General features: G+C 64.3%; 57 protein-coding genes (2 of these 57 cut by a window edge). 33 read left to right on the forward strand and 24 right to left on the reverse strand.

Going from position 1 to position 54981, the window contains the following annotated elements; all coding sequences use genetic code 11:
* From DM374_RS09710 to DM374_RS09740, 7 genes are all read right to left on the reverse strand, one after another.
* Positions 1-1481: the 5' portion of a TonB-dependent siderophore receptor gene (locus tag DM374_RS09710; RefSeq protein WP_110969642.1), read on the reverse strand. The gene continues 1009 nt to the left of window position 1, outside the view; the window shows 1481 of its 2490 coding nt (coding positions 1-1481); it begins with the start codon at positions 1479-1481; the stop codon falls past the left edge of the window.
* Positions 1482-1747: 266 nt separating this feature from the next.
* Entirely contained in the window at positions 1748-2707 is a 960-nt protein-coding gene (locus DM374_RS09715) for a FecR domain-containing protein (protein WP_110969643.1), read from the reverse strand.
* Positions 2704-3234, reverse strand: coding sequence for a sigma-70 family RNA polymerase sigma factor (locus DM374_RS09720; RefSeq protein WP_110969644.1), 531 nt, complete (start codon positions 3232-3234; stop codon positions 2704-2706). Before DM374_RS09720 ends, DM374_RS09715 begins: the two co-directional genes overlap by 4 nt.
* A gap of 327 nt (positions 3235-3561) precedes the next feature.
* Positions 3562-3903 (reverse strand): HopJ type III effector protein, encoded by a 342-nt coding sequence (locus DM374_RS09725; RefSeq protein WP_110969645.1) that lies wholly within the window; start codon positions 3901-3903, stop codon positions 3562-3564.
* Positions 3896-4192, reverse strand: coding sequence for a DUF1244 domain-containing protein (locus DM374_RS09730; protein ID WP_110969646.1), 297 nt, complete (start codon positions 4190-4192; stop codon positions 3896-3898). The genes DM374_RS09725 and DM374_RS09730 overlap by 8 nt, the downstream gene beginning before the upstream one ends.
* A gap of 14 nt (positions 4193-4206) precedes the next feature.
* Positions 4207-4899: a dihydromonapterin reductase gene (gene folM, locus DM374_RS09735; RefSeq protein WP_095154443.1), complete on the reverse strand. Its 693-nt coding sequence runs from the start codon at positions 4897-4899 to the stop codon at positions 4207-4209.
* Positions 4900-4983: 84 nt separating this feature from the next.
* Positions 4984-5565: an antibiotic biosynthesis monooxygenase gene (locus tag DM374_RS09740; RefSeq protein WP_110969647.1), complete on the reverse strand. Its 582-nt coding sequence runs from the start codon at positions 5563-5565 to the stop codon at positions 4984-4986.
* A 215-nt stretch (positions 5566-5780) separates the two neighbouring features.
* Here DM374_RS09740 and DM374_RS09745 point away from each other — a divergent pair, with 215 nt between their 5' ends.
* The gene (locus DM374_RS09745) at positions 5781-6725 is read left to right on the forward strand and encodes a MerR family transcriptional regulator (RefSeq protein ID WP_110969648.1); all 945 of its coding nucleotides are present in this window, start codon (positions 5781-5783) and stop codon (positions 6723-6725) included.
* A 6-nt stretch (positions 6726-6731) separates the two neighbouring features.
* Here the strand turns inward: DM374_RS09745 and DM374_RS09750 are convergent, their stop codons facing one another.
* Positions 6732-7340, reverse strand: coding sequence for a hypothetical protein (locus tag DM374_RS09750; RefSeq protein ID WP_110969649.1), 609 nt, complete (start codon positions 7338-7340; stop codon positions 6732-6734).
* A gap of 58 nt (positions 7341-7398) precedes the next feature.
* Positions 7399-7857 (reverse strand): PAS domain-containing protein, encoded by a 459-nt coding sequence (locus DM374_RS09755; protein WP_110969650.1) that lies wholly within the window; start codon positions 7855-7857, stop codon positions 7399-7401.
* Between the two features lie 122 nt (positions 7858-7979).
* Here DM374_RS09755 and DM374_RS09760 point away from each other — a divergent pair, with 122 nt between their 5' ends.
* Positions 7980-8435, forward strand: a complete 456-nt coding sequence (locus DM374_RS09760) for a flavodoxin (RefSeq protein WP_110969651.1) — start codon at positions 7980-7982, stop codon at positions 8433-8435.
* On the opposite strand, the gene DM374_RS09765 is transcribed toward DM374_RS09760, so the two are convergent.
* A complete protein-coding gene (locus DM374_RS09765) occupies positions 8436-9320 on the reverse strand; it encodes a LysR family transcriptional regulator (protein WP_110969652.1) in 885 nt (294 codons plus the stop codon).
* A 95-nt stretch (positions 9321-9415) separates the two neighbouring features.
* Here DM374_RS09765 and DM374_RS09770 point away from each other — a divergent pair, with 95 nt between their 5' ends.
* The 5 genes from DM374_RS09770 to DM374_RS09790 all read left to right on the forward strand — a co-directional run bounded on the left by DM374_RS09770 (position 9416) and on the right by DM374_RS09790 (position 12957).
* Entirely contained in the window at positions 9416-9802 is a 387-nt protein-coding gene (locus DM374_RS09770; RefSeq protein ID WP_110969653.1) for a CidA/LrgA family protein, read from the forward strand.
* Positions 9792-10478: an LrgB family protein gene (locus DM374_RS09775; protein ID WP_110969654.1), complete on the forward strand. Its 687-nt coding sequence runs from the start codon at positions 9792-9794 to the stop codon at positions 10476-10478. The genes DM374_RS09770 and DM374_RS09775 overlap by 11 nt, the downstream gene beginning before the upstream one ends.
* Positions 10479-10626: 148 nt before the next feature.
* On the forward strand, positions 10627-11532 hold the full coding sequence (locus DM374_RS09780) for an alpha/beta fold hydrolase (RefSeq protein ID WP_110969655.1): 906 nt from the start codon (positions 10627-10629) through the stop codon (positions 11530-11532).
* Positions 11533-11641: 109 nt separating this feature from the next.
* The gene (locus DM374_RS09785) at positions 11642-12556 is read left to right on the forward strand and encodes an SDR family oxidoreductase (protein ID WP_110969656.1); all 915 of its coding nucleotides are present in this window, start codon (positions 11642-11644) and stop codon (positions 12554-12556) included.
* A gap of 62 nt (positions 12557-12618) precedes the next feature.
* Positions 12619-12957 carry a hypothetical protein gene (locus DM374_RS09790; RefSeq protein ID WP_110969657.1) on the forward strand — a complete coding sequence of 113 codons (339 nt, stop codon included), beginning with the start codon at positions 12619-12621 and terminating at the stop codon, positions 12955-12957.
* A gap of 380 nt (positions 12958-13337) precedes the next feature.
* Here DM374_RS09790 and DM374_RS09795 read toward each other — a convergent pair whose 3' ends face one another.
* Positions 13338-14120, reverse strand: coding sequence for an IclR family transcriptional regulator (locus DM374_RS09795; RefSeq protein WP_110969658.1), 783 nt, complete (start codon positions 14118-14120; stop codon positions 13338-13340).
* Positions 14121-14462: 342 nt separating this feature from the next.
* On the opposite strand from DM374_RS09795, the gene hmgA reads away from it, so the two are divergent.
* From hmgA to maiA, 3 genes are read left to right on the forward strand one after another with little or no spacing between them, the layout of a single operon-like run.
* Positions 14463-15764, forward strand: a complete 1302-nt coding sequence (gene hmgA / locus DM374_RS09800) for a homogentisate 1,2-dioxygenase (RefSeq protein WP_095154469.1) — start codon at positions 14463-14465, stop codon at positions 15762-15764.
* 2 nt (positions 15765-15766) lie between these two features.
* Positions 15767-17059: a fumarylacetoacetase gene (gene fahA, locus DM374_RS09805; protein WP_110969659.1), complete on the forward strand. Its 1293-nt coding sequence runs from the start codon at positions 15767-15769 to the stop codon at positions 17057-17059.
* 12 nt (positions 17060-17071) lie between these two features.
* The gene (maiA, locus tag DM374_RS09810) at positions 17072-17707 is read left to right on the forward strand and encodes a maleylacetoacetate isomerase (RefSeq protein ID WP_110969660.1); all 636 of its coding nucleotides are present in this window, start codon (positions 17072-17074) and stop codon (positions 17705-17707) included.
* 119 nt (positions 17708-17826) lie between these two features.
* Here the strand turns inward: maiA and DM374_RS09815 are convergent, their stop codons facing one another.
* Positions 17827-18633 carry a transglutaminase family protein gene (locus DM374_RS09815; RefSeq protein ID WP_110969661.1) on the reverse strand — a complete coding sequence of 269 codons (807 nt, stop codon included), beginning with the start codon at positions 18631-18633 and terminating at the stop codon, positions 17827-17829.
* A 116-nt stretch (positions 18634-18749) separates the two neighbouring features.
* Here DM374_RS09815 and DM374_RS09820 point away from each other — a divergent pair, with 116 nt between their 5' ends.
* Entirely contained in the window at positions 18750-19772 is a 1023-nt protein-coding gene (locus tag DM374_RS09820) for a Leu/Phe/Val dehydrogenase (protein ID WP_110969662.1), read from the forward strand.
* Between the two features lie 3 nt (positions 19773-19775).
* Here the strand turns inward: DM374_RS09820 and DM374_RS09825 are convergent, their stop codons facing one another.
* A complete protein-coding gene (locus DM374_RS09825; protein WP_095154481.1) occupies positions 19776-20036 on the reverse strand; it encodes a YebG family protein in 261 nt (86 codons plus the stop codon).
* 242 nt (positions 20037-20278) lie between these two features.
* On the opposite strand from DM374_RS09825, the gene DM374_RS09830 reads away from it, so the two are divergent.
* From DM374_RS09830 to DM374_RS09850, 5 genes are all read left to right on the forward strand, one after another.
* Positions 20279-20749, forward strand: coding sequence for a phosphate-starvation-inducible protein PsiE (locus DM374_RS09830; RefSeq protein WP_095154483.1), 471 nt, complete (start codon positions 20279-20281; stop codon positions 20747-20749).
* Positions 20750-20843: 94 nt separating this feature from the next.
* Positions 20844-21785 carry a fatty acid desaturase gene (locus DM374_RS09835; RefSeq protein ID WP_110969663.1) on the forward strand — a complete coding sequence of 314 codons (942 nt, stop codon included), beginning with the start codon at positions 20844-20846 and terminating at the stop codon, positions 21783-21785.
* A 14-nt stretch (positions 21786-21799) separates the two neighbouring features.
* Positions 21800-22603, forward strand: a complete 804-nt coding sequence (locus DM374_RS09840) for a phosphate/phosphite/phosphonate ABC transporter substrate-binding protein (protein ID WP_110969664.1) — start codon at positions 21800-21802, stop codon at positions 22601-22603.
* Between the two features lie 116 nt (positions 22604-22719).
* Positions 22720-23226 carry a sigma-70 family RNA polymerase sigma factor gene (locus tag DM374_RS09845; RefSeq protein WP_110969665.1) on the forward strand — a complete coding sequence of 169 codons (507 nt, stop codon included), beginning with the start codon at positions 22720-22722 and terminating at the stop codon, positions 23224-23226.
* Position 23227: 1 nt separating this feature from the next.
* Positions 23228-24178: a DUF4880 domain-containing protein gene (locus tag DM374_RS09850; protein ID WP_110969666.1), complete on the forward strand. Its 951-nt coding sequence runs from the start codon at positions 23228-23230 to the stop codon at positions 24176-24178.
* 72 nt (positions 24179-24250) lie between these two features.
* Here the strand turns inward: DM374_RS09850 and DM374_RS09855 are convergent, their stop codons facing one another.
* Complete coding sequence (locus DM374_RS09855) at positions 24251-24655, reverse strand: HipA domain-containing protein (protein WP_263854273.1); 405 nt, start codon at positions 24653-24655, stop codon at positions 24251-24253.
* A gap of 201 nt (positions 24656-24856) precedes the next feature.
* Positions 24857-25162 carry a helix-turn-helix domain-containing protein gene (locus tag DM374_RS09860; protein WP_110969667.1) on the reverse strand — a complete coding sequence of 102 codons (306 nt, stop codon included), beginning with the start codon at positions 25160-25162 and terminating at the stop codon, positions 24857-24859.
* 286 nt (positions 25163-25448) lie between these two features.
* Here DM374_RS09860 and DM374_RS09865 point away from each other — a divergent pair, with 286 nt between their 5' ends.
* The 4 genes from DM374_RS09865 (at position 25449) to DM374_RS09880 (ending at position 31640) form a co-directional block, all read left to right on the forward strand.
* Positions 25449-28034, forward strand: a complete 2586-nt coding sequence (locus DM374_RS09865) for a TonB-dependent receptor (RefSeq protein WP_225422472.1) — start codon at positions 25449-25451, stop codon at positions 28032-28034.
* A 123-nt stretch (positions 28035-28157) separates the two neighbouring features.
* Positions 28158-29162, forward strand: a complete 1005-nt coding sequence (locus tag DM374_RS09870) for an ABC transporter substrate-binding protein (protein WP_110969668.1) — start codon at positions 28158-28160, stop codon at positions 29160-29162.
* Positions 29163-29166: 4 nt separating this feature from the next.
* On the forward strand, positions 29167-30177 hold the full coding sequence (locus DM374_RS09875; RefSeq protein WP_110969669.1) for an ornithine cyclodeaminase family protein: 1011 nt from the start codon (positions 29167-29169) through the stop codon (positions 30175-30177).
* A complete protein-coding gene (locus DM374_RS09880) occupies positions 30174-31640 on the forward strand; it encodes an HAL/PAL/TAL family ammonia-lyase (protein WP_110969670.1) in 1467 nt (488 codons plus the stop codon). The genes DM374_RS09875 and DM374_RS09880 overlap by 4 nt, the downstream gene beginning before the upstream one ends.
* Here DM374_RS09880 and DM374_RS09885 read toward each other — a convergent pair.
* The 5 genes from DM374_RS09885 to DM374_RS09905 form a co-directional block, all read right to left on the reverse strand.
* Positions 31637-31951 carry a DUF3509 domain-containing protein gene (locus DM374_RS09885; protein ID WP_110969671.1) on the reverse strand — a complete coding sequence of 105 codons (315 nt, stop codon included), beginning with the start codon at positions 31949-31951 and terminating at the stop codon, positions 31637-31639. The two genes, DM374_RS09880 and DM374_RS09885, sit on opposite strands and share 4 nt — an antisense overlap.
* A gap of 164 nt (positions 31952-32115) precedes the next feature.
* Complete coding sequence (locus DM374_RS09890; protein ID WP_110969672.1) at positions 32116-32520, reverse strand: HPF/RaiA family ribosome-associated protein; 405 nt, start codon at positions 32518-32520, stop codon at positions 32116-32118.
* Between the two features lie 236 nt (positions 32521-32756).
* On the reverse strand, positions 32757-35081 hold the full coding sequence (gene fecA / locus DM374_RS09895) for a TonB-dependent Fe(3+) dicitrate receptor FecA (protein WP_110969673.1): 2325 nt from the start codon (positions 35079-35081) through the stop codon (positions 32757-32759).
* Between the two features lie 185 nt (positions 35082-35266).
* The gene (locus tag DM374_RS09900; RefSeq protein WP_110969674.1) at positions 35267-36202 is read right to left on the reverse strand and encodes a FecR domain-containing protein; all 936 of its coding nucleotides are present in this window, start codon (positions 36200-36202) and stop codon (positions 35267-35269) included.
* The gene (locus tag DM374_RS09905; protein ID WP_110969675.1) at positions 36199-36702 is read right to left on the reverse strand and encodes a sigma-70 family RNA polymerase sigma factor; all 504 of its coding nucleotides are present in this window, start codon (positions 36700-36702) and stop codon (positions 36199-36201) included. Before DM374_RS09905 ends, DM374_RS09900 begins: the two co-directional genes overlap by 4 nt.
* A gap of 196 nt (positions 36703-36898) precedes the next feature.
* Here DM374_RS09905 and DM374_RS09910 point away from each other — a divergent pair, with 196 nt between their 5' ends.
* The 6 genes from DM374_RS09910 to DM374_RS09935 all read left to right on the forward strand — a co-directional run bounded on the left by DM374_RS09910 (position 36899) and on the right by DM374_RS09935 (position 43177).
* Complete coding sequence (locus tag DM374_RS09910) at positions 36899-37204, forward strand: DUF3649 domain-containing protein (protein ID WP_110969676.1); 306 nt, start codon at positions 36899-36901, stop codon at positions 37202-37204.
* Positions 37201-38784 carry a PepSY-associated TM helix domain-containing protein gene (locus DM374_RS09915; protein ID WP_110969677.1) on the forward strand — a complete coding sequence of 528 codons (1584 nt, stop codon included), beginning with the start codon at positions 37201-37203 and terminating at the stop codon, positions 38782-38784. Before DM374_RS09910 ends, DM374_RS09915 begins: the two co-directional genes overlap by 4 nt.
* Positions 38784-39110 carry a DUF3325 domain-containing protein gene (locus DM374_RS09920; protein WP_110969678.1) on the forward strand — a complete coding sequence of 109 codons (327 nt, stop codon included), beginning with the start codon at positions 38784-38786 and terminating at the stop codon, positions 39108-39110. The genes DM374_RS09915 and DM374_RS09920 overlap by 1 nt, the downstream gene beginning before the upstream one ends.
* A 4-nt stretch (positions 39111-39114) precedes the next feature.
* Positions 39115-39681, forward strand: a complete 567-nt coding sequence (locus tag DM374_RS09925) for an RNA polymerase sigma factor (RefSeq protein ID WP_110969679.1) — start codon at positions 39115-39117, stop codon at positions 39679-39681.
* Complete coding sequence (locus DM374_RS09930) at positions 39678-40664, forward strand: FecR family protein (protein WP_110969680.1); 987 nt, start codon at positions 39678-39680, stop codon at positions 40662-40664. Before DM374_RS09925 ends, DM374_RS09930 begins: the two co-directional genes overlap by 4 nt.
* Before the next feature lie 107 nt (positions 40665-40771).
* Complete coding sequence (locus tag DM374_RS09935) at positions 40772-43177, forward strand: TonB-dependent siderophore receptor (protein ID WP_110969681.1); 2406 nt, start codon at positions 40772-40774, stop codon at positions 43175-43177.
* 508 nt (positions 43178-43685) lie between these two features.
* Here DM374_RS09935 and DM374_RS09940 read toward each other — a convergent pair.
* Positions 43686-44564 (reverse strand): helix-turn-helix domain-containing protein, encoded by an 879-nt coding sequence (locus tag DM374_RS09940; protein ID WP_110969760.1) that lies wholly within the window; start codon positions 44562-44564, stop codon positions 43686-43688.
* A gap of 133 nt (positions 44565-44697) precedes the next feature.
* Between DM374_RS09940 and DM374_RS09945 the strand changes: the two genes are divergently transcribed.
* Positions 44698-45600 carry a DMT family transporter gene (locus tag DM374_RS09945; RefSeq protein ID WP_110969682.1) on the forward strand — a complete coding sequence of 301 codons (903 nt, stop codon included), beginning with the start codon at positions 44698-44700 and terminating at the stop codon, positions 45598-45600.
* Positions 45601-45692: 92 nt separating this feature from the next.
* Here the strand turns inward: DM374_RS09945 and DM374_RS09950 are convergent, their stop codons facing one another.
* On the reverse strand, positions 45693-46664 hold the full coding sequence (locus DM374_RS09950; protein WP_110969683.1) for a 2-hydroxyacid dehydrogenase: 972 nt from the start codon (positions 46662-46664) through the stop codon (positions 45693-45695).
* A 73-nt stretch (positions 46665-46737) separates the two neighbouring features.
* A complete protein-coding gene (locus DM374_RS09955; protein WP_110969684.1) occupies positions 46738-47685 on the reverse strand; it encodes a LysR family transcriptional regulator in 948 nt (315 codons plus the stop codon).
* Between the two features lie 181 nt (positions 47686-47866).
* Here DM374_RS09955 and DM374_RS09960 point away from each other — a divergent pair, with 181 nt between their 5' ends.
* Genes DM374_RS09960 through DM374_RS09975 form a run of 4 tightly spaced genes read left to right on the forward strand, consistent with a single transcriptional unit; the run spans position 47867 to position 52628 of the window.
* Entirely contained in the window at positions 47867-49393 is a 1527-nt protein-coding gene (locus DM374_RS09960; protein WP_110969685.1) for an efflux transporter outer membrane subunit, read from the forward strand.
* Positions 49390-51576, forward strand: coding sequence for an FUSC family protein (locus tag DM374_RS09965; protein ID WP_110969686.1), 2187 nt, complete (start codon positions 49390-49392; stop codon positions 51574-51576). Before DM374_RS09960 ends, DM374_RS09965 begins: the two co-directional genes overlap by 4 nt.
* Complete coding sequence (locus tag DM374_RS09970; RefSeq protein ID WP_110969687.1) at positions 51566-51766, forward strand: DUF1656 domain-containing protein; 201 nt, start codon at positions 51566-51568, stop codon at positions 51764-51766. The genes DM374_RS09965 and DM374_RS09970 overlap by 11 nt, the downstream gene beginning before the upstream one ends.
* 10 nt (positions 51767-51776) lie before the next feature.
* Positions 51777-52628 (forward strand): efflux RND transporter periplasmic adaptor subunit, encoded by an 852-nt coding sequence (locus DM374_RS09975; protein WP_110969688.1) that lies wholly within the window; start codon positions 51777-51779, stop codon positions 52626-52628.
* Between the two features lie 134 nt (positions 52629-52762).
* On the opposite strand, the gene DM374_RS09980 is transcribed toward DM374_RS09975, so the two are convergent.
* Entirely contained in the window at positions 52763-53212 is a 450-nt protein-coding gene (locus DM374_RS09980; RefSeq protein WP_110969689.1) for a universal stress protein, read from the reverse strand.
* A 152-nt stretch (positions 53213-53364) separates the two neighbouring features.
* Between DM374_RS09980 and DM374_RS09985 the strand changes: the two genes are divergently transcribed.
* Positions 53365-54270, forward strand: a complete 906-nt coding sequence (locus tag DM374_RS09985; RefSeq protein WP_110969690.1) for a LysR family transcriptional regulator — start codon at positions 53365-53367, stop codon at positions 54268-54270.
* A gap of 109 nt (positions 54271-54379) precedes the next feature.
* Positions 54380-54981 carry the start of an MFS transporter gene (locus DM374_RS09990; RefSeq protein ID WP_110969691.1) on the forward strand. It continues 940 nt past the right edge of the window, so 602 of the gene's 1542 nt are visible here — the first part of the coding sequence; the start codon lies at positions 54380-54382; its stop codon lies off the right edge, out of view.

Raw genomic sequence — 54981 nt, forward strand, 5'->3', positions numbered from 1 at the left:
TAGTTGGTGACGTCCTGATAATCGGCGCCCAGTACGATATCGTGCTGGGCGCCGAAGAGGGTTATCGGGCCCTGCACGTTGACATCGACACTGTCGAGCCTCACGCGATGATCACGGCGGTCGGCACTCAGACTAAGGCCATCACCCGTCTGCGAATTGGCAAAGCCCGCCGATACGTCCAGGTAGATCGCATCTTCACGCTGTGACGAACTCAGGTGATTGGCTGAAATTTTCAGCTTCCAGTCGTGAGCCAGCGCCTGTTCAAGGCTAGCGAAAACCGTTGTGTTTTTGCTGTTGTAACTGTTGTCGCGGCTGGCCGGGCTGAAAGAGCGCGAAAGATCGGTGCGTGAGCCATCGCTGTACCAAAGCGGAAAACCCAGGAAGGCTAGCGAGCCGTGGCTTTCACGGCGTTGATATTCGACACCTGCGGTAAGGAGAGTACTGTCCGTAAGATCGGCTTCCAGTACGCCGTAAAATACCTTCTTTTCGAGACCGTAATGGTCGATGAAGCTGTCGCCATCCTGCCAGGCCGCGACGGCCCGACCGCGCAACGTGTTCGACTCGGTGAGCGGCCCGGAAAGATCCAGCATGCCGCGTTTTTCGCTCCATGAGCCGACGCCACCCTCGACGCTTCCCTGGAACTCGGTGGTAGGTTTCTTGCGGATCATGTTGATGGTGCCAGACGGATCGCCCGCGCCACTCATCAGTCCCGAAGAACCCCGCAACACCTCGATGCGGTCGTAAACTGCCATATCCGCCGTGCTCTGGGCGACCTGAGGAGACAGTCCTTCGCCAAATGCATTGGTGCTGATGCCATCGAGCTGATAGTTGTCGATGGCGTAGCCGCGAGAAGTAAACCCGGCGCGCTCAGTCCCCAGCGAATACTGGGTGACGCCCGGCACCTGCGCCATGACATCGCCGATCGTGGTTAACCCTTGGTCTTCCATTCGCTGCTTGGTCACGACACTGACAGATTGCGGTGTCTCGCGCAGTGTCAGGCCCAGTGGCGTTGCCGCGCCGATTGGTCCAGACGCTACATACGAGCCGGTGCCTTCGCTGGCGATGCTGGAGTGTGTGCCAGTGACATTCGTCGCTCCAAGTTCCAACGAGCCACCACTTTCCACCGCCACTTCCAACGCATAGTTATCCCCAGCCTTGAGAACCCTCAGGCCAGTGCCAACCAACAACTGCGTCAGCCCGGCGTCCACCGAATAACTGCCATTCAGGCCTGGACTCTGCTTGCCGGTAGTCAGCCGCGAGTTCACGGAGAGCAGAATGCCCGCCTCGCTGGCGAAGCGATTGAGCGTCTGGTCGAGGTTGCCGGCGGGAATGGTGTAGCTGCGGTTTTGTTCTGTGCTGGCCGTTTGTGCCTGGGCGGTATCGATGACCAGTAACGGGCTGGTGGCAAGCAGGCCGGTGAACAGGGCGCGCGTGATCGACTGGCTGAGTGGTGAGCGTTGTGTGGTGGGCAGTTGCGGCATTCCGGGTGTCCTCTGAGAATGCTTCTTTATTGGGTTCAAGAGGTATCCCGAGCGAGCTGGCGAAACCGACAATGGACTTTTGAAAAAAGTGGCAAGCTTCAAGCTGCAGGTCAGAGACACATACTGATCGCTCTCATGTCGGACCTGCCGCGTGGTAACGCACGCCGGGCCGCTGCGAATCCGTCAGGCTCAGCCATGACCGATGGTGTGCGACGCGCAGCGCCATCAGCGTCATTCTCATGCGAAGCGTGAGGAGCGATCAGTTATCAGCTTCTTGGCCGCACGGTCACCCAGTAGCGGGTGACGCGTTGCACCTCGACCGGCAGTGATTGTTGCAGGGCGGCCAGTACGCGGTCGGTGTCGGCCAGGGGGAATACGCCGGTCAGCGGAAGGTCGGCGACGGCTGTGTCGCAGCGCAGGATGCCGGGGCGGTGGCGTGACAGTTCCGCGATGAATTGGCCCAGCGGCATACGCTCGGCAATGAGTCGGCCTTCGTTCCAGGCGATGGCGTTGCGGTCGGCCGGGACGATGTCGGCATTGCGCTCGGCGGAGAACCAGCGTTGCTGGCCGGCCTGCAGGCGCGAGGTTTCAGCATGCCGGGGGCGCAGTTCAAGTTCGCCTGCATAGAGGTCGACGCGACTGCCACCGTCGATTTCGTGTACGGCAAAACGGGTGCCCAGGGCCTGGATCTCACCGGCAGCGGTCTCGACGATCAACGGGCGATTGGCCGGGTCGTGGCCGCTGTCGAGTAGCAGTTCGCCGCCCAGCAACTGAATACGTCGCTCGCTTGCGCTGTAGCGGATGTTCACCGCGCTGCCGCTGTTCAGGGCCATGCGGGTACCGTCGTCCAGCGTGCGTTGCAGGCGTTCGCCGGTGCCGCTGCGCAGGTCGGCCATGGCCTCGCGCCACGGCAGCGTGCGTTGGGCGACGACGCCGCTGCCGCCGATCAACAGCAAGGCGGTCAGCAACTTCAGGGTGTGGCGGCGGCGCAGTTCCGGTTGCTGGCGCAGCACAGTCAGGCTGGTGGCCGCAGGGACCTGAATCAGTTGCTGCTGCAAGCGCCCCAGCCGTGACCAGGCTCGGCGGTGTTCGGCATCGGCGGCCAGCCAGGCGTCGAAGCCCGCCTGTTGCTGGCTGTCCAGCGAGCTTTGCCAGTGCAGCATCAGCCAGTGGCTGGCTTGCTGCACCACGGTCTCGGCGATAGGGGCGTCGGTGTGCTGGCTCATTCGCTGTACATCACTGCGTAACAGGCCTGGATCGCCCGGGTCATGTACTTCTGTACTGCACTCACACTGACTTCCAGGCGCTCGGCGATCTGTGCGTAGCTCAAGCCCTCGAACTGCGACAGCAGGAAGGCCTCGCGCACCTTCGCCGGCATGGCATCGAGCATGCGGTCGATGCGCATCAGCGCCTCCATGATCAGCGCGCGGGTTTCCGGTGACGGCGCCATGGCCTCTTCAGCGTGGGCGAGGGTGTCGAGGTAGGCTTGTTCGATCCGCTGGCGGCGCCATTGATCGATCACCAGATTGCGGGCGATCTGCAGCAGGTACTGACGGCCCTGGCCGAAGCCAGGCAAGCGGCGGGTGGCCAGCAGGCGGAGGAACGTGTCCTGGGCAATATCGGCGGCATGTTCCCGGTCGGCGAGGCGTCGGCGCAACCAGCCTTGCAGCCAGCCATGATGATCGGCATAGAGGTCGCGGACTTGCATCTGCACGCCTGACTCGGGCGAAGCCTCGACCACCTGCCTGTCCATGGATGTTTCCAGTTGTTAATGGGAATCGGTCGCAAGTGTAATGGCGGCGCTCACATTTGCAAACAGACAGTTTTTTTCGGCGCCCTCACGCCAACGCGCAAAGGTTGATGGCGTCGTTCGGCCAACTCCTGTTGATCAAACAGGCTCGACTGCTCCTTGAAACACGTTGTGAGGTGCAATGTCACTCTGATCGCAACTACGCGAGCGCTGAACAATAGTCGATGTTTTGTTACTGGGGAGGGCGTTGGCGGAGGTGAGCGGGGGAGGGGGAGGGGGATATTTCGGCGGAGCAGACCCGGCATCAAGGCCGGATCTGCCCTCGAGGGCTCAAGCCTTGCGCTTGAGCGGCTCGCCTTCGAACTTCACCCCGGCCAGGCCGTGGGCGATGAGGGCGCGGATGTTGCCGTGGTCGCTGCCTTCTGGGGTGGCCAGCACCGAACGGTAGTGCTCGCCGAACGCCAGCAGCGCTTCCTGGTCGCTCAGGCCTTCCAGCAGGGCCAGTCCGAGGGTCTTGCAGGAACCTTCGTTCTGGCCGGCAGCGCTTTCCACGCCGCCGTTGTTGAAGGCGCGTTGTTCGTAGTCGTAATGCTCGGCGATAAACGCCAGGGTGTCGGCGAAGGCGTGCTCACCGCTGTTGAGGCGGGTGCGCAGGGTGTTCAGGTCAGTCATGCGGTTTTCCTTTGGCGAACGCGGCTTGCTGCTCGGCGCTGGCTTCTTTTTGGTATTGGCTTTTCCACTGGTCGTAAGGCATGCCGTAGACCACCTCGCGGGCGTCATCCAGGCTCACCTCGATCTGGCGTTCGTCCGCGGCCGCCTTGTACCACTTGGACAGGCAGTTGCGGCAGAAGCCGGACAGGTTCATCAGGTCGATGTTCTGCACGTCGGTGCGGTTGCGCAGGTGGTCGACCAGGCGACGGAATGCCGCGGCTTCGAGTTCGAGTTGTTCTTGCGGGCTCATGGGCGTTCTCGTTATCAGGCAATACGGTTTTTCAGGTGGCGGCCACCGTTGATGACCACGCTGCTGCCGGTGCTGTACTGGCTTTCGAGCAGGAACAACACCGCGTCGATCAGTGGCTGGGCGCCGGGCTCGAATTCCAGCAGGGCTTTTTTCAGGGTCTGCTGGCGGTAATGCTCGTCGCCGCCTTCCTTGAGGATCAGCAGGCCCGGCAGGATGGCGTTGACCCGCACGCTGGGGGCGTACTTTTCTGCGAACGACAGCACCATGTTCTGCAGCGCGGCCTTGGTCGCGGCGTAGCCGATATGGCTCTTGCTGCCGCGGGACGAGGTCTCGTCGCAGATGTGGATGATGTCGGACTTTTCCAGCTTGAGCAGTTGCTCGCCGAGCGCCAGGTTCAGGTGGTACGGCGCTTCGACGTGCAGCTTGAACATGGTGTTGAGGTTGTTCAGGTCATCGTCGAGCCACAACGAGGCGTTGTGGATGATGCCGCGCAGGCCGTCGTAGTGGGTGCGCAGGTGCTCGATGAGGGCCTCGCGGTCCCGTTCACTGCACAGGTCGGCCTGGAACTGGATGATATTCGGATGCGCTGCGGTCGGGTTCTTGCTGCGGCTGGCGCTGACGACCGTGTGGCCGGCCTGCGCCAGTTGCGTGGCCAGCGCCAGCCCGACTCGCTGGCTGCCACCGGTAACTAGGATTGGGCTGTTCATAAGCGGGAACGATCAACTTTTCAGGTTCGCAGGGTCAGGTGCCAGCATACCCGAACTCGCCGCCATTGACCGCCCCCGGGGCCCTCAGCGGCTTTCCAGTGAACCCGGCTCAGGCGCCGCTGGCCGTGGGCTCTTGACCGGGGCGTTGAGCCAGTTGGCGAGGCAGCGGGTCGACAGCGGAATGAAAAAGTAGACCATCAGCGGCGTCAGCCCGAGGGTGCTGAGCAGGATGCGCGGCAGCAGGCTCAATTCGGCCAGCCAGTGACCGAACAACAGATTGAACGCCAGCGACACCGGGAAGAATGCCAGCCAGATGGCTACCGCCTGCTTCCAGCGCGGCGGGCGCTGCGCGGTGCTGTTGCCGAACCAGCCTTCGATACCGCTCACGCGTTGTTCGGTGGGTTGCTGGAACAGGCCGTTGCCGCGGGCCAGCCAGGCGCTGCGCGAGGCGGAGAACTCCCAGGCGTGCAGGGTTTTTTCGTCGACGAAGCGGAAGATGATCTGGAACTCGTCGCCCTGGGGCGGCGGTGCGAGAACCCCGGAACCGAGGTAGCCGGGAAAGTCGGTAGCGAGCTGCTCGCCTTCGTGCAACCAGGCGATCATGTCCTGATAGTGGCCTTCGGCGACGCGCCGCGCGACCATCAGGGTAACGGGAGGGGTAGACATCGTGTATCTCCTGACGAATGCCCGCAGCGGGTAGCCGCGAGCATGGAACGCACCCCGGGGTGTTGGGCTGCGTCCAAAAACAAGCAAGGATTATTCCGTAAATTACGTGACTCGTCAGTGTCGGCGTGACGGAGTGCACAGATGGCCTTTGGCCCGGTGAGCCTGCGAAGGGGTAGAATGCCGGACATTTCCTACAGCAGGCGGCGCTTCCGGCGATGATCGACCCGACCTCACTCACCGACAGTGGACTACAGCACGAAGAGTTGTTTCCCATCCGTGAAGTCTCGCGCCTGACTGGCATCAACCCGGTCACCCTGCGTGCCTGGGAGCGTCGTTATGGGCTTATCCAGCCAACGCGCACCGAAAGTGGGCACCGCCTGTATTCCCGTGCCGATATCGACGAGGTCCGCCATATCCTTGGCTGGATCGAGCGCGGCGTGGCGGTGAGCAAGGTGGGCAAGATTCTCGCCCGCGACCGCGGCGGCGAGGTGCGGCCCAGCGAAGTCGCCGATCCGCCGTCTGTCGACGAGCACGAAAAATGGCAGGCGCTGCTGGGCCAGGCCGTGCGCGCGTTCGATGAAGTCCGGCTGGAGCGGGTCTATGGGCAGGTCTTCGCCAGCTATCCGCTGAGCGTGGTGTTCCAGAACATTTTGATGCCGGTCTGGCAGGAATTGCGGATCGCCCATGACGGCTTTGGCCGCACCAGCGAGTGGCTGTTTCTCGACACCTTCCTGCGCGCGCGGGCCTGGCAGCGCCTGCAACTGGCACGGGAGCAACAGGCGATCCGCGTGGTGCTGACGGCGCTGCCCGAGCAGTGCCGGGAGCTGGAACTGCTGGTGTGTGCCTTGTTGCTGGGCAGCAGCGAGATTGCGGTGTCGGTCCTGGCGCCGGGTCAGCCGCTGGAAGAACTCAGTCTGGTCTGTGAGCGTATGGCGCCGGATGCGCTGGTGCTGTTCTCCAATCATTCACCCGCCGCCGACCTGCCCAAGCGTCTGGCGCGCCTGGCACTGGCGCTGGATTGCCCGTTGCTGTTCGCCGGCGAAGGGTCGGAGCTGGCTCAGGACAGCCTGGTCGGTTCGCAGATTATCTGCCTGGGTGGCGAGGGACGTTTGATGCGGCGGCGTCTGCAACAAGCGCTGGACGGCCATCTGGACACCTGACGCCGCTCAGGAAGAATGCAGCTCCGGGTGGGCGAGGCGGTGCTGCTGGAGGATGTACTGGCGCAGTCGTTCGATTTCTTCCGGCGGCTGCTGGCTCAGCTTGTAGGCCGCCAGCCCTTCGGCGGTAAGCCGTTGCAAGGTGCCGCGCAGGGCGATTGGCGCGATGCCGTCGGGGCTGAACCAGAGGTTGAAGGTTTTTGGCGATTTCTTGCCGGCCGGTAATTCCACCAGCGCACCCTTGAAGGAAATTTCCCGGACTTTCAGACCGCTGCTCAGGCCCAACTCGTCTTCGAGCATCACCGGCGTGTCCAGCGTCAGCCGCCAGGGCCGGACCACTTCGCCTTCTTCATAGATGCTCGGCGCGCCGACTTGCAGGTGCAGGGCATGGAATTCATCTTCCACCAGTACCAGCGGAAAACTCATCTGCTGGTTCTCGAACTGCGCCTGCACGGTCACCTGCTCATTGGCCACCAGTCGGGTGAGCAACGCCTGGACTTCGCTGCGGCCATTGAGGCGCAGGCTGGAATTGGGGTCGACGCGGTTGAGCTGGGGCGAGCGGTGAACGCTCTGGATAAAGTCCAGCTCAGCCTGGGTCAGAAGGGCATCGGCTTGCATGATAGGGAATGCCGCGATTTTTCCGGGTGATAAGTGGACAGCGAATCCGTGCCTTTGTTTAGGACCGCTGGTCGTTTTCCAGGCAACGGATACGTTCCCGGGCCTCGGCAAGCTCGCGTTCCAGTTCTGCCACGCGTTGCTCGGCGTGCACCGGGCGGCTGACGTCCTTCTGAATGCCGATGAAATAGGTGAGCTGGTCGGCTTCGTTGAACACCGGTGTGATCGACAGTTCGTTCCAGAAAGCGCTGCCGTCCTTGCGGTAGTTGCGCAGCACTTCCCGGCACGGCTGGCCGCTCTGCAGCGCCTGGCGAATCCGCTCGCGGGCGGGCTGGTCGCGGTCGTCGCCCTGGAGGAAACGGCAGTCGCTGTAGAGGATGTCATTGGCGTCGAAGCCGGTCAGGCGCTCGAACGCGGGGTTCACGTAGATCAGGATGGTGTCGTCGCCTTCCTGTTCGGCGACCACGATGCCGTCGTTGGAGGCATCGATCATGCGTTGCAGCAAGGTGGCGTTGATCATGGGTAACCGGTGCGAGGGCAACTGGAGTGAGCAATTCTAGTGCATTGGCGGTCGGCGGATAAGGCCTTTTGCCAGCGACGGGTGTTAGTATCCTACGCTTTTGCTCAGATACGGAATCCGCTATGAAAGTCGTCATCCTGTCCGGGTCGGTGTATGGCACCGCCGAAGAAGTCGCCCGTCATGCCCAGTCACTGCTCAAGGCTGCGGGTTTTGACGCCTGGCACGCCGCCCGTGCGACCCTCGCCGATGTCCAGGCATTCGCCCCCGAGGCTTTTCTTGCCGTGACCTCCACCACCGGCATGGGCGAGCTGCCTGACGGCCTGATGCCGCTGTTCAGCGAAATCCGTGACAGCTTGCCGGCCGCGTGGCGTGGCCGCCCGGGTGCGGTGGTGGCGCTGGGCGATTCCAGCTACGGCGATACTTTCTGTGGCGGTGGCGAGCAACTGCGCGAGCTGTTCGCCGAGCTGGGCGTCGAGGAAATCCAGCCGATGCTGCGCCTGGATGCCAGCGAAACCGTAACTCCGGAAACCGATGCCGAACCATGGTTGGCCGAGTTCATCGGCAAGCTGCGCGGCTGATCAGCCTGGCGGGTTTTCCTGCAACAGTTGCAGCCAGGCCCGCGCCGCCGCCGAGAGGTAGGCGCCGCGGCGCCAGATGAAGGCGATGTCCCAGCGCAGGTCGCGGGGCTCGGTCAGGCTCAGGCGAACCACGCCGGGCCGCTCCAGCGCCCGCGCCACCACGCGCGGCAGCAACACCACGCCTTGGCCGGCGGCCACCAGGGCGGCAAGAAAGTCCGCCTGGCCGCTGCGGCCACCTTCCTTCGGTGTGAAACCCACGGCCTGACAGGCACTGAGCAGCCGGTCATTCAGCACGAAGCTGCGCTGATACAGCAGGAACGGCGTCTGCGCCAACTCCGCCAACTGCACTCTGCCATTGCCGGCCAGCGGATGGTCCAGCGGCAGCAGCGCGTCCAGCGGTTCGTTGCAGAACGGTTGATGGTCGAAGGCCGGGTCTTGCGGTGTGAGGCTGCCGCCCAGTTCCAGTTCGCCACTGAGCACCGACTGTTCGATGGAGCGGCTGCCGCCTTCGAGCAGGTGCACGGTGATGTTCGGATAACGTCGACGGTATTCGGCGAACAGTCCGGCGAACAGTGCATCACTCCCCAGCAGCGGCAGGCCCAGGCGCAACTCGCCGCGGGCCAGTTGGCTGAGGTCGTCCAGCTCGTTCTGCAGAGCCTGGCGCAGATGCAACATGTCTTCTCCGCGCTCCAGCACGACTTTGCCAGCGGCAGTCAGGTGCAGGCGCGACGCGTGCCGTTCCAGCAGCACCACACCAAGATCCTGCTCCAGTTGCGCCACCTGCTTGCTCACGGCTGACTGGCTGATGTGCAAGGTCTGCGCGGCTTGGGTGAAGCCGCCGCGGTGCACCACTTCGATGAAGCTGCGCAGTTGTTTGAAGTCCATGGTCTGAATTCCATTTTGGAATTCTGCTTAGTCTAACAATTCGCTTTTTGCATGTATGAGCAAATTTTACAATGGGCTCCCCTGAGGACCCTTCGATGAAACTCGTGAACCTGAAACTCCTTGCACGCCTGCTTGCCGAGCTGGGCGTGCTGCTGGCGCTTTACCTGCTCGGCGGGCAACTGGCGGGCTGGTTGGGGTGGCCGATTCCCGGTGGCGTGATCGGCCTGGCTCTGCTGCTGGTGCTGTTCGCCAGCGGCTGGCTCAAGCCCACCGCCTTGCAGCGGGGCGCTGCGGTGCTGATGGCGGAAATGCTGCTGTTCTTCATTCCGGCGCTGATGAGCCTACTGGACTACGGCACGCTGCTGCGCAGCGACGGCTGGCGGATTCTGTTGGTGATCGCAGTCAGCACGTTGCTGGTGATGCTGGTGACCGCCTTCACCGTGGAGTGGGTTTGCCGGCGGAGCCTGCGCCATGAGCCTTGAACCGATGCCGCTGTTCTGGCTGGCGCTGACGCTGGCGACCTACCTCGGCAGCCGCTGGCTGTACCGGCGCACCGGGCGCTACCTGCTGTCGCCGCTGATCCTGGTGCCCGCCGTGCTGCTGGCCATCGCCGTGCCGCTGCACACCGCCTACGCCGAATATTCCCGCTACACCCACTGGTTGATGGCGGTGCTTGGCCCGGTAACCGTGGCTTTTGCCGTGCCGATCTGGCAGCAGCGGCGCCTGCTCGCCCGGCACTGGCCGGCGTTGGGCCTGGGCATGCTGATGGGCAGTGCGGCGTCGATCGCCAGTTCCTGGGCGCTGGCGCGGCTGCTGTCGTTGGACAGTGCGGTGAGCCTGTCGCTGCTGCCGCGTTCGATCACCACGCCGTTCGCCATGCCGCTGGCCCAGGAACTGGGCGGCGTACCGGAGCTAACGGCGGTATTCGTGATGTTCACCGGCGTGCTCGGCGCATTGTTCGGTGGCGTGCTGTTGCGCTGGCTGCCACTGCGCACGCCGCTGGCGCGGGGCGCGCTGTTCGGCGTCGGCGCCCACGGCGCGGGCGTCAGCCGGGCCCATGAAGTGGGCGGCGAAGAGGGTTCCGTGGCGGGATTGGTGATGGTCCTGACCGGTTTGCTCAACCTGTTTGCCGCGCCACTGCTGTCGGCGCTGCTCTGACATTTGGCGCGGCTGACTCGCAGGGTCATCAAGCTGGCTGCGAAGGCAACTTTCGATTCGGGCAGGCGTGACTATGCTGTCCAACAGAGCACAGAACATGTGCCGCGTGCCCGACACTTAACACAACCTTCTAACCGAGATCCCGCTAATGCCATTGGCAGAGATACCTCTGTGCGTCTGGCGTACACGGAGCCTGGGATTCACGTTCCGCGGCCAGAGCATTCGCTACTGGACGGCAGGGCAGGGAGAGCCACTGCTACTCATTCACGGATTTCCCACCGCCAGTTGGGACTGGCATTACCTCTGGCAGCCACTGGCCCAGCGTTTTCGCCTGATCGCCTGCGACATGCTCGGCTTCGGCGATTCGGCCAAACCGCCGCGACACCGCTACAGCCTGCTGGAGCAGGCTGATCTGCAACAGGCGTTGCTGGCACACCTGCAGGTGCATGAACCCGTGCACATCCTTGCCCACGACTACGGCGGCAGCGTCGCCCAGGAACTGTTGGCCCGACACCATGAAGGCGTGGCCGAAGTCGCGACCTGCGCCTTTCTCAATGCCGGATTGTTTCCCGAACGTCACCGCTCGTTGCTGGCCCAACGGCTGCTGCTCAGCCACCTCGGCTGGCTGGTGGCGCGAACCTTCAATCGCGATGATCTGGTGCACAGCGTCAGCCAGATCTATGGCCCCTGCACTCAGCCCAGTGAAAGCGCGCTGGACGATTGCTGGAGCCTGATCACCTCGAACGGCGGCAATCGCATCCTGCACCGATTGTCGGCCTACGTGCCTGAGCGCCATCACCATCGAGAGCGATGGGTGGGCGCGCTGCAACAGGCGCGGATGCCGTTGCGCTTTATCAGCGGTGCGGTGGACCCGGTGTGCGGTGCGCACATGCTCGAGCGCTACCGTGAACTGGTGCCGCTGCCCGACACCGTGGCCCTTCCGGGCATCGGCCACTACCCTCATACCGAAGCACCGGCGCAGGTGCTGCGGCACTACCTGGATTTTCGTCAGCAACCCTTGACCAGTAGCCTGCAGAAAGTCGCCTGGTCCTGACCTCGTCGTCACTTATTGCCCGCCATTCAGCGTCCGCCCGGTTGATTGTTCCGGGTCGGGCGCTGGCCGACACTGGGCGTTCCGTTCCCTGTTCAGTTGGAGTTGTGCCATGACCGATTCGGTGCGCCTGGAAGATAAAGTGGTGATCATCACGGGAGCCGGCGGCGGCCTCGGCCGTGCCCACGCCCTGCTGTTCGCTCGCCACGGGGCGAAAGTGGTGGTCAACGACCTCGGCGGTTCGACCCACGGCGAGGGCGCCAATGCTTCGGCGGCAGACCGTGTGGTGGCGCAGATCCGCGAAGCCGGCGGCACCGCGGTAGCCAACCACGACTCGGTCACCGACGGCCAGCGCATCGTCGAACAGGCCCTGGACAGCTTCGGCCGCGTCGATGTGGTGGTGAACAACGCCGGCATCCTGCGGGACAAGACCTTCCACAAAATGGACGACGCCGATTGGGACCTCGTCTACAAGGTCCACGTCGAGGGCGCCTACAAAGTCACCCGCGCCGCCTGGCCGCACTTGCGCGAGCAGAACTGGGGGCGGGTGATCTTCACCTCGTCGACCTCGGGCATCTACGGCAACTTCGGTCAGGCCAACTACGGCATGGCCAAGCTTGGTCTGTACGGCCTGACCCGCACCCTGGCGCTGGAAGGGCGCAAGAGCGGCGTGCTGGTCAACGCCATTGCCCCGACGGGCGGCACGCGCATGACCGAAGGCCTGATTCCGCCGCAGGTGTTCGAACAGCTCAAGCCCGAGCTGGTCAGCCCGCTGGTGGTGTATCTGGGCAGTGAGCAGTGCCAGGACAGCGGCAACCTCTATGAAGTCGGCGGCGGCTGGATCGGCCAGGTGCGCTGGGAGCGCAGCCTGGGCGCCGGATTCGATCCGCAGCAGGGTTTCAGCGTCGAAGACGTCGCGGCCAACTGGGGCCGTATTGGCGACTTCGAAGGCGCCGTGCATCCGAAGGACAGCCTGGAAGCGCTGCAAGAGATGATGGCCAATCTGCAGGCGTTCGCCGGTCGCTGAAGCGGCTCGTTTCCCGTCGTGATCTATGCTGGGAAGCCGTGATCGCGACAGGAGTGCGAACGATGTATGAATCAAAAAATGACGCTGTCATCTCGACCGAACAGTTCCGCACCCGCCTGCTGCTGCATGCGCTGGGCGCGGGTTTGCTGGTGGTGGGCTCGATCCTGATCGGGGTGACCGGGCATCTGTATTTCGAAGAAGGCGTGGAATGGTACGACGCGGCGTTCAACGCCACCTTGCTGCTGGGTGGCATGGGCCCGGTGGACCTGCCGGAGACGCCGGGCGGCAAGGTATTTTTCGCTGTGTACGGGTTGTATGTGGGGCTGGTGTTTGTCGCCAGTATCGGCCTGATTCTGGCGCCGGTGGCGCATCGGTTGTTGCACCGGTTTCATTGCGATTGAAGCAGCTACGAGTGGCAAGCGCAAAGCTGCAAGATTGACCGCGGCGCACCTTGCTCTTCCTTGCAACTTGCAGCTTCAAACTTGCGGCTGCTCCAAATAAAAAAGGCCGCTGCAAAGGCAGCGGCCAAGTAAGACGCAGATCAAGGAGCTTCAAAATCAACGTCGGTGAAACTGAAGGGTGACGCTTCGGAACAACAATCGAGGAGCACTCTAGGGGGAGAGCATTAACCGACCATTAAGGGGGCCGAAGCGTCAACTTCGCGCCTTGGCGAACACCGGATCGCCAAGACAGGACAAAGGATAGTCAGCTCCAACCTGCGGAAAAATAGTGCTTTCTGACATTCACTGTTGCGCTGTTCGCAACAGTGCACCAAAGCGGGTCACTGCGCCTCTTCATAGCCCATTCGCCAACTGATCGCCTTCGCCGTCGCCAGCAGCGTCTCGGCGGCCGGGCCTTGTTCGTCGGCGTGGAAGATCGAAGTCGGGCCGACCACGGTGATCACCGCGGCAATCTTGCCCATCGCGTTGAACACCGGCGCTGATAGCGCGTCCACTCCCGGCATCAGCAAACCGTGCACATGGTGCAGGCCACGTTTGCGGATTTGGGCGAACAGTTGCTCATACTCCGTAGCGCTGTGGCCGGCTTGCGCCAATTCCTCGTCACGCAGTTCGATGGTTTCCCGCTCCGGCAGGTAGGCGCCGAACACCAGCCCGGTGGACGAGCTGAGCAGTGGCAGTACCGAACCGATCTGCGTGACCACCGTCACCGCACGCACCGCCGGCTCGATATTCACCACCGTCGCACCCTGATTCCCCCACACGGCGATGAAGCAGCTTTCATTCAGCTCGTCGCGCAATTGCGACAGCGGCATCGCCGCGACTTTCAGCACCTCCATTCCGCCCAACGCCGCCAGACCGACCCGCAGCGCTTCGCGACCCAGGCCGTAATGGTTGGTGGCCTGGTCCTGCTCGGCGAAGCCGCTGGCGATCAGCGCCTGGAGATAGCGATGGACCTTGCTCGCCGGCATCTGCACGTGTTCGGCCAGGCGCGACAGCGAGGTGGCCGGGGACAACTGCGCGAGGGCCTTGAGAATGTCGGTGCCGACTTCCGCCGAGCGAACCTTCTGTTTGCCGTTGTCGGCGGGGGGCGTGGCTTTGGGCATGGCGGCGGTCACTGTGCGAGAGCGGGAGAGGGCACTGCGGTATGACCCATCGCTGGCAAGCCAGCTCCCACAAAAGCTATGTGAAAACCTCGGGTCTTCGAAGAGCGCCTGGGTTTTTCACACGGCCTCCACAGGCACTGTGGGAGCTGGCTTGCCAGCGATCGGTCATACCGCGGTGCACGAGGACGGAGGTCTTTATAACTTGACGCCCCCAGGCAATCAAATTACGTTATGCGTAATCAAATTACGAATAACAATAACGCAGAAGCGCCGCCATCGCTGCCTACGGCAGGCCGGGTGGTCAACCTGCCACAACCGGCCCGGACACGGCCTGGAGGCTCGATGAACCTCGATTCCACTTCCGCCCTCGCTTACCAGAGCGGCTTCGGCAACGAATTTGCCAGCGAGGCACTGCCCGGTGCCCTGCCGGTCGGCCAGAATTCCCCGCAGAAAGCGCCGTACGGGCTGTACGCCGAATTGCTGTCGGGCACCGCGTTCACCATGACCCGCCACGAACAGCGCCGCACCTGGTTGTACCGCATCCGTCCTTCGGCACTGCACCCGGCGTTCGTGCGTCTGGAGCGGCAACTGGCCGGCGGTTCGCTGGGCGCGATCACGCCCAACCGGCTGCGCTGGAGCCCGCTGGAAATGCCGGCCGAGCCCACCGACTTCATCGACGGCTGGGTCACCATGGCGGCCAACTCGGCGGCGGAAAAACCAGCCGGTATCAGCATTCATTGCTACCGCGCCAATCGCTCCATGGAACGCGTGTTCTTCAATGCCGACGGTGAATTGCTGCTGGTGCCGCAACAGGGCCGCCTGGGTCTGTTCACCGAATTGGGCCGGCTGGAAGTGGGGCCGCTGGAAATCGCGGTGATCCCGCGCGGGATGAAATTCCGTGTCGAGCTGCTTGACGGTGAGGCCCGCGGCTACATCGCCGAAAACCACGGCGCGCCGCTGCGAATCCCGGACCTTGGCCCGATCGGCAGCAACGGCCTGGCCAATCCGCGCGACTTCCTTGCGCCGGTGGCGCACTACGAGGAGCAGACCGGCCCGGTGCAACTGGTGCAGAAATTCCTCGGCGAACTGTGGGGCTGCGAGTTGCAGCATTCGCCGCTGGATGTGGTCGCCTGGCACGGCAACAACGTGCCGTACAAATACGACCTGCGCCTGTTCAACACCATCGGCACCGTCAGCTACGACCATCCCGATCCGTCGATCTTCACCGTGCTGACCTCGCCGACCAGCGTGCCGGGCATGGCCAACCTCGACTTCGTGATCTTCCCGCCGCGCTGGATGGTCGCCGAGAAGACCTTCCGTCCACCGTGGTTCCACCGCAACCTGATGAACGAGTTCATGGGCCTGATCCAGGGCGAGTACGACGCCAAGGCCGAAGGCTTCCTGCCCGGCGGCGCTTCGCTGCACGCCTGCATGAGCGCCCATGGCCCGGACGCCGAGACTTGCGCCAAGGCCATCGCCGTGGACCTGGCGCCCAACAAGATCGACAACACCATGGCCTTCATGTTCGAGACCAGCCAGGTGCTGCGTCCGAGCCGCCATGCGCTGGACTGCCCGCAGTTGCAGAACGACTACGATAGTTGCTGGGCCACGCTGCCGAGCACCTTCACCCCGAACCGGAGATAAGCATGAATCAGACCGCCATTGCCCGCAGTTGGGTCGAGCACGCCAACGGGCATAGCGACTTCCCGCTGCAGAACCTGCCGCTGGGGATCTTCAGCCGCGCCGGTGGAGAGCGCCGTTGCGGCGTCGCCATCGGTGATGCCATTCTCGATCTGGATGCCGTACTGACTGCCGGCCTGTTCGACGGTGAAGCCCGTGCGGCTGCCGAAGCCACTCGCGGCGGCGCACTCAACGCCTTCTTTGCCCTGGGTCGCGGCGCCCGTGTCGCCCTGCGCCAGCGGCTGCTGGAACTGCTGACTGAAGGCAGTCCGCACCAGGCTGTGCTGCAGGCCGCGCTGTACCCGGCCAGCGAGTGCGAACTGCACCTGCCGGCGCGGATCGGTGACTACACCGACTTCTACGTCGGTATCGAGCACGCCAAGAACGTCGGCAAGCTGTTCCGTCCCGACAACCCGCTGCTGCCCAATTACAAATACGTGCCGATCGGCTACCACGGCCGCGCCTCGACCATTCGTCCGTCTGGTACCGACGTGCGCCGTCCGAAGGGCCAGACCCTGCCGGCCGGCCAGACCGAGCCGAGCTTCGGCCCGTGCGCGCGCCTGGACTACGAACTGGAAATCGGCATCTGGATCGGCCAGGGCAACGACCTGGGCGACGCCATCCCGGTGGCTGAGGCCGCCGAGCACATCGCCGGTTTCTGCCTGCTCAACGACTGGTCGGCGCGGGATATCCAGGCGTGGGAATACCAGCCGCTGGGTCCGTTCCTGTCCAAGAGCTTCATTTCCACCGTCTCGCCCTGGGTCGTCACTGCCGAGGCGCTTGAGCCGTTCCGTTGCGCCCAGCCGGCGCGTCCGGAAGGTGATCCACAGCCGCTGTCCTACTTGCTGGACAAGCGTGATCAAGCGGGCGGCGCCTTCGATATCGAACTGGAAGTGCTGCTGCTCACCGAGAGCATGCGCGAGCAAAACCTGCCCGCCCATCGCCTGACCCTGAGCAACACCCTGAGCATGTACTGGACCGTGGCGCAGATGGTTGCGCACCACAGCGTCAACGGTTGCCAGTTGCAGCCCGGCGACCTGTTCGGTTCCGGCACTTTGTCTGGCGCCAAGCCCGGTCAGTTCGGCAGCCTGCTGGAGATCACCGAGGGCGGCAAACTGCCGGTGGAACTGGCGAGCGGTGAAGTGCGCAAGTTCCTTGAAGACGGCGACGAAATCATCCTGCGCGCACGTGCCAGGCGCGACGGCGTGGCCAGCATCGGCTTCGGCGAATGCCGCGGCAAAGTCGTCGCGGCGCACTGAGAGGGCAGGGGCATGGAACTCTTCACCTACTACCGTTCCACCTCGTCGTATCGGGTGCGCATTGCGCTGGCGCTCAAGCAACTGGAGTTCCAGTCGCTGCCGGTCAACCTGCTCAAGGGCGAACAGCGCGAGGAACACTTCCTTGCGCTCAATCCCCAGGGCCGGGTGCCGGCGCTGAAGGCCGATTCCGGCGAACTGCTGGTACAGTCACCGGCAATCATCGAGTACCTGGAAGAGGTTTATCCACAGCCCGCGCTATTGCCGCAGGACCCGGTGCAACGCGCCCGGGCCCGGGGCGTGGCGGCGTTGATCGGCTGTGATATCCATCCGTTGCACAACGTCAGCGTGCTGAACCAGTTGCGTCAACTGGGGCAGGACGAGGCGGCGGTGAATCAGTGGATTGCCCACTGGATCAGCCAGGGGCTGGCGGCGGTGGAGCAGTTGATTGGCGACAGCGGCTTCTGCTTCGGCGATGAGCCGGGGTTGGCGGATGTGTACCTGATTCCGCAGGTGTATGCGGCCAAGCGCTTCAATATCGACCTGGGCGGCTATCCACGGATCTTGCGGGTGGTGGAATTGACGGAGGAGCATCCGGCGTTCGTCATGGCGCACCCTTCGCGGCAGCCGGATACGCCGGCTGCTGGGTGAATTCATGGGCCTAATCGCTGCGGTTCGGCGCCCCGACAAGCCAGCTCCCACAGTGATCGTTTGCTCAGCACAAACCCTGTGGGAGCTGGCTTGCCAGCGATAAGGCCCTGAAGTTTTCCCTAATGAACTGACCTTTTCCCCGGCGGTAACTGCGCCAACCGCTCCGTCAGCCGCAACCGCTGGATCGGATCATCCGTCAGCAACAACGCATGCTCCAGGTCGAAGCGTTCGGCGTGGGGGCAATCCAGATGCTGATAAAGCGTCGCCCGCGCCAGGTAATCACTGGCCAGCGGCGGCCCCAGGTCCAGCACCCGTTCGGCATCCTTCAACGCCGCCAGATCGTTGTCATGGGTCGCATGCAACTGCCGCAAATTACGCGACAGGCGCTGAAGCATCTGCCGCGCACTGGCGACCTGCAGATGTTCTGCACTCAACGGCACCTGCGGACCGAACTGGCGACCAAGCAATTCGCGGCAATCGGCCGGGTACAACCGCCGCCCGCCGCACGGATCAAGCAGATGATCCGCCCCCGGCACCCGCAGCAGAAAATGCCCCGGAAAATTCACCCCCTCCAATGGAATCGACAACCCGCGAGCCAACTCCAGCGTCAACAGCGCCAGCGTCAACGGCTGGCCGCGACGGCGTAGCAGCAATTGATCGAGCATTCCGGCCTGGGGCCGCAGCGGGTGATATTCGTCTTCCTGGAAACCCAGTGCGCAGAGCTTGCGCAGCAGGGGCTGGGCCAGCTCGGCCAGCGGCAGCATCGGCAGGCTGTTGCTCACCTCATGCTGCAGCGCCAGCACGGCGTTCATCACCTGCGACGGCTGCACCTTTTCGTCATGCTCGGCGGCAATCCACAGCCCGGCCTCGAACAAGGCCAGGGGAGTGCGTTCCAGACAGGCCAGGCAGGCTTGGCGTGGGTTCATGGTGGTCTCCGCTGAGAGCTTCTGTTTTAGCCCTAGCGCATCGTTTCGTCCAGTGCTCCGGCAGGGTTCGGGGCGACGCCTATACTTGTTTCAGCACTGTAACCGAGGGCCTGTAGATGTTCGCTCTCATGCAAAGCACGCGCACCCAGTCATTGCACCTGTGTATCGACCCGACCACCGGCCTCAAGGCGGTGATCGCGATCCACAACGAGCGGCTGGGCCCCGCACTGGGCGGTTGTCGCTATCTGGCCTACCCGGATGACGACAGCGCCATGACCGACGCCATTCGTCTGGCCCAGGGCATGACCTACAAGGCGGCGCTCGCCGGCTTGCCGCTGGGCGGCGGCAAAGCGGTGATCATCCGCAACCCCCATGTGGAAAATCGCGCGGCGCTATTCGAGGCGTTCGGGCGTTTCATCGAGTCGCTGGAAGGCCGCTACATCACCGCGACCGATAGCGGCACCTCGACCCTGGACATGGACTGCATCGCCCAGACCACCCGCCACGTCACCAGTACCACCCGCGCAGGCGACCCCTCACCGCATTCCGCCATGGGCGTGTTCGCCGGCATCCGCGCCACTTCGATGGCGCGGCTGGGCAGCGACAACCTGGAAGGTTTGCGGGTGGCGGTTCAGGGCTTGGGGAATGTCGGCTATGCGCTGGCCGAGCAACTGCATGCGGCGGGGGCGGAATTACTGGTCAGCGATCACGATCGGGGGCGGGTGCAACTGGCCATGGAGCAGTTCAATGCGCAGCCGGTGGCAACGGAAGCACTGGTCGGCACGCCCTGCGATATCTTCGCCCCGTGCGGACTGGGTTCGGTGCTGACCGCACAGAGCGTGATGCAACTGCGCTGCGCGGCGGTGGCGGGCTCGGCCAACAACCAGTTGACCAGCCTGCAAGTGGCCGACCAACTGGAAAACCGCGGCATTCTCTATGCCCCGGATTACGTCATCAATTCCGGCGGACTGATCTACGTGGCCCTGACCCATCAAGGCCATGACCCCGTCGCCATCACCGCGCACCTGTCGCGGATTCCCACCCGGCTGACCGAAGTGTTCGCCCACGCCCAGGCGGAAAAACGCTCACCGGCGCGGGTCGCCGAGCAACTGGCCGAGCGGCTGGTGTACGGCAGCTGAGGCTTATTCCGCTGGTGCGTCGAGCAGTTCGGACAGGGCGTCCGGCTGGCTCTTGAACGCCTTGGCGAAGACATCGCGGTTTTTCGCCATGTAGATGCCGGCTTCCTCGACCTGCTGCTCGCTCAGCGACGGCACGGCCTTTTTCAATACGTCGGCCAACAACTCGGCCAGTTCCAGCATCTTGTCGTGACGATCTGCTTCGGCTTTATCCATGAACAAGCGCTCCAGGTCGCGGCTGCTGCGGTACACCACTTCGACGGCCATTCATCACCTCACATGCCTTTCGATAATTGAATAATACGAATACTGGGTTTTTATACAGTAATCCGACAAAGCTGGATAGTGGCATTTTATAGCCCAGATTTTGCAGGTTGATGGAGAACACGCGTGCCTTGCGGCAATCGGTCGCCTTCTCAAGCGAGGCCGCTGGCCTTTTTACTGCATGCAGGCAAAGCGTCATGTGCTTGTCGCATCCTCCGTCGAAGTCGTACCAAGGAATCCGCATCGTGAACATCAAATGGGCTGACAAACTGCGCAAAGGCCTGCATGGCGCCGCCGACTCGCTGGGCAATCTGTGCGTCGAGTCGTTCCACTATCTGGCCCTGTTCGGCATCGGCGGCATCACCGCCTGGGCTGCGGTAATGACCTTCATCGACATGCTCGGCAAGGGCGGGGTCAGCGTCGACGACATCCTCCTGCTGTTCATCTACCTCGAGCTGGGCGCGATGGTGGGGATCTACTTCAAGACCAACCACATGCCGATCCGCTTCCTGCTGTATGTGGCAATCACTGCGCTGACCCGCCTGCTGATCGGCGACGTTTCGCACCACAAGGCGCCGGATGTCGGGCTGCTGTACCTGTGCGGCGGAATCCTGCTGCTGTCGTTCTCGATCCTGGTGGTGCGTTACGCATCGTCGCGCTATCCGTCGAGCCGGGTGATCGACGCCAATGGCAAGGAGATCGAGGAGGGGCGCTGAAGGATTCGTGAGGCGCTTATAACCAAACGATCTGCAAGATTTTTTCGTCTCGTCCCACAAGCGGAGGTCAGCCCATGATCCAGGACCTCCGCGAATGCCCCATTACCTCGACGACGCCCAGCGCGAAGATGTGTTGCGCCTGCAAGCCAGTTTTCTCGGGCGCAGCGAATGGCCGACCTGGCTGTTGCTGATCGGTGTCTATGCCGGCTGGTTCGCGCTGTTGCTGGCCAGCCCGGTTCTCGGCGTGTGGCCCACCACCGTGCTGCTGGTGCCGCTGCTGGTGCTCTGGCTGTCGCTGCAACATGAGCTGCTGCACGGCCATCCGACGCGCTTCCTCTGGCTGAACAAATTGATCGGCTACGCGCCGTTCGCGGTCTGGTATCCGTACACCCTGTACCGCGACAGCCACCTGCTGCACCACCGCGACGAAGACCTCACCCTGCCGGGCCGCGACCCGGAAAGCCGCTACCTCAGCCGTCACCATTGGCAAAAAGCGCCACGCCTGGCGCGGGCGCTGCGTTGGCTGGACAAGACCGTGCCGGGACGGGTGCTCAGCGGTGCACCGCAGGCGCTGTTCGGCCTGGCGCGGGAAGAGCTCGCCCGGCTGGCGAAGGGCGATCGACAGGCGTGGCTGATGTGGCTGACCCACGGCGCCGTGACCCTGCTGATGTTCGTCTTCATCGCCGAATACAGCGCGCTGTCGGTGGCGCACTACGTGTTTTTCGTCAGCGTGCCGGCGTTGTCGGTGGCGATGGTGCGTTCTTTTTATGAACACCGTCCCGCCGAGCGACCGGAGCAGCGCACTGTGCTCAACGAGGCCGGTTGGCCCTGGAGCTGGCTGTTCCTGCACCTGAACCTGCACCTGGTGCATCACGATCTTCCGGGCTTGCAATGGTATTTCCTGCCGCAGGTCTACCGCCGCCGCCGCGAGCAGTGGCTGGCGCGCAGCGGCGGTTTCCTGGTGCACGGCTATGGCGAGTTGTGGCGCCGCAATGCTTTCAGTCCTGTCGATAGCCCTGAACATCCCCACGCCTGAACCGGAGTCCGCCCATGTCCCAGGGTTTTGCCGAGTTGTTGATGTACGTCGCGCCGCCGCGGGTTTGTGCTGCCAGTGAGGCGTGGTTGCAGCGCACGCTGGCGCTGCTCGGTGCCAGCCGCCTCGACGCGGGCGGGCTGGACCTGCCGGGCCTGTGGCTGTCGCCGCAATTGCTGTTCACCCAGACTTGCGGCTATCCGCTGATGACCCTGCTGCGCGGCAAGGTGCAGGTGATTGGCCGGCCCGTCTACGAACTGCCCTACAGCGGCGGTGGCGACCATTGCAGCCTGCTGGTGGCCCGGGCCGACGACCCGCGCCGCGAGCTGGCGGCGTTTTTCGACAGCCACGGCCTGATCAACAGCCCCGACTCCAATTCCGGCATGAACCTGCTGCGCCATCGCCTCGCGCCACTGCAACGCGAGGGCCGCTTTTTTTCGGCCATCAGCTACACCGGCGGCCATCGCGACAGCCTGCGCGCCTTGCGCGAGCGGCGTGGCGATCTGGCGGCCATCGACAGCGTGACCTGGGGTTACCTCGCCCGTGACCACAGCGAAGAAGTCGCCGGGCTGCGCATCATCGACATCAGCGCGCCAAGCCCGAGCCTACCGTTCATCGGCCCTGCGCACCTCGACCCCAACGCTGCGGCGCTTATCCGCGACGCGCTGAACCAGGCGCTGCAGGACTTGCCGGAAGTCGCCACGACCCTCGCGATCAGTCGCGTGCTACCGGCGAGCGAGGCGGATTACCAGGTGCTGCTGGATTACCGCGACGAGGCTGCCAGACGGGGCTTGGCGCGGATTCATCCCGAAGACGGGTAATTCCATTAATGAATATAAGAATGCTTTTTAAATATTTTTAAAGAATAAGACCTCCCACTAGCATGGCGTCACCGGACCACCGGACATTTCAAGCAATCCTCCTTCTGGAGCCATTCATGTCCGGTATCGAAAACTCTCACAGCGATTACGTGGGCGGCCTGTTCCGCAGTCATTACCAGTGGCTGTGCCTGCGTTTGCGCCGGCATCTGGGCGACAGCGGCGCGGAAGACATCGCCGCCGACACCTTCGTGCAGTTGCTCAGCGCGCCGGGTGTGGAACCGATCCGCCAGCCACGGGCGCTGCTCACCACCATCGCCCAGCGCCTGATGTACCAGCTCTGGCGCCGCCGTGACCTGGAGCGGGCCTACCTTGAGGCCCTGCACCTTGATGACGAGGCGCAGGCGCCGTCGCCGGAAGAACTGACGCAAATGATCGAGGCCCTGCAGATCATCGACGGCCTGCTCGACGGCCTGCCGGCCAAGGTCAAGGCGACCTTCCTGCTGTCCCAGGTCAACGGCCTGACGTACCCGGAAATTTCCGCGCAACTGGGCATCTCGCAACGCTCGGTGAGCGACTACATGGCCAAGGCCATCCACCGTTGTCTCAAGGCCAGTCTGGAGTGATATGAGCGTTGAACAGGACCACCTGATCGAACAGGCCACCCGCTGGGTCGTGCTGCTGCGCTCGGGGCATGCCAGCGATGCGGAGCGCCAGGCCTTCCAGGCCTGGCGCGCCCGCGACCCGCGTCACGAAGAACTGTGCCTGCGCCTCGAACGTACCCTCGGAGTGTTCCAGGTCCCGGTCGCCCAGGGCATCGACGGCAGCGTGCTGCAACGCGCGCTGAATGCGCCGTCGAGCCGACGCAAGGTGCTGCAACGGGCGTTGCTGGGTGCCGGGCTGATGATCGGCGGTGGCCTGACCCTCAGCCCCGGGTTGCCGTCACTGGACAGCCTGAGCGCAGATATCTCCACCGGCATCGGCCAGCGCCAGACCGTGCAACTGGACGACGGCAGTGAACTGGTGCTCAACGCACAGAGCTCTGCCGACGTGCGTTTCGACGAGCAGCGTCGGCTGCTCAAATGGCGCGGTGGCGAGGGCCTGGTGCGGGTGGTCAACGATCGTCGGCCGTTTATCGTCCAGACCGACGCCGGCGACCTGTTCGCCCGTGCTGCGCAGGTGTTGGTACGCGAGCGCGGTGCGCAATGCCGGGTTGGTGCGCTGGATGCACCGGTGCAGATCGTCACCCGCGGCGGCGATCGCTTGCAGCTCCAGGCTGGACAGGAAGTCAGCTTCGACCGCTACCGCTTCGGCGTCGTCGAGGCCGTGCGCAACGGCGACAGCGCCTGGGTAAACGGCCTGCTGGAAGTGCGCGACAGCCCGCTCAGCGAGGTGATCGAAGCATTGCGGCCTTACCGCCACGGCGTCCTGCGCCTCGACCCGGCGATCGCCGGGCTGCGGGTCAGCGGACTCTATCGGCTGGACCAGAGCGATATGGTGCTGGAAGCGCTGAGTCGGACCTTGCCGATTCGGGTGGCCCGGCGTAGCGATTATTGGGTGACGTTGGTTCCGGCATAAATCAAATCGCCAAGGTGCAGTTTTTGCTCCCCGTGAGTCCGCGTAAAACTGCCAAAGACAATGTTGGTGAGTTCACTTTTCCAGTTTCTCGGCGCCCATTGCCGCGATTGCCAACTGCAACTCGGCCGCCTGCAACTGCTCGTGATAATGCTCTTTCAACTCAGGAGCCCAGCCAGCAACTTCATTGATCACGGCTGTAGCCTCAGCCTCAGTCAAACCGAAGTGACCGACCTGGCTCAGCAGGTTGCGCCGTGATAGTTCATGCCCATAGCGACCGATACCCATCGCCAACCTGGAAGGCGCCTGCCCTTCAGTCGTGGGCACCACGTCGTACAGGGGAGAAAGACGCCAGCCGCCATTTGTGAATATCACTGCTGTGTTTTTCGGGTGATCGTCGTCGTTGCCCACCAGAATGTTGAAGCAGATGCGTTTGAACAGCTCCTGCCGGTCCCCTTCGGGGATGTTGCGCCTTGTCATTTCGTCTACGAGATAGCCGTAGTGCTTTGCCGTAGGGCTGGGATCGCAGCGGAAAACGGACAGGGTCCGGCACCCAGCCACCGGCATCGACCCAGGCCGGGCTGTAGACGAATTCGCCGATGCCGTTACGGACTTCCAGGCGGCCCAGTGTGGTGACGTCATCCGAGCCGGGTATTTGCATGTAGATGTAAACGGAAGCCATCAGAAGTCTTCCTCGGAAAATTTCCTGAGACGGACGCGGTGCTCCGTGGCACGCGGAGCAATGGTGGGAACAGCGGGATCTTGGAAGGCCTCGTCCAGCAGCCCCAGGTGCCAGAGGGCTGTCATGTAGCTGCGTATCTCGACGCTTGGAATGCCGGACTCGATCTTGCCGAGTGTCGTTGTGGACAGTCCTGTTTGAGCGGCAAGGTCTTTCTGGCGAATTTTTCGCTCCAGGCGTCTGGTTTTGACCAGAAGCCCAATCTTTTCGAGCCTGTCAGCGCAGGCCAGTGGAAAGATGCTCGTCATAAGAACTCTTTTGAGAATGCTTAATTGATTTAAGGTCGACTGTAGCAGCTCTTATGTGTCGGTGATTTTTGCCGGCGTAGCGGCTTCACACCCGGTTCTAAGCCCATAACCAATCGATCTGCAAGATTTCCCCTTCCTGCGCCACACCCTTCCCGTAAGCGCTGCCGAGGGAGCAGCGTCGTTTGATTCCGTGGGGGGAATCGTTGTGCGCAAGAGCAAAGACAAGATCCAACGCAACACGACATCCGCAACCGGTGCCATCGCGTTCAGCCTGCTGCTGAGCGGCATGGCGCTCGCCGACGAGGCGCGGCAGAACTGGCATATCAATCCCGGCCCGCTGGACGAGGTGCTGCTGAGCATCAGCCGGCAGAGCGGTCAGGTGATTTCCTTTACGCCGGAACTGGGCCGTTATTCTTCGGCGCGGGTCGACGGCAATCTCTCCGCCGAGCAGGCGATCAACGCTGCCTTGCGCGGCACCGGCCTGGAGCTGGAAGTCAGCCCGACTGGCGCGTTCATTATCAAGGGCAATGGCACCGAGCCCGCAGCAGCCAACGCCGCCAGCGCCAGCACGGTAGCGCGCAACCAGACTTCCGCAGCCAGCGTGCCGACTCTGGACCGGGTGGTCGCCCTCGGTACCCGGCGCAGTGACGCTACCGCGCTGACCAGCGCCGCGCCGGTAGACGTGATCAACAGCGAAGAGCTGGTGCAGACCGGCGCCACCACCCTGAACCAGGCGCTGTTCCAGTTGCTGCCGTCGTTCAACTTCCCGCAGAACCAGAGCGCCACCCGCGGCCAGAACCCCAAGGGCGCCTCGTTGCGCGGGCTGGCGCCGGACCAGACGCTGGTGCTGGTCAACGGCAAGCGCCGGCATGCCTCGGCGGTGGTGAACATTTCCAGCGGCGTGCCGTTCATTGGCGCCCAGCCGGTGGATCTGGACATGATCCCGATCAGCGCCATCGACCACGTCGAAGTGCTGCGTGACGGCGCGTCGGCGCAGTACGGCTCCGACGCGGTGGCCGGGGTGGTCAACATCGTGCTCAAGGAGCGCGACACGGGTGGGCAACTCAATACCCAGGTCGGCCAGTACGGCCAGGGCGACGGTTTCAACAAGAGTGCCGATGGCTGGTACGGCATCGGGCTGCCGGGTGACGGTTTCCTGACCCTGAGCTTCAACGGCGTCAACAGCAAACCCACCGATATCGGTGACAGATACGTCGCCGACGGCAAGCTGCAGGACCCGCGCTGGGGTGGTGCAGGCCGTGACAAATACAACCTCGCGGCGAACGCCGAGGTCGGTCTGAACGATCAATGGCGACTGTACAGCTTCGCCACCTTCGGTCAGGACAAGTCGATCAACAACACGCCGCCGTTGCTGGCGTCCAGCCCCAATAACGTCGCGGCGATCTACCCTAACGGGACCATCCCGAAATACCGCTTCCGCTACGAAGATTCCTCGCTGACGGTGGGTTCACGCTTTGAAGACGAGGTTATCGGCCGCCTCGATATCAGCGCTACCTACGGCCGCGACAAGCACGACGAACTGGCCTTCGACACGGTCAACCCGAGTTATGGCGCCAGCAGCCCGACCAAGTTCGACGTCGCCACCCTGATCAACGAACAGACCAACGTCGGCATCGACTACACCAAGGACCTGCCGGTGGCCTGGTCGGACAACCCGCTGACGGTGTCCGCCGGCGTCGCCTACCGCCACGAGGAGTACACCTTGGAGGCGGGCGACTACGACTCCTATTCCTACGGCGGCATCGACGGTGTGCAGGTCGGCGCGGTGCAGGCGTCCGGGCTGACGCCGGATGACGCAGGCGTCTACAAGCGTGATGTTGGCGGCGTGTACTTCGGCCTGGAAAACCAGCTCACCGAGAAATTCCAGGTGGGTATCGCCGGGCGTACCGAGCACTACTCGGACTTCGGTTCGGCCACCACCGGCAAGCTCTCGGCGCGCTACGAACTGACCCCGCAAGTGGGCCTGCGGGCCACGGTCAACAGCGCCTACCGCGCACCGACCCTGGGGCAGATCGGCACGTCCTGGACCACCACCACCAACGTCGATGTCAACGGCAACCCGGTGCTGACCCGCATGCTGCCGGTGGACCACCCGGCCGCCCAGGCGCTGGGCGCCGAGGCACTGAAACCGGAGAAATCCACCAACTACTCGCTGGGCGTGGTGTTCCGGCCGAGCGAGCAGGCTTCGCTGACCATCGACGCCTACCAGATCACCATCCGCGACCGCCTGCTCTATAGCGGCGGCATCTCCGGGCCGGATGCCGAGCGCATCCTCGCCGCTGCCGGCTACGGTCAGTACAGCTGGGCGCAGTTCATGACCAATGCGGCCAACACCCGGACCCGCGGCGTCGACATCGTCGGCAAGTACAACCTCGACCTCAAGCAGTTCGGCAGCCTGGCGCTGTCGGCCGGCTTCACCAAGGCGCGGACCACCATCGAGTCGGTCAATGCCAGCCCTTACGGCTTCGACATCCTGACCCGCGAGGCCCGTGGCTTCCTTGAGCACGGTTACCCGGAAAGCAAGCTGGTGCTTGGCGCGGTGCATCGCTACGGCCCGTGGACGGTGAGCCTGTCCGAGACGCGCTACGGCGAGTACCGCAAATACGCGGCCTCGGCCACCAACGCCCAGTACGACCAGACCTTCTCGGCGCAGTGGAACACCGATCTGGACGTGAACTACGCGTTCACCAGGCAATTGAAGCTCTCGGTGGGCGCCAACAACCTGTTCAACAGCAAGCCGGACGACTTCAACCTCCGCCTGCGCCAGACGCCGGGGCAGCAGTACAGCTACCTCGCGCCATCGGCGCCCGAGGGGGCGTTCTATTACACCAAGCTCACTTACGACTTCTGATCCTCCGGGTTTCCCTCGCTGGCAAGCCAGCTCCCACACGGTCAGCGGTGCATGCACACCCCTGTGGGAGCCGGCTTGCCGGCGATGAGGCCCTGACGGTCAGGCCGAATTCGAGGCACTACCATGAAACCACTGAAAACCCTCCTGGCCGGCTCGCTGCTGACCTTATCCCTGCTCACCCACGCCGCCGACAAACCGCAGCCCATCCACTTCGGCGACATCACCTGGGAAAGCGGCAGCCTGATCACCGAGATCCTCCGCACCCTGGTGGAAAAGGGCTACGGCTACACCACCGACACGCTGCCGGGCAGCACCGTCAGCCTCGAGGCGGCGCTGGCGAAAAACGATATCCAGGTCATTGGTGAAGAATGGGCCGGGCGCAGTCCGGCCTGGGTCAGGGCCGAAGCCGAAGGCAAGGTGTTCGGCCTCGGCGACACGGTCAAGGGCGCTACCGAAGGCTGGTGGGTGCCGGAATTCGTCATCAAGGGCGACCCCGAGCGTGGCCTTGCACCGCTGGCGCCGGAGCTCAAATCGGTGGCCGACCTGCCGCGCTACGCCCACGTCTTCAAAGACCCGGAATCCCCCGACAAGGGCCGCTTCCTCAACAGCCCAACCGGCTGGACCTCGGAAATCGTCAACAGCCAGAAGCTCAAGGCTTATGGGCTCACCGACAGCTACGTCAACTTCCGCACCGGCTCCGGCGCGGCGCTGGATGCCGAGGTCGGCGCATCGATCCGCCGTGGCAAGCCGGTGCTGTTCTACTACTGGTCGCCGACGCCGCTGCTGGGCCGTTACAAGCTGGTGAAACTGGAAGAACCGCCGTTCGACGCAGAGGCCTGGAAGACCCTGTCCGATACCAACAACCCCAACCCGCGCGGCACCCGCTCGATGCCGGCGCGCCTGGCGATCGGCGTGTCCGCGCCGTTCCGCACGCAGTACCCGGAACTGGTGGCGTTCTTCGAGAAAGTCGATTTGCCCATCGACCTGCTCAACCAGACCCTCGGCCAGATGGCAGAAAAGCGTCTGCAACCCAAGGCCGTGGCCCAGGCGTTTTTGCGCGACCACCCCGACGTGTGGCGTGCCTGGCTGCCAGCGGACGTTGCGGCGAAGGTGAGCGGGAGCCTGTGATTGCATGAACACACGACCGATCTACATCGACTTCCTCAATGGCCTCGACGTCGCCGAGCTGAACCTGAACAACGATGAAATCCTCGCCGCCGTCGAAGCCGGCCTTGCCCTTCAGGGGCAGGGCGCGGCAGTGATCGAGCCGCGCACGCACTTGATTCCCGGCGGCGCCATCAATGGCCATTTCAACGTGCTGCGCGGCGTGCTCGGCGGCGATGTTGGCCGCGCCGGAGTCAAGGTGGTGGGCGACTTCGTCGACAACTACCAGCAAGGCCTGCCTTCGGAACTGGCCATCCTCAACCTGCTGGACCCGGCCACCGGCGTGCCCCAGGCGATTCTCGACGCCTCGGCGATCACCGACATGCGCACCGGCGCGCTGACCGCCATCGGCGCCCGACACCTGGCCAATCCGCGCAGCAAGGTGCTGGCGCACATCGGCGCGCGGGGCACGGCGTACTGGAATGTGCGGCTGCTGGATCACCTGTTCGACTTCGACGAGATCCGCGTGCACTCGCGCCGGGCCGAGAGCCGCGAAGCCTTCGCTGAGCGCCTGCGCCGCGATCTGGGCAAGCCGGTGATCGTCACGGAAGACTGGGAAAGCACCGTGCGCGACGCCGATATCGTGGTCGAAGCCTCGCGCCTGCAACAGCCCGAGCCGCTGCTGCGCACGGAGTGGATCAAGCCCGGCGCCTTTGTCGTGCCCTACGGCACCATGAGTGCGGTGGAGCTGTCGCTGACCGACATCATGGACAAGCTGGTGGTGGACGACTGGGGCCAGTGCAAGGGTGGCCAGTTCGGCTCGCTGCGTGCCCATGTCGAGGCCGGCAGGCTCAGCGAGCAGACTTTGCATGCAGAGCTTGGGCAGATCGTCGCCGGGCTGAAACCCGGTCGCGAGCACCCGCAGGAAACCATTCTGTTCTGGCACCGCGGCCTGAGCCTGAGCGATATCGCCCTCGGCCATGCACTGCTGGAAAAGGCCCGTCGGCTGGGTATCGGCCAGCGGCTGCGCTTTGCATGAGTGCACTGGAACTGGGGGTTGATGGCCTCGCGCTGCCTCAGTTGCTGGCGTTGGTGGACGATGACGCACCGCTGCAACTGAGCAGCACGGCGCGCGGCCGCATCGAGGCCGGGCATCGCCTGTTGCGTGGGCTGATCGCCGCCGGTGAACCGGTCTACGGCGTGACCACCGGGCTTGGTGCAGCAGTGGATCAGGCGCAGGCACTGGACGATGTGGCGTTCCAGCAACGCATCGCCGCAGGCCGGGCGGTGGGTGTCGGGCGCCTGGCGCAGCGGCGCGAGGTGCGGGCGATCATCTGCGCCCGCCTGGCCGGGCTGGTCCAGGGGCGCTCCGGTATTTCCCTGACCTGCGCCGAGCGCCTGCTTGATCTGCTCAACCATGGCATCCATCCCGAAGTGCCTTTGCTCGGTTCCCTGGGCGAAAGTGATCTGGCGCCATTGGCCCATCTGACCCTGGCCTTGCAGGGGCAGGGCTGGGTCGAATACCGCGGAGAGCGACTGACGGCGGATGAGGCCCTGCGCCGTGCCGGGCTGAGTCCGATCGTGCCAGGGGACAAGGACGGTCTGGCGCTGGTCTCGGCCAATGCGGCGAGCATCGGCCTTGGCGCCTTGCTGGTGATCGAGGCAGAGCGTGTGCTGGCGCGGCAACTGGCGGCGCTGGCGTTGTCTTGCGAAGGCTACCGCGCCAGCCTCGCGCCGTTTCAGCCCCGGGCGGCGGGGCTGCGTCCGGCGCCGGGGCAGGTCGAGGCGGCGGCCGATTTGCTCGGGTTGCTGGCGGGCAGCGACTTGAACGATCCGTCGCATGCTCGGCGTTTGCAGGACCCATTGAGTTTCCGTTGTTCGACCATCGTCGTCGGCGCCGCCCGGCGCGCCTGGGCTTGTGCCCGCGAAGTGCTGGAAATCGAGCTGGCCAGCGGCGCGGACAACCCGGCGCTGGTGGACGAAAGCCGGCAGGTGCTGGTGACTGCCAACTTCGACAGCACGCATCTGGCGTTGGCCTTTGAAGGACTGGGACTGGCGTTGAGCCGGGTAGCGGTGGCGAGTGCGGAGCGCATGGCCAAGCTGCTGTCGCCGTCGTCCAGTGACCTGCCGCGTTCGCTCAGCCCGCGTCCGGGGCGCGTCGGGCTGGCGGCGTTGCAGCGCACGGCGGCGGCATTGGTGGCGGAGATCAGCCATCTGGCCAACCCGATTCCGGCCATCAGCGTGCCGGTGGCTGACCGCGTGGAGGACTACGCCGGGCAGGCGCTGGCGGTGATCGAAAAGACCCGCGCGCTGCTGCAACGGCTGGAATGGCTGACCCGCATCGAAGCGGTGATTGCGGCGCAGGCGGTGGACCTGCGCGGCGGGATTCGTTTGGGCGAAGGCGTGCGCCGGGTGTACGAACAGGTTCGCTGTCGGGTGCCGTTCGTCGATGAGGACCGGACTGTGGACGTAACGGGCGACGAATGGTGGTCGCTGGATTAGTGCGTGGTGGCGCTGGTGCCCCAGCGACTGTCACGCCTGCTGTGCGGTGCACCTTGTTCGGTCATGGCCGCGAGGATGTCCATGGCGCTGTGGCCCTGCTCGATGGCGATGCCGAAACGCACGCTGTCGATCAGTCGATCCAGGCGTTGCGGGTCGTTGCGCTGGGCCGGGCTGATCAGGCGTTTGGCGACCACACCGCCGGTTTCGTTGGACAGCGTCAGCATGATGCTGCCGTCCAGCCGCTCGATACTCAGGTTGACCCGGTACTGCGCCGAAAAGGCGGCGCTGATCTGCTGAAAGGGATTGTGCATGGTGCTCACCTGACAAATGACGTGCATCGATTGACTGGCCTCGAGGCGGGTAGTTCAGCTCAGGTTGCAAGGGTCGGGCCGGACGGTGGGGTGCCGGTGCATAAAAAAAGCCCCGGGCCTCAAGGCCAGGGGCTTTCTCTACCGTCCGCGTTACCGCGTGATTATCAGCTCAGACGAGCCTGTTCGTTTTCCAGGAATTCTTCCTGCAGCAGCCCGTCGGCGTCATTGGCACTGCTTTCTTGCTGGGTGACTGCGCGTTTGCTGCGCTGCTTGCCGTAATAGTGCTCCAGCGCGTGGTTCAATTTCTCTGCGGCGCCCTCGACAGCCAGTTCCAGCGATTCGGCTTTGTGGGATACGGAAATCGGTTGATGGCCTTTTGGGCGTGCCTCCATCTGGCAGCGTTTGTCATGCGGGCCTGGCTTGTCGCCGTTTTCATCGCGCATGTGGACTTCAATTCGGGTGAGGTCCTCTTCGTAGCGTTCGAGCCTGCTTTCTACCGTGCTGCGAACCCACTCGTTCAGCCGGATACTGCCTTGAATATGGTTGTCGCTGTTGACCTGGATTTGCATGGTTCCAATCCTTATTCAGCTAGCTCGCAAGAGACTGACCAGGAGCTTTGCGCTCTGTGGGAATCATTGCCTCTTGACTACAAGGTCAGGCACTTGGACGAACATTTCAACCCCCTAAAAAATAAAAATATTTTGTTTCAAGTGGGTTGGGAAATGGGGTTAGGATCCGGTAGATAAGTTGCATGGGGGCATTTCACTCTTGCCCAGGAAGGGCCGCAACGCGGCCCCCAGGGTCTTCAGAACGCCACGGACGTTTGCAGATAAACCGTGCGCGGCTCACCCACGTATTTGCCCTTGTTGTTGTCGTCGAACGAGCGCGTGAAGTACTCACGATTGAAGATGTTCTTCACCCCTACCGCCACGTTCAGGTTCGACAGTTGCGGACCGAAGTCGTACGCCGCGCGGCTGCTGAACAGCATGTAGCCGGGGATGCGTCCGGTGCTGCCGTCGGCGCTTTCTGCCGAGGTATTGGCGTTGTCGGCAAACTGGTCGCTCTGGTAGGTGCTGTCCAGGTTGAGCTTCCACGCACCTTCGCTGTAACCCACACCCAGCGTGCCCTTGTGCCGCGACGAGAACGGTACGCGGTTGCCCTTGTTGGCGCCGTCTTCGCGGATGGTGGCGTCGACGAATGCATAGCTGGCGTACACATCGAAACCGGCCAGCGCCGGGGTCAGCCCATCGAGTGCATATTTCACGCTGGTTTCCAGGCCCTGGTGACGGGTTTCGCCGCGGGCGATGACGCTGTCGTTGGTCTGGTTGCTCTCATACTGATTGTCGAAGTTGATGAGGAACAGGCCGGCTTCTGCCTGCAAGTTGCCGTTATCGTAGCGAGTGCCGACTTCCCAGGTACGCGCCTTCTCCGGCTTCACTTCACCCTGGTTCACGCGGTTCGGCATCTGGCTGTACTGCACGCTGCCGAAGGAGCCTTCGGTGTTGGCATAGAGGTTCCAGCTCTCACTCAGGTGGTACATCACGTTCAGCGCTGGCAGGGCGGTGTTGTAGCTGCCCTGGTAGTCCTTGCCGGTGAGGTTGTTGTTCTGCCGCGAGTCGATCATCTCGTAGCGGATGCCCGGCGTGATGGTCCACTGGCCGATGTCGATGCGGTCATCGAGGAACAGCGCGTGGGCTTCGGTGGCGCCACGGGTGTCGCGGTCGTTGAGGCTGGCGGTGGACGGCAGGCGATTGGCGCTCACCGCTTCCATGAAGCGCAGTTCGTGGCCGGCCTCGTTGACGTAGCGGTAGCCGAGGCCGACTTCGTGGTGGCTGTCGCCCAGCGCGAAGCCTTGGGTGAAGCGGGTCTCGAGGCCGCGCACCCAGTACTCGCGTGGTGACAGCGAAATCGAGTTGCCCTGGCGCAGGTAGCCGCTGCGCAGGGTCTTGGTGAAGAAGCTGTTGACGCTGAACTGGCGCTCGCCGTCCTTGTAGTCGTAGCCGGCGTTGAACATCGTGCGCCGGCCCCAGAACTCGTCCTGCAGGCGGGTCGACTGGTACGGATCGGCGTCGTACGCGGCCGTGCTCAGGCCGCCGGGCATCTGCGCTTCGCCCTCGTAGTACTGGGCCATGGCATGCAGGCTGTTGGCCTCGTCGATCTGGAATTTGCCTTTGAGGATCAGGTCGTCGATCTGCGTGTCGCTGTGCTCGCGCCAGTCGCCGCCGCGGGTGCCGGAGTAGAGCAGGGCGCCACCGAGGCCGTTGTCAGCGGTGCCGCCGGCGAGCAGGTTGGCGCTGCTCTTGAAGCCGTCGTGGCTGGACGACGGGCTGGTCTGGGTTTGCAGGCCGGCCTTGACGGTCGGTTCGTCCGGGATCGCCCGGGTCACGAAGTTGACGATGCCGCCGACGTTCTGCGGCCCGTAGCGCACCGCGCCGCCGCCGCGCACCACGTCCACCGCGTCCATGTTGCCCATGCTGATCGGGGCAAAGGACAGTTGCGGCTGGCCATAGGGCGCGAAGGGTACCGGAATGCCGTCCATCAGTACCGTGGAGCGCGAAGCCAGGCGTGGATTGAGGCCGCGGATGCCGAAGTTCAGCGCCATGTCGTGGCTGCCGGTGCCGTTGTTTTCCGGCGCGTTGACCCCCGGGATGCGGTTGAGCACTTCCCGCGCGCTGCTGGCGCCGGTGCGTTCGAATTCTTCGCGGCGGATCACGTCACGGGCACCGGCGTGCTCGAAGACGTTGTCCTGCGCCGCGTCGCCGAGCCAGTCGCCCACCACGCTGGAAGCGCCCAGTTCGACCGGCGCACTGGCGGCGCTGTTCGCCGGTTGCAGACTGAAAGCGTTGTCGCCTTCGGCGCGTGCGTACAGGCCGGTGCCGTGCAGCAGCGCGGCGAGGGCTTGCTCGGCGGTGAAGTTGCCGCTCAGGCCGTGGCTTTGCAGACCCTGGGTGACTTCCGAACCGAAGGAAATCAGCACACCGCTTTCCCGGCCGAACTGGTTCAGGGCGTTTTCCAGTGGCATCGGCGCGATCTGGTAAGTGCGCGCCGGGGCATCGGCGGCCTGGGTCGGGGCGATGGCGCTGAAGGTCAGCAGCAGGGCGAGAGCAAGCGGGCTTGGGCGCAAGGGCATTTCGGGATCCTTGAGAAGTCAGGAGCGGAAGGGTTCTGTCTTCTCTGTCACGCGAGGCGGGGGAAACGGCTCACTGAATTTTTGAGTTGTTCTTTAGGGCCTCATCGCTGGCAAGCCAGCTCCCACAGGTTTTGCGCAATCTGTGGGAGCTGGCTTGCCAGCGATGAGGCCCTAAAGAATACCCATCAAGCCCGGCCTTCCACCGTCACCCAATACCGCGTAAAGCGCTTCACCCGCACCGGCAACGCCACTTCCAGCAGATCAAGAATCCGCTCGCTGTCCGCCAGTGGATAACTCCCCGATACCAGCAGCCCCGCGACCCTCGGATCGCAATTGAGCTGCCCGCGACGGTAGCGGCCCAACTCGTCGAGGAACTCGCCCAGCGGCATGTGCGCGGCCACCAGCATACCGTCGACCCAGGCGCCGCTGTTGGCGTCCAGCGGGCGTCTGGCGCTCCAGCCGCTGGCGTCGAAGCGGGCCTGGCGGCCGCTTTCCAGCAAGGCACCATCAAGGCTGGCGCTGCCCTGGAACACCGCCACGCTGCTGTGCCGCGACCACTGGCGAACGTTGAAACGCCCGGCGGAAAGGTCCAGCAGGCCGTCGTCGGTCTGTACCCGCAACGGGCGACTGTCATTGGTCACGGTGAGCAGCAACTCGCCTTCGAGCAGGTGAATCAGGCGCTGCTCGGCGTCGAAACGCACATCGGCGGCGCTGGCGGTGTTCAGGTGCAGTTGGCTGCCGTCGTCCAGGCGCATTTGCCGGCGCTGGCCCAGCGGGCTGCGGTAATCAGCCAGCAGCGGCGTCAAGCTGTGGTTGGCGTTCAGGCCAAACCCGACGGCGCTGCCGGCGCCCAGCAGCAACAGCATTTTCAGCGCACGACGGCGGCTGGCCGAGGCGGGCGCCTGCAAGGTGGCATGGGCCAGCGGCGAGGACAGCCCGCCCAGGCGCTGGTTGACCCGCTGGATATGCGCCCACGCCCGACGGTGTTCTTCGCTGGCCTGCAACCAGCGCTCCATGGCCAGTTGCTGACGGTGATCCAGCGTGCCGCCCTGGAGTTCGATCAGCCAGTGCACGGCCTGCTCGGCCACTTGATGGGAAAACGCGGGATTCGGTGTGTTCACAGGGCGAAGTAGCAGCGCAGGGCGGCCTTGTTCAGATGGCGTTTGACCGTGGCCAGGGAAATCCCCAGTTGCGCGGCGATTTCGTTGTAGGTCAGGCCGTCGACCTGGGCCAGCAGGAAGGCGCGCTTGACCTGCGCCGGCAGGCCGTCGAGCAGACGGTCCAGTTCCAGCAGGGTGTCGAAGATGATCGCCCGGTGTTCTTCCGACGGTGCGACCTCTTCCGGCAGTTGCGCCAGCGCCTGCAGGTAGGCGCGCTCCAGCTCCTGGCGGCGGTAGTGGTTGAACAGCACGCGCTTGGCCACGGTGGTGAGGAACGCCCGCGGCTCGTTCGGCGCCGGCGTTTCGCGGGCCTGGAGCAGGCGCATGAAGGTGTCCTGCGCCAGGTCGGCGGCGCTGTCCGGGCAGCCGAGACGGCGCCGCAACCAGCCGGTCAGCCAGTGGTGGTGATCGTGGTAAAGACCTTCGACCGATGTAGACAGGGCGGTTGGGGCACTGGGCACCGTGGACACTCCGGCGCCGGGATGCGCAACAGAATAAGAATTGTTCGCATTGTATGAGTGAAAGCCGGAATTCGGCAATCGGACGTTGACTGGCGGTCTGTAGGAATCATTCGGCGAGGGCGTCGGTCAGACAGTTTTGCTTGTGAGAATCCTTATCATTTATATTGGCGGCCTTTTCCGCCCTGGAATCTCCCTCATGAAAAGCAAAGCCGCCGGGCTGCCGTTGAGTTACCGCATGGCCGTGGCGTCCCGCTGCCTTGCGGCGCTGCTCGGCGGCTACCTGCTGGCGGCGATGGCCAGTGTCTGTTTCAGCCTGCTGCTGCCGATTCCCCGGGCCGAAGCGGTGCTCAGCGGGATGATGCTGTCGTTCCTGTTTTACCTGGGGGCGTTCATCTGGGTCTTTGCTGCGCGCAGCGCGTTGCTGGCCTGGTTCGGCGTGCTGGCGCCCAGTGCGCTGCTGGGGGTGATCAACGGACTGACGTGGTGGGTGACCAACGCATGAAAGAGGGCTTTCGCCAGGCCATGGCCTGGCTGCACACCTGGGCCGGACTGATTTTCGGCTGGCTGCTGTTCGCGATTTTCCTGACCGGCACGATGTCTTACTTCAAGTCCGAGATTACCCACTGGAGCCAGCCGGAAATCCCGCTGCGCCCGCTCGACGGCGCCGCCAGTCTGGCGATGGCCCAGGATTACCTGCAACGCAACGCCGCCGATGCCGGCAGTTGGTTCATCCAGTTGCCGCACGCCCGCGAGCCGGCGCTGACGGTGGGTTGGCGCGCGCCCGGCGCCGGGCGGCGCGACTTCACGGAAAAGACCCTCGACCCGGCCAGCGGGGCTGAAATCACCCCGCGTGACAGCCTGGGCGGCGAGTTCTTCTACCGCTTCCATTTCCAGTTGGAGATGCCGTACCCGTGGGGCCGCTGGCTGTCCACGTTTGCCGCGCTGATGATGCTGGTGGGGCTGGTGACCGGGATCATCACCCACAAGAAGATCTTCAAGGAGTTCTTCACCTTCCGCCCCGGCAAGGGCCAGCGCTCCTGGCTCGACGGGCATAACGCGATCGGCGTGCTGGTGCTGCCCTTCCACCTGATGATCAGCTACAGCAGCCTGGTGATCTTCATGTCCATGGTCATGCCGGCGAGCATCCTCGCCAGCTACGGCAACGACACCCGGGCGTTCTTCAACGAAGTGTTCGGTCCGCAGCCCACCGTCGAGCGGGCCAACCAGCCGGTGCCGTTGCAGTCGCTGGCGGCGCTGCACCACAAGATCGTCGAAGCGGCGCCGGGCAGTTCTATCGGCTGGGTCGAAGTGCAGCAGCCGGGCGACCTCAATGCGCGCATTCGTTTCATCCCCGAAACCGGCGCGCACATTGCCCGTCAGCGCGGTGTTGGCTGGGTGGTCGAGGGCGCTGGTGGCACCCTGGCCTACAGCGAACTGGCCAACCCGGCACCGGTGCTGATCGCGGGTGGTTTCTACGGCCTGCACATGGGCGAGTTCGCCGGGCCGCTGCTGCGCTGGCTGTACTTCTTCTTCGGTCTGGCCGGCACGGCGGTGATCGGTACCGGGCTGGTGATGTGGCTGGGCAAGCGCCAGCTCAAGCACGCGAAAAGTGGCACCCAACCGTTCGAACTGCGGCTGGTGGAAGTGCTGAACATCGCCAGCATGAGCGGGCTGATCCTCGGAATCGCCGGCTTCTTCTGGGCCAATCGCCTGTTGCCGGTGGCGCTGGAAGGACGCTCCGCTTGGGAGGTCAACACCTTCTTCGGCGTCTGGCTGCTGGGCTTGCTGCATGCGCTGCTGCGACCTGGCCGCAAAGCCTGGGGCGAACAACTGGCGCTGGCGGCGTTGGCCTGGGGCGGACTGCCGTTGCTCAACGGCCTGACCACCGGCGCCGGCCTCAACCACTCGCTGGCCGCAGGCGACTGGGCCATGGCCGGCTTCGACCTGACGGCCCTGGGCTGCGGCCTGTTCTTCGCCTGGACCGCCAGCAAGATGCTGCGCCCGGCGGTGCAGGCGGCAAAGCGCGCGCCGAAAGCGGCGAAGGCCGCACCGGTGGCCACCCGTGAAGTGGAGGTGCACTGATGCTGGCCATTGCGCTGTTGGCCTTCGCCGGTTCTGCCGCTTTGTGCCTGGCCATGGAAAAGCACTTCAGCGACCTGCTCGAACGCAAGCCGACCCGGCGGCAACTTAAAGGGCTGCGTGTCGCCGGCTGGCTGTTGATGGCGTTGGCCCTGGCCGCCGCCGTGCATCACAGCGGCTGGGCGATGGGCCTGGTCGAATTGTCCGGCGTGCTGATGGCCGGCCTGTGCCTGTGGGTGTTCGCCTTGCCGTACCGGCCGCGCTGGCTGCTGGGGCTGGCGGCGGCGAGCCTGTTGCTGGCGCCGTTTTCCGCACTGGGGCTGATCTGAACCGATGAGCGAACCCCTCGACCCGCCGTCCGCCGACGCCCCGGCCCGCGCCCGCTTTCTGCAGGTGTTTCTGGCCCAGCGTGCGCGGATGGAAAGCCTGGTCAGCCGGCGGGTCGGTTGCCGGGCCACGGCGGCCGATCTGGTACAGGAGCTGTTCCTGCGCTTCTGGCGTCGGCCGCAGGTCGAGGTTGAAGCGCTGGACAGCTACCTGATGCGCTGCGCCGGCAATATCGCCATCGACCACCTGCGCAGTGAAGGCGCTCGCGAGCGGATCAACGACAACCTGCCCGAGCCGATTCAACAGGCGCTGGAAAGCGAGCCCCAGGCCGCGCTCGAAGCCGACAGCGACCTGCGTCGGATCGAAGCGGCGCTGCGGGAGCTGCCCGAGCGCACCCGGCACATCTTTTTGCTCAACCGCATTCACGGACGCACCTACGGCGAAATCGCCAAGGTCATGCAGGTGTCCCAAAGCGCGGTGGAAAAACATATGATGCGGGCCCTCGAGGCCTGCAAGGCGAGTGTCGCCGCAGAGCCCGAGCTGCCCCGCAAGCCTGGAACCGCGCCGCGATGAACGCTTCAGCCACTCCCCAACAGCAGCAGATGGCCCTCGACTGGCTGACCCGCATCAGCGGGCAGCCGGCGCTGGCCGAAGGCGCCGCCTTCAAGCGCTGGCTGCTGGCCGATCCGGCGCATGCGCGGGCCTATCGCGAGGCCCAGGCGCTATGGCAACGCAGCGCGGAACCGGCGGCGCGGCTGGCGCAGGAAGAGGACGCGGTGTTGCAAGCATACCTGCGCGCCATGGCTCGGCCCGCCGCGGCACCCTGGTCGAGAATCGGCCGGCGTGTTGGCGGTCTGGCCGCGGCGGCAGCGGTAGTGTTGATGGTCAGCGTCGGCGCCGGTTGGCATCCCGGCGACTGGTTGCGCGACCTCGGTGCGGATTATGTGGCCGACGTCGGGCAGATTCGCCAGGTGACCCTGGCCGACAACTCGCAGCTCGTGCTGGATGCCGACACCGCCATCAGCGTCGATTTCAGCAAGGGCCAGCGCCGTATCGAGTTGCACCGCGGTGCGGTGTTCTTCCAGGTCAGTCATACCGGCGAACCGTTCATCGTCGAAGCCGAGGGCGGCCGCACCGAGGTGCTGGGCACGCGGTTCGAAGTCCGTCGCCAGCAGGAAGGCGCCGAGGTCACGGTGCTCTCCGGCCGGGTCGGTGTCACTGCCGCCGAAGGCCAGCCGCAGCAGGTGCTCGGCGCCAGCCAGCAAGTGGATTACCGCGACGGTCGCGCCGGCAATGTCCATGGCGTCGACAGCGAAAGCCGCCTGGCCTGGCGTCAGGGCTGGCTGAATTATTACCAGGCGCCGCTGGGCCAGGTGGTGGACGACCTCGCCCGTTATTACCCGGGGCGCATCGTCCTGGTCGGCGACGAGCTGGCGGCGCGCAAGGTCAGCGGCAGCTTCCCCAGTAACGACCCGCTGGCGGCCCTCGACGCCCTTGGCGCGGTGGCCGGATTCCAGCGTCACACCCTGCTCGGGCGGGTCACTTTGCTGCGCTGAAAAAATATTTTCAGATTCAGGTGAGGTATCCCGCGGCGGCGTCCGTGTAGTGAGTGGAAGTGCGATTGATTCGCATATATGAAGGCTTCTCTCACAGGTTCATCGGCATGAAGGCAAGATCGGCGGTGGTTCACAGCATTTCTATCGGTGTGGCGGCGGGGCTTATGGCTGCCTGCGCGGTTCCGGCGTTCGCCGCCGAGCAGGTCGAGCAGGTCTACGCGTTCGACCAGCCCGGCAAGCCGTTGCCCCAGGCCCTGAGCGATTTCAGCCGGGTGACCGGGCTGAGTGTGGTCTACACCGTCGATCTGCCGAACCTGCAAGCGCCCGCACTCAGTGGCCGGCTCAGCGCCGAGCAGGCCCTGCAACGCCTGCTGGCGAATTCGGGCTACGGCTACCGCCGGATCAACGCCCGCACCCTGACCCTCGAACCGCTGGCCCGCGATGCCGGCGCCCTGAACCTTGATGCCACCACCGTCTCTTCGCAGCGTGATGGTGTTGGTAGCTACCGCCAGCCGGAGACCAGCTCGATCATGCGCGGCGCGGCGTCGAGCATGGAAATCCCTCACGCCATCAACGTCGTGCCGGAACAGGTGCTCAAGGACCAGACTCCGCGCAACCTCGACGACGCGCTGTACAACGTCAGCGGCATCACCCAGGGCAACAACTTCGGCGGCACCTCCGACACCGTGATGAAGCGTGGCTTCGGCGACAACCGCGACGGCTCGATCATGCGCGACGGCATGCCCATCGTGCAGGGCCGCAGCCTCAACGCCACCACCGAGCGGGTCGAAGTGCTCAAGGGCCCGGCCTCGCTGCTGTACGGCATCCAGGACCCGGGCGGGGTGATCAACGTGGTCAGCAAGCGCCCGCAACTGCAAAGCTACAACGCCATCAACCTGCGCGGCTCGACCTACGGCGAAGGCAAGAACGGCAGCGGCGGCGGCATCGACAGCACCGGCGCGCTGGGCGACAGCGGGCTGGCCTACCGGATGGTGCTCGACCACGAAGACGAAGATTACTGGCGCAACTTCGGTGTCCACCGCGAAACGCTGGTGGCGCCGTCGCTGGCCTGGTACGGCGAAAACACCCAGGTGCAGCTGGCCTACGAGCACCGCGAATTCCTCTACCCGTTCGACCGTGGCACCGCGATCGACCCGCGCACCAATCGCGCGCTGAACATCCCCCGCGAGCGTCGCCTGGACGAGCCGTTCAACGACATGGAAGGCCGCTCCGACCTGTACCGGCTGGAAATCGACCACCAGTTTTCTGATGACTGGAAAGCCCACTTCGGCTACAGCTTCAACCGCGAAACCTACGACGCCAGCCAGGTCCGGGTGACCGGCGTGAACACCACCGCCGGCACCCTGACCCGCAGCATCGACGGCACCCGTGGCTCGCTGAGCACCGACCGCTTTGCCACCCTCAGTTTCGACGGCAAGGTGCAGATCGCCGGCTTGCAGAACGACCTGCTGTTCGGCGTCGACAGCGAGTACCGCAAGATCTACCGCTCCGACCTGATCCGCCAGACCAGCCGTAGCACCTTCAGCTACCTCAACCCGGTGTATGGCCGCGAAGTCGAAGGCACCACCGTCCGCGCCAGCGACAGCGCCCAGACCGACAAACTGCGCAACGACTCGATCTTCTTCCAGGACTCCCTGCATCTGGACGAGCACTGGATTCTGGTGGCGGGTGCGCGCTGGCAGACCTACGACCAGCTCGCGGGTCGTGGTCGCCCGTTCAAGGCCAACACCAACAACCAGGACCAGGCCTGGACACCCCATGCCGGCGTGGTCTATCGCGTCGATGACACCCTGTCGTTCTATGGCAGCTACAGCGAATCGTTCAAACCCAACTCCAGCATCGCCCCGCTGACTGGCGGCCTGGTGCTGGACTCGGCGATCGCGCCGGAAGAGGGCAAGTCCTGGGAACTGGGTGCCAAGCTCGACTTGCCGGATTCGCTCAGCGCCACCGTCGCGCTGTTCGATATCACCAAGCAGAACGTGCTGGTTTCCAACTTCGATACCACCACCGGTGACACCGTCTACAGCAACGCCGGCGAAGTGCGTTCCCGTGGGCTGGAAGTCGACGTCAGCGGCCAGTTGAGCGAGCGCTGGAGCCTGATCGGCAGCTACGCCTTCACCGATGCCGAAGTGACCAAGGACCCGGATTACAAGGGCAACCGTTTGCAGAACGTGGCGAAGCACAGTGGCTCGGTGTCGGCGGTGTATGACGTTGGCAGCGTGTTCGGCGGTGACCGCCTGCGGGTGGGCGCGGGCGCGCGTTATGTGGGTGAGCGGGCGGGGAACCCGGTCAACGACTTCGACCTGCCGTCTTATACCGTGGCGGATGCGTTCGCCAGCTACGAGACCCGGATGGACGAGCACAAAGTGCGCTTTCAGTTGAACGTGAAGAACCTGTTCGACAAGACCTACTACAGCTCGGCGGTGAACCGGTACTTTGTGGCGGTGGGGGATTCGCGGCAGGTGAGTTTGTCGAGCACGCTGGAGTTCTGATACTTCTGTGAAGTTGAGGGTGCTATCGCTGCGTGGGTATCTACATAACTTTTTGAATGGTAGCGGCCGCAAAGCGCTCGTCGTGAGGCCCGGTTACGGCTGCTATGCATATGTCGATGGATTTTCAGCGCTCTTGAGATCGAGCGCCGCCCGCGCGGCGCATCGCGAGCAAGCTCGCTCCTACATGGGTTGCAACGCGCCATGGCCTGACAGAGAGGAGATGCCTGCCCTTGGCGTTTGGCGATGAATCGCGGGGAGGCTGTTCAAACCGACCCAATACCGCGTCGTACAAACAAGGCGTTCAACTATGGCCTGACAGACATAGGCGCGTTGCAACCCATGTAGGAGCGAGCTTGCTCGCGATGCGCCGCGCGGGCGGCGCTCGATCTTGAAAGCGCTGAAAAACTGTCGGCTAGCACCTGATAGCAATTACTCGGTCTTATGACAGGCGCCTTCCAGTTACCACGTGACCGAAAGGTGTGTAGAACCCATGCAGCGATGAGACCCTTCAACCCAACCGCAACGCCAACCGATAAGCCCCCGGCGTCGCCCCCACCGCTTGCCGGAACCGGTTGCTGAAATGGCTGGCACTGGCAAACCCGCACGCCAGCGCCACTTCAACCAGTGGCAGATCCCCGCAAGCCAGCAACTGCCGCGCTTTGGCCAGGCGCCGGGCCAGCAGGTACTGGTGCGGCGGCAGGCCGAAGCTCTCTCGGAACATCCGCGCAAAATGGTATTCGGACAGGTTGCACAGCGCCGCCAGTTCGCTCAGGCCAATGGACTGTTCCAGGTGGCTGTCGATGTAATCCACCAGTTGCCGACGCTGGTGCGCGGCCAGTCCGCCCTTGCGCTTGAGCCCTTCACGCAACCCGACTTCGCTGAGAATCGCGTGGCTGAGAATCTCGTGGGCCAGGCTGCTGGTCAGCAGGCGTTCGCCGGGTTCTTCCCAGTTCAGGGTGATCAGTTGGCGAAAGCGCCGCGCCTGCTCCGGGTCTTCGACGAAGTCCGCTTCGCGCAGTTGCAGTTCGCGGGGTTCGCGGTCGAGCAGGGTGACGCAGCCGAGAGCAAACTGTTCTTCGCTGATGTACAGGTGGGCCAGTCGGATATTGCCGTTGACCACCCAGTTCGAGACGCAGCCGGCCGGCATGATGCACAGCTTGTCCGGGGCGCCTTTGGTGGCCGGGCGTTCGCGGCGGAAGGTGCCGGTGCCGTCGGCGATGTAGCACGACAACGTGTGGTGGCTGGGCGCCTCGTAGTCGCGGGCGTCATGGCGGTTGCTCCACAGGGCCGCGGCCATGCCGTCGCCGAGCTGCGCGCTGTGTTCCAGGCGAGCGTGGGGGGACGCGTGCATGGATTTGAAAACCTGTAACTGATCGAGCGCGGTCATGGCGGCTACCTCCGACGCCATCCTACGCCTGTGAGATGGCCCTGACAGCGGCTGGCCCGACAAAAGCGCAAGTTTGTGCAAGCGGCCCGCCCGAACGGCGCGGGACACTGACGGCAACCTTGGGAGGCTTGCCATGAACCTGTCGCTGTATCTGCTTACCGTCCTGATCTGGGGCACCACCTGGATTGCCCTGAAACTGCAACTGGGCGTGGTGGCGATTCCTGTGTCCATCGTCTGGCGCTTCGCCCTGGCGGCACTGGTGCTGTTCGTCGTGCTGTTGCTGACGCGCAAGCTGCAACCGATGAACCGCCGCGGACATCTGGTCTGCGTGGCGCAAGGGCTGTGCCTGTTCTGCGTCAACTTCATGTGCTTCCTGACTGCCAGCCAGTGGGTCACCACCGGGCTGATCGCCGTGGTGTTTTCCACCGCCACCCTATGGAACGCGCTGAATGCGCGGCTGTTCTTCGGGCAGAAGATCGCCGCCAACGTGCTGTTGGGCGGGGCGCTCGGTTTGAGCGGGCTGGGGCTGCTGTTCTGGCCGGAGTTGTCCGGGCAGGCTGCCAGCCATGAAACCCTGATGGGCTTGGGCCTGGCACTGGCCGGCACGCTGTGTTTCTCGGCGGGGAACATGCTTTCCAGCGTGCAGCAGAAGGCCGGGCTGCGGCCGATGACCACCAATGCCTGGGGCATGGCCTATGGCGCGGGGATGCTGGCGATGTACTGCCTGGTCAGCGGGATTCCGTTTGCCATGGACTGGAGCGCGCAGTATGTCGGGTCGCTGCTGTATCTGGTGATTCCGGGGTCGGTGATCGGCTTTACCGCGTATCTGACGTTGGTCGGGCGCATGGGGCCTGAGCGGGCGGCGTATTGCACCGTGCTGTTCCCGTTGGTGGCGCTGAATGTATCGGCGGTGGTGGAGGGGTATCAGTGGACGGCGCCGGCGTTGATGGGGCTGGTGTTGGTGATGGTGGGGAATGTGTTGGTGTTTCGCAAACCCAAGCCGAAGGTTGCGGTGGGTGGGGCTGTGTTGAGGTAGTCAGGGCCTTATCGCTGGCAAGCCAGCTCCCACAGGACCAGCATGCACCGCACCCTGTGGGAGCCGGCTTGCCGGCGATGAGGCCCGAAAAATTACTTCCAGACCTGCGGATTCACCAGATCCCGCGGCCGCTCGCCCAGCAGCGCCGCCCGCAGGTTGTCGATGGCGCGGTTGGCCATGGCTTCGCGGGTCTCGGCGGTTGCCGAACCCACATGGGGCAAGGTCACCGCATTGCTCAACGCGAACAGCGGCGATTCAGTCAGCGGCTCTTTCTCGTACACGTCCAGCCCCGCGCCGCGAATCACGCCGTTCTGCAGCGCTTGCACCAGCGCCGCCTCATCCACCACCGGCCCGCGGGAAATGTTGATCAGGAATGCACTGCGCTTCATCTGCTGCAGTTGTTCAGCACCGATCAGGTGTTTGGTCTGCGCACTGAGCGGCACCACCAAACACACGAAATCCGCCTCGGCCAGCAACTGCTCAAGACTCACATGGCGTGCGCCCAGTTCTTGCTCCAGCGCTTCCTTGCGGCTGTTACCGGCGTAGATCACCGGCATGTTGAAGCCGAGACGTCCGCGCCGGGCAATAGCCGCGCCGATGTTGCCGAGGCCGACGATGCCGAGGGTCTTGCCGAACACGTCACTGCCGAACTGCGCCGGGCCGACGGTGGCTTGCCACTGGCCGGCCTTGGTCCAGGCGTCCAGTTCGGCGGTGCGCCGGGCGGCGCTCATGATCAGGGCGAAACCGAGGTCGGCGGTGCTTTCGGTCAGCACGTCCGGGGTGTTGGTCAGGGCCAGACCGCGTTCGTTGAAATAGGCCAGGTCGTAGTTGTCGTAGCCCACCGACACACTGGACACCACCTCGAGTTTCGCGGCGTTTTCCAGTTGCGCGCGGCCCAGCTTGCGGCCTACGCCGATCAGGCCGTGGGCCTCGGGCAGGGCTTCGTTGAACTGTGCGGCGATATCGCCCAGCTTCGGGTTGGGCACGATCACATTGAAGTCTTGCTGGAGGCGTTCGACCATCGGCGCGGTAATGCGACTGAAGGCAAGGACGGTCTTTTTCATCGGCGAAATCTCTGCGGGCGGTGGAGAATGGGTAGCACGCTATCATTCCCCGCCGCCGCTGTGCATCAAGATTTCAGTTGGCAACGCGCAGTTCGTGGGTCTTCAGGTCGGCCTCATGGGCGGCGAGGATTTCCGGCAGGGAGTTGCGCAAGTACTCGACCCAGGTCTTGATCTTGGCATCGAGGTACTGCCGCGACGGGTAGATCGCGTACAGGTTCAGCTCCTGCAAGCGGTACTCGGGCATCACCCGCACCAGGCTGCCGTCGCGCAGGCCGTCGATTGCCGAATAGATCGGCAGCACGCCGACGCCCATGCCGCTGCGGATCGCGGCTTTCATCGCGTCGGCGGAGTTCACCTGGAACGGCGCGTGGGTGATGTTCACCACTTCCTGGCCTTCCGGGCCGTCGAACAGCCATTTCTCCAGCGGAATTACCGGGCTGACCATGCGCAGGCAGGCGTGTTTGAGCAGGTCAGACGGTTTCTGCGCGATGCCGTGTTGGGCCACGTATTCAGGCGATGCGCAGACGATGCTGTAGGTGATGCCCAGGCGCTGCGAGACGAACCCGGAGTCCGGCAGCTCGCTGGCCAGCACGATGGACACGTCATAGCCTTCGTCCAGCAGGTCCGGCACGCGGTTGGCCATGGTCAGGTCGAAGGTGACGTCCGGGTGGGTCTGGCGGTAGCGGGCAATGGCATCAATCACGAAATGCTGTCCAACGCCGGTCATCGAATGCACTTTCAGTTGTCCGGCGGGGCGGGCGTGGGCGTCGCTGGCCTCGGCCTCGGCTTCCTCTACGTAGGTGAGGATCTGCTCGCAGCGCATCAGGTAGCGCTTGCCGGCCTCGGTCAACGCGATGCGCCGGGTGGTGCGGTTGAGCAGGCGGGTTTGCAGGTGCGCTTCAAGATTGGAAACCGCCCGCGAGACGTTCGCGGTGGTTGTATCCAGTTGCACGGCTGCGGCGGTGAAGCTGCCGACTTGCGCGACGCAACTGAAAGCACGCATGTTTTGCAGGGTGTCCATGGGGCGCTCTCAAGGAAGACGACAGAATTGTGACATGAAGTAACCAGGCCGGTCTTGCGACTAAAGCCGGATTATCGCCAATTCGGTAACAAAGATTCGCAGGAAAGCACGCTTATCGCCACCGCGGCGGCCCCCTAGAATTGCCCGGCCTCATCCACCTCTACGTCGGGAACTCGCAGCTGTGCCGCGTCGCATCATCAGAGCGCTGAATGCGCTCAGTGTCTGTGCCTTTAGCTTGACCTTGAGCGGCTGTATCGGAACCTGGGGCATTGCCCCGCAAAGCAAGACGCTGCAAGCCAACAACCTGACCCCCGACGCGGCGATCACCGAAGCCGCGCGCGATGCCCATTGGCCCGACCAGCAATGGTGGCGCGCCTATGGCGATCCGCAACTGGACCGCTGGATCACCCTGGCGATGAACGGCAGCCCGAGCATTGCCATGGCTGCTGCGCGGGTGCGCGAGGCCAGGGCCATGGCTGGCGTGGTCGAGTCGGCGGAAAAACTCCAGGTCAACGGCGACGCCAGCCTGAAACGCCACAACTGGCCGGAAGACCAGTTCTATGGCCCCGGCGGCTTGTCTGGCGCCAACACCTGGGACAACAACGCCGCGCTCGGCTTCAGCTACGCCCTCGACCTCTGGGGTCGTGAGCGCAATGCCAGCGAGCAGGCCGTGGACATGGCGCACATGAGCGTGGCCCAGGCGCGCCAGGCCCAGCTCGAATTGCAGAACAACGTGGTGCGGGTCTACATCCAGCTTTCCCTGCACTTTGCCCAGCGCGACGTGGTCAAGGCTGAACTGGCCCAACAGGAGCAGATCCTGGCCCTTGCCGAACGGCGGCTGGCCGGCGGCATCGGCACCCAGTTCGAAATCAGCCAGGCGCAGACGCCGCTGCCGGAAACCCACCGCCAGCTCGACGCCCTCAATGAAGAAATCGCCCTGGCCCGCAACCAGTTGGCGGCGCTCGCCGGTAAAGGACCGGGGGAGGGCGCGCAACTGCAGCGTCCGCAACTGTCCCTCGGCGCACCGCTGAAATTGCCGTCGGCGCTGCCGGCGGAGCTGGTCGGCCAGCGCCCCGACGTGGTCGCCAGCCGCTGGCAGGTCGCGGCCCAGGCCCGTGGCATCGACGTTGCTCATGCTGGCTTCTTCCCCAATGTCGACCTGATCGGCGGCCTCGGCTTCATGGCCACCGGCGGCGGCCCGCTGGAATTCCTGACCGGACGCAAGTTCAACTACAACGTCGGTCCGGCCATCAGCCTGCCGATCTTCGACGGCGGTCGCCTGCGTTCTCAGCTCGGCGTGGCCTCGGCCGGCTACGACATCGCCGTGGCGCGCTACAACCAGACCGTGGTGGAAGCGCTCAAGGGCATTTCCGATCAGCTCATCCGCCGCGAGTCGATGAAGGAACAGGCGCACTTCGCCGCCGAATCCGTGGCCTCGGCGCAGAAGACCTACGACATCGCCATGATCGCCTTCCAGCGTGGCCTGACCGATTACCTCAATGTGCTCAACGCCCAGACCCTGCTGTTCAAGCAGCAGATGATCCAGCAGCAGGTCCAGGCCGCGCGCCTGAGCGCCCATGCCGGATTGGTCACGGCGCTGGGCGGCGGCCTCGGTGCCGGCACCGATGTGCCCGAGCCCGGCAAACAGGACGCTCCCGCGACACCCCGCACCCTGGCGATTTTCGATAAAGCCGATCACTCAGAATGAACGCCCTGACCCTGCCGTTCCGCTGGCTGGCCTCGCTTGAGTGGCGCCGCGGATTCTTCCACTGGGCGCGCACCGACGGCGTGACCTGGGTGTACATCTTCAAGGTGCTGGTCGCCGCCTTCGCCACCCTCTGGCTGGCCATGCGCCTGGAACTGCCGCAGCCGCGCACGGCGATGATCACCGTGTTCATCGTCATGCAGCCGCAGAGCGGGCACGTATTCGCCAAGAGCTTCTACCGGGTGCTCGGCACCCTGGCCGGCTCGGCGATGATGGTGGCGCTGATCGCGATCTTTCCGCAGAACACCGAGCTGTTTCTGCCCAGCCTGGCGGTGTGGGTCGGCCTGTGCTCGGCGGGGGCGATGCGCTACCGCACCTTCCGTGCCTACGGCTTCGTCCTCGCCGGCTACACCGCCGCGATGATCGGTCTGCCGATCCTCGACCAGCCGCAGCAAGCCTTCATGGCTGCGGTCTGGCGGGTATTGGAAATCGGCCTGGGGATCTTCATTTCGACCCTGGTCAGCGCCGCGATCCTGCCGCAATCGGCCAGCGCCGCGATGCGCAACGCCTTGTATCAGCGCTTTGGCGTGTTCGCCGGCGTGGTGGTGGAAGGGCTGCGCGGCGACAGCCAGCGTGATCGCCTGGAGAGCAGCAACGTGCGTTTCATCGCCGAAGCGGTGGGTCTGGAAAGCCTGCGCAGCGTGACCACCTTCGAAGACCCGCACATGCGCCGCCGCAGCGGCCGGCTGGTGCGCATGAACAGCGAGTTCATGGCCATCACCACACGCTACAACGCCCTGCACCAGTTGCTCGAACGCCTGCGTTTGCGTGGACCGTTGCAGATCGTCAGCGCCATCGAACCGGGCCTGAAAACCCTCGTCGAGCTGCTCGACCCTTACGTTGGCCGTGCCCTGACCGATGCCGACGCCCTGCGCCTGACCCTCGAACTGGCTGCGTACAAAGAAGGTCTGCCGGCCCAGGTGCGCAGCCTGCGCGCGGCCTTCGAGGAAACCGGGCCGAGCGAAACCGAACTGCTGGATTTCCATACCGCCTACGAGCTGCTTTACCGCTTTGTCGACGACATGCACAGCTACGCCGAGACGCACGCCTCGCTGGCCGCGCACAACCACGAACGCGAGCAGTGGGACGAGCCCTATGTGGCGCAGACCAACTGGCTGGTGTCGGCTGCCGCCGGCGTGCGCGCGGCGGCGGTGTTGCTGCTGCTCGGCAGCTACTGGCTGGTCAGTAACTGGCCCAGCGGCGGCATGATGACCCTGATCGCGACCGTCACCGTGGGCCTCTCGGCAGCGTCGCCGAACCCCAAGCGCATGTCGTTCCAGATGGCTTGCGGCACGCTGTTCGGCGCCTTCGTCGGCTTCTTCGAAACCTTCTTCGTGTTCCCCTGGATCGATGGCTTCCCGCTGCTGTGCATGGTGCTGGCGCCGGTCTTCGTGCTCGGCGCCTTCCTCGCCTCGCGCCCGGCCTACGCGGGTTACGGCATCGGCCTGCTGGTGTTCTTCGCCATCGGCTCGGTGCCGAACAACCTGACGGTGTACAACCCCTACACCTACATCAACGACTACATCGGCATGATCATCGGCATGCTGGTCTGCGCCGCCGCCGGCGCAATCATCCTGCCGCCCAACAGCCGCTGGTTGTGGAGCCGCCTGGAGCAGGACTTGCGCGAACAGGTGCTGTTCGCCATCACCGGGCGCCTGCGCGGCCTTGGCTCGGGCTTCGAAAGCCGCACCCGTGACCTGCTGCACCAGGCCTATGGCCTGGCGGTGGGTCAGCCGCTGGTGCAGAGCCGCTTGTTGCGCTGGATGTTCGTAGTGCTGGAAGTCGGTCACGCGATCATCGAGCTGCGCAAGGAACAGGCGATCCTGCCGGTGCACCCGAGCTACGCCGAGTCGCAGCCGTGGCGCCAGGCGATCCGGGTCATGGGCCGGGCGCTGGCGCGGCTGTTCCTGCAACCGACGGCGAGCAACCACGAGCGCGCGCTGATCGCCGTGGACCACGCCATCAGCCGCGTGCAGGCCACCGACGAACCGTTCGCCCGCCACTTCGATACCTCGGCGCTGCGCCGGGTGCAGAGCTACCTGCACTTCATCCGGACCTCACTGCTCGACCCTCAATCGCCGCTGGCCGAGCTCGGCCCGTCGCAAGGACTGCCCCATGCTCCGTGAAATCGCCTTCCATGGCCTTTACATGCCGACCGTGACCCTGATGTTCCTGTTCGCAGCCGTCCTGGCCTGGGGGCTGGACCGCTTTATCGCGAGCGTCGATGGCTACCGTTTTTTCTGGCACCCGGCGCTGCTGCGCCTGTGCCTGTTCATCTGCCTGTTTGGCGCCATGGCGCTGACCGTTTACCGTTGAGAGCCCGTCGATGAAGAAGTTTTTCAGCCTGATCGCCACCTTGCTCGTGCTGCTTGCCGCCGTGGCCATCGGCCGGCAGCTCTGGGTGAGCTACATGACCACACCCTGGACCCGCGACGGCCGGGTGCGCGCTGACATCATCAACGTCGCCGCCGACGTGCCGGGCTACGTGGTGGACGTGCCGGTGAAGGACAACCAGTTGGTGAAAAAGGGCGACGTACTGCTGCGCATCGACCCGGAGCACTACGAAGTTGCGGTGCGCCAGGCCGAAGCACTGGTGGCTTCGCGCAAGGCCACCTGGGAAATGCGCAAGGTCAACGCCAGCCGCCGTGCCGACATGGACAACCTGGTGATCTCCAAAGAAAACCGCGACGACGCCAGCAACATTGCCAACGCCGCCCAGGCGGATTACCAGCAGGCCCAGGCCCAACTGGCGGCTGCGCAACTCGACCTCAAGCGCACCACGATCCTTGCCACGGTCGACGGCTACGTCACCAACCTCAACGTCCACCGCGGCGACTACGCCCGTACCGGCGAAGCGAAAATGGCGGTGGTCGACAGCAACTCGTTCTGGGTTTACGGCTTCTTCGAAGAAACCAAACTGCCCCATGTGAAAGTGGGCGCCGAAGCCGAGTTGCAGATGATGAGCGGCGAAGTGCTCAAGGGCCATGTGGAGAGCATCTCCCGCGGCATCTACGACCGCGACAACCCCGAGAGCCGCGAACTGATCGCTGATGTGAACCCGACCTTCAACTGGGTGCGCCTGGCGCAGCGGGTGCCGGTGCGGATTCATATCGATGAAGTGCCGGACGGGTTTTTGTTGGCGGCGGGGACTACTTGTACGGTGGTGGTGAAGCCTTGATTGAGCGCATCGCTGGCAAGCCAGCTCCCACAGGTTGTGGTGTACACCATTCCCTGTGGGAGCCGGCTTGCCGGCGATGCGCCGCGTGAGCGGCGCTCGATCTCAAGAGCACTGAAGATCTATCGACAGGCCCCTCAGCCAGCAACCCCCACCAACACCGGACACCCCACCCGGTCAATCACCTTCCCGCTAACCGACGGATCCAGCAACCTCCCCAGCCGCGACAGATGCCGGTGCCCCATGACGATCAGCTCGCACTCCAGCGCCTTGGCCTGGTCGACAATCGCCGCCACCGGCTCGGCCGCCACAACGCTGCCGTCACAGGTGAACCCGCTTTCGCGCAGAACCGCCACCGCGTCTTGTACCGCTCGCTCAGCCTGCTGCTGCTCTTCGCAGGCGGCGGGGTATTCCTCTTCTTCGCCGCGGGTGTAGAGCGCAGGTTGGCCGTGCACGGCGAAGGTGGCGTCGATGGCCAGCAGCACGTGCAGGTGATGCTGTTCCGGGCGGCAGTAACGGCGGGCGAGGTCGAGCAGGCTGGTGCAGGCGGGGGAGGCGTCGATGGCGATAAGTACCGGGCTGGGCATGCGGGTTCCTTGGCTGGGGCGGAGACAGGGCATTTTCGGCCGCCAAGGGCGCCCGGATAAATGGCCCGGCGTGCACTGGATCATTGCACCAGACGCAATCCATCGAGCTGCTAATATCGCGTTTCCATCACGTCACCCCACGGAGCCCGGCCATGCAACTCCCGGACATGAACCTGCTTGTCGCCCTCGATGCTCTGCTGGACGAGGGCAGTGTGGTCGGCGCGGCCCAGCGCATGAACCTGAGTCCCGCAGCCATGAGCCGGACCCTCAGCCGCATCCGCGAAGCGCTGGGTGATCCGATTCTGGTCCGCGCCGGCCGCGGCCTGGTGCCGACGCCGCGGGCGCTGGCGCTGCAGGAGCAGGTGCGGGTGCTGGTGGAGCAGGCCGGGCAGGTGTTTCGGGGCGGCGATGAGGTGGATCTGCCGAACCTCGACCGGGCCTTCAATATCCGCACCAACGACCTGTTCATCGCCCTCTATGGCGCGCAGTTGCTGCGCAAGATGCACGAGCAGGCACCGCGCACGGTGCTGCGCTTCGTCCCGGAAACCGGCGGCGATGACGATGTGGTGCTGCGCGACGGGCGCACCGACCTGATCATCAGTTCGAGCATCGACCTCGGCCCGGAGATCAAGGTGCAGAGCCTGTTCCATACCGTCTATGTCGGACTGGTGCGCCGCGATCACCCGATCTTCGACAGTGAGATCACGCCGGAGAGTTTTGCAGCTTATCCACAGATCAGCGTGTCGCGGCGCGGGCGGGCCAACGGGCCGATCGATGTCGAGCTGGCCAACTTCAAGGTGCAGCGGCGGGTGGCACTGATCACGCCGAGTTTTCACTCGGCGATGTTCTCGCTACCGGCGTCGGACCTGATCCTGCCGATGCCGGCGAACATCCTCAACAGCGTCGCCCGGCTCGGCCTGCCGTTGCGTTCGTTCGAGATTCCACTGCCGATGGAACGGGTGACGGTGATGCAAGCCTGGCACCCGCGTTTCCACAACGATCCGGCGCACCGCTGGCTGCGCCAGACCCTGAAAACCTGCTGCAGCGTCGACCCATGACCAGTCGATTGCGTTTGGTGCAACTGTAAACTGTTGAGAAGTCAGTTTTCGTAAGCATTCAGTGTTTCTAGACTCGCTCCAGTCAATTTGTTGCTGGAGATTTCTACTGATGACGTCCCTCACCGCGCCCCTTGCTGCGCCTGCCGCTGCCCCCGTGGCGGCCGCTCCCGCGCAACAGGCATTCGGCCTGCGGGTAGTGGTCGGGCTGTTCGGCGTGTTGCTGGCGGTGCTCTGCGCCGGGCTCAACGAGATGGTCACCAAGATCTCGCTGGGTGATATTCGCGGCGCCATGGGCATCGGCGCCGACGAAGGCGCCTGGCTGGTGGCGGTGTATGCCGCCGCGTCGGTCTCGGCGATGGCGTTCTCGCCATGGCTGGCGGCGACCTTTTCCCTGCGCCGCTTCACCCTCTGCGCGGTCGGCCTGTTCGCCGTGCTCGGGCTGGTGCAGCCCTATGCGCCAGACCTGCACAGCCTGATGCTGCTGCGAATACTCCAGGGCCTGGCCTCCGGCGCACTGCCGCCGATGCTGATGAGCGTGGCGCTGCGCTTCCTGCCGCCGGGCATCAAGGTCTACGGCCTGGCCTGCTACGCCCTGACCGCCACCTTCGGCCCCAACCTGGGCACGCCGCTGGCCGGCTTGTGGACTGAATACGTCGGCTGGCAATGGTCGTTCTGGCAAATCATCCTGCCCTCGGCGCTGGCGATGTTCTG

The organism is Pseudomonas huaxiensis (genome assembly GCF_003231275.1).
GTDB classification, from domain to species: domain Bacteria; phylum Pseudomonadota; class Gammaproteobacteria; order Pseudomonadales; family Pseudomonadaceae; genus Aquipseudomonas; species Aquipseudomonas huaxiensis.

Excerpts from the sequence above, each read along its gene's own strand:
- DM374_RS09715 (WP_110969643.1), bottom strand. The coding sequence starts at position 2,707 with ATGAGCCAGCACACCGACGCCCCTATCGCCGAGACCGTGGTGCAGCAA.
- DM374_RS09720 (WP_110969644.1), bottom strand. The coding sequence starts at position 3,234 with ATGGACAGGCAGGTGGTCGAGGCTTCGCCCGAGTCAGGCGTGCAGATG.
- DM374_RS09725 (WP_110969645.1), bottom strand. The coding sequence starts at position 3,903 with ATGACTGACCTGAACACCCTGCGCACCCGCCTCAACAGCGGTGAGCAC.
- DM374_RS09730 (WP_110969646.1), bottom strand. The coding sequence starts at position 4,192 with ATGAGCCCGCAAGAACAACTCGAACTCGAAGCCGCGGCATTCCGTCGC.
- folM (WP_095154443.1), bottom strand. The coding sequence starts at position 4,899 with ATGAACAGCCCAATCCTAGTTACCGGTGGCAGCCAGCGAGTCGGGCTG.
- DM374_RS09740 (WP_110969647.1), bottom strand. The coding sequence starts at position 5,565 with ATGTCTACCCCTCCCGTTACCCTGATGGTCGCGCGGCGCGTCGCCGAA.
- DM374_RS09745 (WP_110969648.1), top strand. The coding sequence starts at position 5,781 with ATGATCGACCCGACCTCACTCACCGACAGTGGACTACAGCACGAAGAG.
- DM374_RS09750 (WP_110969649.1), bottom strand. The coding sequence starts at position 7,340 with ATGCAAGCCGATGCCCTTCTGACCCAGGCTGAGCTGGACTTTATCCAG.
- DM374_RS09755 (WP_110969650.1), bottom strand. The coding sequence starts at position 7,857 with ATGATCAACGCCACCTTGCTGCAACGCATGATCGATGCCTCCAACGAC.
- DM374_RS09760 (WP_110969651.1), top strand. The coding sequence starts at position 7,980 with ATGAAAGTCGTCATCCTGTCCGGGTCGGTGTATGGCACCGCCGAAGAA.
- DM374_RS09765 (WP_110969652.1), bottom strand. The coding sequence starts at position 9,320 with ATGGACTTCAAACAACTGCGCAGCTTCATCGAAGTGGTGCACCGCGGC.
- DM374_RS09770 (WP_110969653.1), top strand. The coding sequence starts at position 9,416 with ATGAAACTCGTGAACCTGAAACTCCTTGCACGCCTGCTTGCCGAGCTG.
- DM374_RS09775 (WP_110969654.1), top strand. The coding sequence starts at position 9,792 with ATGAGCCTTGAACCGATGCCGCTGTTCTGGCTGGCGCTGACGCTGGCG.
- DM374_RS09780 (WP_110969655.1), top strand. The coding sequence starts at position 10,627 with ATGCCATTGGCAGAGATACCTCTGTGCGTCTGGCGTACACGGAGCCTG.
- DM374_RS09785 (WP_110969656.1), top strand. The coding sequence starts at position 11,642 with ATGACCGATTCGGTGCGCCTGGAAGATAAAGTGGTGATCATCACGGGA.
- DM374_RS09790 (WP_110969657.1), top strand. The coding sequence starts at position 12,619 with ATGTATGAATCAAAAAATGACGCTGTCATCTCGACCGAACAGTTCCGC.
- DM374_RS09795 (WP_110969658.1), bottom strand. The coding sequence starts at position 14,120 with ATGCCCAAAGCCACGCCCCCCGCCGACAACGGCAAACAGAAGGTTCGC.
- hmgA (WP_095154469.1), top strand. The coding sequence starts at position 14,463 with ATGAACCTCGATTCCACTTCCGCCCTCGCTTACCAGAGCGGCTTCGGC.
- fahA (WP_110969659.1), top strand. The coding sequence starts at position 15,767 with ATGAATCAGACCGCCATTGCCCGCAGTTGGGTCGAGCACGCCAACGGG.
- maiA (WP_110969660.1), top strand. The coding sequence starts at position 17,072 with ATGGAACTCTTCACCTACTACCGTTCCACCTCGTCGTATCGGGTGCGC.
- DM374_RS09815 (WP_110969661.1), bottom strand. The coding sequence starts at position 18,633 with ATGAACCCACGCCAAGCCTGCCTGGCCTGTCTGGAACGCACTCCCCTG.
- DM374_RS09820 (WP_110969662.1), top strand. The coding sequence starts at position 18,750 with ATGTTCGCTCTCATGCAAAGCACGCGCACCCAGTCATTGCACCTGTGT.
- DM374_RS09825 (WP_095154481.1), bottom strand. The coding sequence starts at position 20,036 with ATGGCCGTCGAAGTGGTGTACCGCAGCAGCCGCGACCTGGAGCGCTTG.
- DM374_RS09835 (WP_110969663.1), top strand. The coding sequence starts at position 20,844 with ATGCCCCATTACCTCGACGACGCCCAGCGCGAAGATGTGTTGCGCCTG.
- DM374_RS09840 (WP_110969664.1), top strand. The coding sequence starts at position 21,800 with ATGTCCCAGGGTTTTGCCGAGTTGTTGATGTACGTCGCGCCGCCGCGG.
- DM374_RS09845 (WP_110969665.1), top strand. The coding sequence starts at position 22,720 with ATGTCCGGTATCGAAAACTCTCACAGCGATTACGTGGGCGGCCTGTTC.
- DM374_RS09850 (WP_110969666.1), top strand. The coding sequence starts at position 23,228 with ATGAGCGTTGAACAGGACCACCTGATCGAACAGGCCACCCGCTGGGTC.
- DM374_RS09855 (WP_263854273.1), bottom strand. The coding sequence starts at position 24,655 with ATGACAAGGCGCAACATCCCCGAAGGGGACCGGCAGGAGCTGTTCAAA.
- DM374_RS09860 (WP_110969667.1), bottom strand. The coding sequence starts at position 25,162 with ATGACGAGCATCTTTCCACTGGCCTGCGCTGACAGGCTCGAAAAGATT.
- DM374_RS09865 (WP_225422472.1), top strand. The coding sequence starts at position 25,449 with ATGGCGCTCGCCGACGAGGCGCGGCAGAACTGGCATATCAATCCCGGC.
- DM374_RS09870 (WP_110969668.1), top strand. The coding sequence starts at position 28,158 with ATGAAACCACTGAAAACCCTCCTGGCCGGCTCGCTGCTGACCTTATCC.
- DM374_RS09875 (WP_110969669.1), top strand. The coding sequence starts at position 29,167 with ATGAACACACGACCGATCTACATCGACTTCCTCAATGGCCTCGACGTC.
- DM374_RS09880 (WP_110969670.1), top strand. The coding sequence starts at position 30,174 with ATGAGTGCACTGGAACTGGGGGTTGATGGCCTCGCGCTGCCTCAGTTG.
- DM374_RS09885 (WP_110969671.1), bottom strand. The coding sequence starts at position 31,951 with ATGCACAATCCCTTTCAGCAGATCAGCGCCGCCTTTTCGGCGCAGTAC.
- DM374_RS09890 (WP_110969672.1), bottom strand. The coding sequence starts at position 32,520 with ATGCAAATCCAGGTCAACAGCGACAACCATATTCAAGGCAGTATCCGG.
- fecA (WP_110969673.1), bottom strand. The coding sequence starts at position 35,081 with ATGCCCTTGCGCCCAAGCCCGCTTGCTCTCGCCCTGCTGCTGACCTTC.
- DM374_RS09910 (WP_110969676.1), top strand. The coding sequence starts at position 36,899 with ATGAAAAGCAAAGCCGCCGGGCTGCCGTTGAGTTACCGCATGGCCGTG.
- DM374_RS09915 (WP_110969677.1), top strand. The coding sequence starts at position 37,201 with ATGAAAGAGGGCTTTCGCCAGGCCATGGCCTGGCTGCACACCTGGGCC.
- DM374_RS09920 (WP_110969678.1), top strand. The coding sequence starts at position 38,784 with ATGCTGGCCATTGCGCTGTTGGCCTTCGCCGGTTCTGCCGCTTTGTGC.
- DM374_RS09925 (WP_110969679.1), top strand. The coding sequence starts at position 39,115 with ATGAGCGAACCCCTCGACCCGCCGTCCGCCGACGCCCCGGCCCGCGCC.
- DM374_RS09930 (WP_110969680.1), top strand. The coding sequence starts at position 39,678 with ATGAACGCTTCAGCCACTCCCCAACAGCAGCAGATGGCCCTCGACTGG.
- DM374_RS09935 (WP_110969681.1), top strand. The coding sequence starts at position 40,772 with ATGAAGGCAAGATCGGCGGTGGTTCACAGCATTTCTATCGGTGTGGCG.
- DM374_RS09940 (WP_110969760.1), bottom strand. The coding sequence starts at position 44,564 with ATGACCGCGCTCGATCAGTTACAGGTTTTCAAATCCATGCACGCGTCC.
- DM374_RS09945 (WP_110969682.1), top strand. The coding sequence starts at position 44,698 with ATGAACCTGTCGCTGTATCTGCTTACCGTCCTGATCTGGGGCACCACC.
- DM374_RS09950 (WP_110969683.1), bottom strand. The coding sequence starts at position 46,664 with ATGAAAAAGACCGTCCTTGCCTTCAGTCGCATTACCGCGCCGATGGTC.
- DM374_RS09955 (WP_110969684.1), bottom strand. The coding sequence starts at position 47,685 with ATGGACACCCTGCAAAACATGCGTGCTTTCAGTTGCGTCGCGCAAGTC.
- DM374_RS09965 (WP_110969686.1), top strand. The coding sequence starts at position 49,390 with ATGAACGCCCTGACCCTGCCGTTCCGCTGGCTGGCCTCGCTTGAGTGG.
- DM374_RS09970 (WP_110969687.1), top strand. The coding sequence starts at position 51,566 with ATGCTCCGTGAAATCGCCTTCCATGGCCTTTACATGCCGACCGTGACC.
- DM374_RS09975 (WP_110969688.1), top strand. The coding sequence starts at position 51,777 with ATGAAGAAGTTTTTCAGCCTGATCGCCACCTTGCTCGTGCTGCTTGCC.
- DM374_RS09980 (WP_110969689.1), bottom strand. The coding sequence starts at position 53,212 with ATGCCCAGCCCGGTACTTATCGCCATCGACGCCTCCCCCGCCTGCACC.
- DM374_RS09985 (WP_110969690.1), top strand. The coding sequence starts at position 53,365 with ATGCAACTCCCGGACATGAACCTGCTTGTCGCCCTCGATGCTCTGCTG.